The organism is endosymbiont GvMRE of Glomus versiforme, from assembly GCF_003546845.1.
This window is the reverse complement of the sequence record NZ_NWVA01000004.1, coordinates 76,945-119,605: the sequence shown is the minus strand read 5'-3', so window position 1 is coordinate 119,605 and position 42,661 is coordinate 76,945. Positions and strand designations below refer to the sequence as shown.

The 42,661-nt window shown below is 31.9% G+C and carries 39 protein-coding genes; 22 read left to right on the top strand and 17 right to left on the bottom strand.

Features of this window, described 5'->3' with window-relative positions; translation table 4 throughout:
* Positions 1 to 4,980 (bottom strand): DnaJ domain-containing protein (locus GvMRE_RS08505; RefSeq protein ID WP_172575337.1); only part of this gene is annotated, 4,980 nt, incomplete at its 3' end.
* A 546-nt stretch (positions 4,981 to 5,526) separates the two neighbouring features.
* Here GvMRE_RS08505 and GvMRE_RS08500 point away from each other — a divergent pair.
* The 3 genes from GvMRE_RS08500 to GvMRE_RS08490 are packed head-to-tail and all read left to right on the top strand — an operon-like array spanning position 5,527 to position 6,545.
* Complete coding sequence (locus GvMRE_RS08500; RefSeq protein ID WP_147410772.1) at positions 5,527 to 5,859, top strand: hypothetical protein; 333 nt, start codon at positions 5,527 to 5,529, stop codon at positions 5,857 to 5,859.
* Positions 5,822 to 6,187 carry a hypothetical protein gene (locus tag GvMRE_RS08495; RefSeq protein WP_147410771.1) on the top strand — a complete coding sequence of 122 codons (366 nt, stop codon included), beginning with the start codon at positions 5,822 to 5,824 and terminating at the stop codon, positions 6,185 to 6,187. The genes GvMRE_RS08500 and GvMRE_RS08495 overlap by 38 nt, the downstream gene beginning before the upstream one ends.
* Positions 6,171 to 6,545, top strand: coding sequence for an XRE family transcriptional regulator (locus tag GvMRE_RS08490; protein WP_147410770.1), 375 nt, complete (start codon positions 6,171 to 6,173; stop codon positions 6,543 to 6,545). Before GvMRE_RS08495 ends, GvMRE_RS08490 begins: the two co-directional genes overlap by 17 nt.
* A 420-nt stretch (positions 6,546 to 6,965) precedes the next feature.
* On the opposite strand, the gene GvMRE_RS08485 is transcribed toward GvMRE_RS08490, so the two are convergent.
* The gene (locus GvMRE_RS08485; RefSeq protein ID WP_147410523.1) at positions 6,966 to 7,340 is read right to left on the bottom strand and encodes a hypothetical protein; all 375 of its coding nucleotides are present in this window, start codon (positions 7,338 to 7,340) and stop codon (positions 6,966 to 6,968) included.
* 70 nt (positions 7,341 to 7,410) lie between these two features.
* Here GvMRE_RS08485 and GvMRE_RS13770 point away from each other — a divergent pair, with 70 nt between their 5' ends.
* The 5 genes from GvMRE_RS13770 to GvMRE_RS08465 all read left to right on the top strand — a co-directional run bounded on the left by GvMRE_RS13770 (position 7,411) and on the right by GvMRE_RS08465 (position 11,536).
* A complete protein-coding gene (locus GvMRE_RS13770; RefSeq protein WP_172575304.1) occupies positions 7,411 to 7,554 on the top strand; it encodes a hypothetical protein in 144 nt (47 codons plus the stop codon).
* 493 nt (positions 7,555 to 8,047) lie between these two features.
* Entirely contained in the window at positions 8,048 to 9,451 is a 1,404-nt protein-coding gene (locus tag GvMRE_RS08480; RefSeq protein ID WP_147410769.1) for a hypothetical protein, read from the top strand.
* Positions 9,452 to 9,862: 411 nt separating this feature from the next.
* On the top strand, positions 9,863 to 10,828 hold the full coding sequence (locus GvMRE_RS08475; protein ID WP_147410525.1) for an IS630 family transposase: 966 nt from the start codon (positions 9,863 to 9,865) through the stop codon (positions 10,826 to 10,828).
* Between the two features lie 5 nt (positions 10,829 to 10,833).
* Complete coding sequence (locus GvMRE_RS08470; RefSeq protein WP_147410768.1) at positions 10,834 to 11,106, top strand: hypothetical protein; 273 nt, start codon at positions 10,834 to 10,836, stop codon at positions 11,104 to 11,106.
* A 16-nt stretch (positions 11,107 to 11,122) separates the two neighbouring features.
* The gene (locus GvMRE_RS08465; protein WP_147410767.1) at positions 11,123 to 11,536 is read left to right on the top strand and encodes an HVO_A0114 family putative DNA-binding protein; all 414 of its coding nucleotides are present in this window, start codon (positions 11,123 to 11,125) and stop codon (positions 11,534 to 11,536) included.
* A gap of 227 nt (positions 11,537 to 11,763) precedes the next feature.
* Here GvMRE_RS08465 and GvMRE_RS08460 read toward each other — a convergent pair whose 3' ends face one another.
* Both GvMRE_RS08460 and GvMRE_RS08455 read right to left on the bottom strand, forming a co-directional pair.
* Positions 11,764 to 12,141: a type II toxin-antitoxin system PemK/MazF family toxin gene (locus GvMRE_RS08460; RefSeq protein WP_147410766.1), complete on the bottom strand. Its 378-nt coding sequence runs from the start codon at positions 12,139 to 12,141 to the stop codon at positions 11,764 to 11,766.
* Positions 12,119 to 12,379 carry a hypothetical protein gene (locus tag GvMRE_RS08455; RefSeq protein ID WP_147410765.1) on the bottom strand — a complete coding sequence of 87 codons (261 nt, stop codon included), beginning with the start codon at positions 12,377 to 12,379 and terminating at the stop codon, positions 12,119 to 12,121. The genes GvMRE_RS08460 and GvMRE_RS08455 overlap by 23 nt, the downstream gene beginning before the upstream one ends.
* Before the next feature lie 146 nt (positions 12,380 to 12,525).
* Here GvMRE_RS08455 and GvMRE_RS08450 point away from each other — a divergent pair, with 146 nt between their 5' ends.
* Together GvMRE_RS08450 and GvMRE_RS14145 are read left to right on the top strand one after the other, a co-directional pair.
* Positions 12,526 to 19,860: a Ulp1 family isopeptidase gene (locus GvMRE_RS08450; RefSeq protein ID WP_147410764.1), complete on the top strand. Its 7,335-nt coding sequence runs from the start codon at positions 12,526 to 12,528 to the stop codon at positions 19,858 to 19,860.
* A 26-nt stretch (positions 19,861 to 19,886) separates the two neighbouring features.
* Positions 19,887 to 25,097, top strand: a complete 5,211-nt coding sequence (locus tag GvMRE_RS14145; protein WP_216361637.1) for a DnaJ domain-containing protein — start codon at positions 19,887 to 19,889, stop codon at positions 25,095 to 25,097.
* A 334-nt stretch (positions 25,098 to 25,431) separates the two neighbouring features.
* Here GvMRE_RS14145 and GvMRE_RS08435 read toward each other — a convergent pair whose 3' ends face one another.
* From GvMRE_RS08435 to GvMRE_RS08365, 13 genes are all read right to left on the bottom strand, one after another.
* Positions 25,432 to 25,980: a tyrosine-type recombinase/integrase gene (locus tag GvMRE_RS08435; RefSeq protein WP_147410762.1), complete on the bottom strand. Its 549-nt coding sequence runs from the start codon at positions 25,978 to 25,980 to the stop codon at positions 25,432 to 25,434.
* Positions 25,970 to 26,254 carry a type II toxin-antitoxin system PemK/MazF family toxin gene (locus tag GvMRE_RS08430; RefSeq protein ID WP_172575336.1) on the bottom strand — a complete coding sequence of 95 codons (285 nt, stop codon included), beginning with the start codon at positions 26,252 to 26,254 and terminating at the stop codon, positions 25,970 to 25,972. Before GvMRE_RS08430 ends, GvMRE_RS08435 begins: the two co-directional genes overlap by 11 nt.
* Before the next feature lie 39 nt (positions 26,255 to 26,293).
* Positions 26,294 to 26,842 (bottom strand): tyrosine-type recombinase/integrase, encoded by a 549-nt coding sequence (locus tag GvMRE_RS08425; RefSeq protein ID WP_147410722.1) that lies wholly within the window; start codon positions 26,840 to 26,842, stop codon positions 26,294 to 26,296.
* On the bottom strand, positions 26,832 to 27,197 hold the full coding sequence (locus GvMRE_RS08420) for a type II toxin-antitoxin system PemK/MazF family toxin (RefSeq protein ID WP_147410760.1): 366 nt from the start codon (positions 27,195 to 27,197) through the stop codon (positions 26,832 to 26,834). Before GvMRE_RS08420 ends, GvMRE_RS08425 begins: the two co-directional genes overlap by 11 nt.
* A complete protein-coding gene (locus GvMRE_RS08415) occupies positions 27,187 to 27,444 on the bottom strand; it encodes a hypothetical protein (protein WP_147410759.1) in 258 nt (85 codons plus the stop codon). Before GvMRE_RS08415 ends, GvMRE_RS08420 begins: the two co-directional genes overlap by 11 nt.
* 84 nt (positions 27,445 to 27,528) lie before the next feature.
* Positions 27,529 to 27,726 carry a hypothetical protein gene (locus GvMRE_RS08410; protein WP_147410758.1) on the bottom strand — a complete coding sequence of 66 codons (198 nt, stop codon included), beginning with the start codon at positions 27,724 to 27,726 and terminating at the stop codon, positions 27,529 to 27,531.
* A 19-nt stretch (positions 27,727 to 27,745) separates the two neighbouring features.
* Positions 27,746 to 28,858, bottom strand: coding sequence for a hypothetical protein (locus GvMRE_RS08405; RefSeq protein WP_147410757.1), 1,113 nt, complete (start codon positions 28,856 to 28,858; stop codon positions 27,746 to 27,748).
* Positions 28,859 to 28,903: 45 nt separating this feature from the next.
* Positions 28,904 to 29,209, bottom strand: coding sequence for a hypothetical protein (locus GvMRE_RS08400; protein WP_147410756.1), 306 nt, complete (start codon positions 29,207 to 29,209; stop codon positions 28,904 to 28,906).
* A gap of 478 nt (positions 29,210 to 29,687) precedes the next feature.
* A complete protein-coding gene (locus GvMRE_RS14405) occupies positions 29,688 to 30,878 on the bottom strand; it encodes a hypothetical protein (protein ID WP_172575335.1) in 1,191 nt (396 codons plus the stop codon).
* Between the two features lie 47 nt (positions 30,879 to 30,925).
* Positions 30,926 to 31,252, bottom strand: a complete 327-nt coding sequence (locus tag GvMRE_RS08380; RefSeq protein WP_147410755.1) for a hypothetical protein — start codon at positions 31,250 to 31,252, stop codon at positions 30,926 to 30,928.
* A gap of 23 nt (positions 31,253 to 31,275) precedes the next feature.
* Complete coding sequence (locus tag GvMRE_RS08375; protein WP_147410718.1) at positions 31,276 to 31,455, bottom strand: hypothetical protein; 180 nt, start codon at positions 31,453 to 31,455, stop codon at positions 31,276 to 31,278.
* Between the two features lies 1 nt (position 31,456).
* Positions 31,457 to 31,633, bottom strand: coding sequence for a hypothetical protein (locus GvMRE_RS08370; RefSeq protein ID WP_216361634.1), 177 nt, complete (start codon positions 31,631 to 31,633; stop codon positions 31,457 to 31,459).
* 1 nt (position 31,634) lies between these two features.
* Positions 31,635 to 32,201 carry a hypothetical protein gene (locus GvMRE_RS08365; protein WP_147410716.1) on the bottom strand — a complete coding sequence of 189 codons (567 nt, stop codon included), beginning with the start codon at positions 32,199 to 32,201 and terminating at the stop codon, positions 31,635 to 31,637.
* 320 nt (positions 32,202 to 32,521) lie between these two features.
* On the opposite strand from GvMRE_RS08365, the gene GvMRE_RS08360 reads away from it, so the two are divergent.
* The 12 genes from GvMRE_RS08360 (at position 32,522) to GvMRE_RS08305 (ending at position 42,545) form a co-directional block, all read left to right on the top strand.
* Entirely contained in the window at positions 32,522 to 32,938 is a 417-nt protein-coding gene (locus GvMRE_RS08360) for an HU family DNA-binding protein (protein ID WP_147410715.1), read from the top strand.
* A gap of 78 nt (positions 32,939 to 33,016) precedes the next feature.
* Positions 33,017 to 33,319, top strand: coding sequence for a hypothetical protein (locus GvMRE_RS08355; protein WP_147410754.1), 303 nt, complete (start codon positions 33,017 to 33,019; stop codon positions 33,317 to 33,319).
* Positions 33,306 to 33,797, top strand: a complete 492-nt coding sequence (locus GvMRE_RS08350; protein WP_147410753.1) for a type II toxin-antitoxin system PemK/MazF family toxin — start codon at positions 33,306 to 33,308, stop codon at positions 33,795 to 33,797. The genes GvMRE_RS08355 and GvMRE_RS08350 overlap by 14 nt, the downstream gene beginning before the upstream one ends.
* Before the next feature lie 32 nt (positions 33,798 to 33,829).
* Complete coding sequence (locus GvMRE_RS08345; protein ID WP_147410752.1) at positions 33,830 to 34,030, top strand: hypothetical protein; 201 nt, start codon at positions 33,830 to 33,832, stop codon at positions 34,028 to 34,030.
* 272 nt (positions 34,031 to 34,302) lie between these two features.
* Entirely contained in the window at positions 34,303 to 35,421 is a 1,119-nt protein-coding gene (locus tag GvMRE_RS08340; RefSeq protein WP_147410751.1) for a hypothetical protein, read from the top strand.
* 57 nt (positions 35,422 to 35,478) lie between these two features.
* The gene (locus tag GvMRE_RS08335) at positions 35,479 to 35,712 is read left to right on the top strand and encodes a hypothetical protein (RefSeq protein ID WP_147410750.1); all 234 of its coding nucleotides are present in this window, start codon (positions 35,479 to 35,481) and stop codon (positions 35,710 to 35,712) included.
* Positions 35,702 to 36,073: a type II toxin-antitoxin system PemK/MazF family toxin gene (locus GvMRE_RS08330; RefSeq protein ID WP_172575334.1), complete on the top strand. Its 372-nt coding sequence runs from the start codon at positions 35,702 to 35,704 to the stop codon at positions 36,071 to 36,073. The genes GvMRE_RS08335 and GvMRE_RS08330 overlap by 11 nt, the downstream gene beginning before the upstream one ends.
* A 4-nt stretch (positions 36,074 to 36,077) precedes the next feature.
* A complete protein-coding gene (locus GvMRE_RS08325) occupies positions 36,078 to 36,704 on the top strand; it encodes a ParA family protein (RefSeq protein WP_172575333.1) in 627 nt (208 codons plus the stop codon).
* A gap of 27 nt (positions 36,705 to 36,731) precedes the next feature.
* A complete protein-coding gene (locus tag GvMRE_RS08320) occupies positions 36,732 to 37,142 on the top strand; it encodes a hypothetical protein (RefSeq protein ID WP_147410747.1) in 411 nt (136 codons plus the stop codon).
* A gap of 154 nt (positions 37,143 to 37,296) precedes the next feature.
* On the top strand, positions 37,297 to 38,814 hold the full coding sequence (locus GvMRE_RS08315) for a GTPase (RefSeq protein ID WP_147410746.1): 1,518 nt from the start codon (positions 37,297 to 37,299) through the stop codon (positions 38,812 to 38,814).
* Positions 38,815 to 38,826: 12 nt separating this feature from the next.
* Complete coding sequence (locus GvMRE_RS08310) at positions 38,827 to 40,026, top strand: hypothetical protein (protein WP_147410745.1); 1,200 nt, start codon at positions 38,827 to 38,829, stop codon at positions 40,024 to 40,026.
* Between the two features lie 89 nt (positions 40,027 to 40,115).
* Entirely contained in the window at positions 40,116 to 42,545 is a 2,430-nt protein-coding gene (locus GvMRE_RS08305) for an SMC family protein (RefSeq protein WP_147410744.1), read from the top strand.
* Positions 42,546 to 42,661: the final 116 nt, after the last annotated feature.

The window sequence follows — 42,661 nt, the reverse complement described above, 5'->3', positions numbered from 1 at the left end:
GTTTGATACTTTAACTTTTTCCATTTCTTCCCTAATTCTTCCGAAGTTATGTAAAGACTGGATTTCGATTGAATCTAGTTTAAATTTTAATTCTCCTATTTCTCTTTGAAATTCTTCAATTTGTCTTGCTTGGGCGGCAATTTTCTCTTGTTTTATTCGGTTTGCCTCTTTTTCTTCATCTAAATCATTATTGCAATCAATTAACAATCTACTATTTTCTTTACCTTCATCGACTTCTTTTTGTAGTTGGTCAATAACTTCCTCTAACATTTTCCTTGCTTCGGGGAACAAAATCGTGCCTCCTTCTTGGGCTAACTTTTCTTCAATTTCACCAGTTAACCAAGCAGGTTTTTTTTGTTTACCATGACTTTGACCTCATTTATTAACTACTAACTGAATGATTTGCTTCAACTCTTGATTAGTATTTTGTGGTTTTGAACTTTTTCCTTTATTCATTTCTAACTTTGCTTTTAAACTATTCTCAAACCTATCAGCGAGTTTTTGTTGTGATTCAATATCTGTTTTTACTAGAGTTGTTGAACTCCTTTTTTGAAAACGTTTTTGGGAAAATGAAAAGTGACCTGTGCTTTCTCTAGCCGATTTCGGAGTGTGAGGAACATTAAAAGGAGTATTAGGAGAAGAAACATTTCCACTTCAACTTTGTTGCCTAGTAATTGTTCTTCCTTTCTCTATGTTTTCATTTAAAAATTCTGCGATTTTGACACTTCTCTTCTCAACTGTTTTTTTAACAACATTAATCATTTCTTCTAAATCAGCTGTTTCTTTAATTTTTTCTGCTCCTTCTAAACGAAATTTTTCATTAGCTAAATTTTTGATTCTCGCTTCTATGTTCTGGAAACTATTAAACATTTCATCTTTTTCATTTCTCATTTCTTCGAGAAGAGTTTTGGTTTTTTCTACCTTTTTCCCCAATTCTAATTCTTCCTCTGCTTGCTGATTTTTCAACTCTGCGTTAAATTGTTGATATGTCTCTTCTGATTCTCTTTTTTGGAGTTCACGAGCTAAATTATCCCTTTCTATTGTTAAATTTTCGATTTCTTTATCTCTTTGTCTTTCTCTTTGCCCAAATTCATGAGAAACTCCACTTAATTGTCCATTTCTTTTTTTAATTATTTCATTAGAACCATCCCTTTGATCTTTTACTGCTTTAAGTTGTTCTTCAAGAACTCTTTTTTCTCCTTCAATCTTGTTTATCTCTTCTAAATGCTTCTTATCCGTTGGTTCCAACTCGCCCACTTTTAAAGTATTTTCTGAGTCGTATTCATTCATTAAATCCAGTCTTAAAGCTTCTTGGAGTCTTTCTTCTAAAACTACTATATCTTCTTCTCTTTTTTCTAATAATTCTTCTATTTCTCCCTTATCCCTAATTAACCCTTTTTGGGTTTCTTCTAACTCTTCAATTTGTTCTTTCAATCCGGCTACTTCTGCTTCTTTTTTTTCTAAATCTTTTTGAAGTTCAAAAGAATCAACCTGACTGCCAAAATAATTTTTTCTTTTTTGGATGTTTTGGGAAGATGAAATATCTGGACTAGTTGCAAAAGTTGAATTATGTGTAAAACTAGTATTAAAAAAATTATTATCGCTGATAAAATCAAACTCCTCTTTTAATTCATTCAATTCTGCTAAGTGTTGGTCTTGTTGTTCTTGGTAAATATTTTTAATTTCAATTATTTTTCTTAAAACTTTTTGGGTATTTTCTGCTTGGGCAAAATTAGTTTCTTTTTGAATATTAGCTAAATCATCTAACACTTCTCCAATTTTTTTAATAAGGGGGGATTCGGTTGTCTCTGCTGACACTTCAAATTCTTCTTCCTTGTCAGCTGTTAATCTTTTTTGATGAATAAGTAAATCTTTTTTTTTTTTTTCATTTTTTGCCAAAATATTTTCAAGTAGAGCAGAAGTTCTGTTAAATGAATTATTTGCTATTTCTTCTTTATTATCAAAATGATTATCATCAAGAGAAAAAGAAAGTTCTTTTTTATTATTTTCCATGCTATTTATATTTTTAGTAGTAGTAGTAGTAGTAGAAATTTCGGGTGGTTCTTTGGTCGATTTTTTTTCCTTTTCTTTTTTAGTTAAATCGGCAATTTTATTTGAAATCTCCTGGGCTTCGCCTAGTTGACCACTACCCCCTTTTAAATCACTGACATAATAAACAATCTCATCGAATATTTTTTGGCGAATTTTATTTGCTTTCCCTTTGGTATTGATGTCAACATTCTTTAATTTTTCCTCATAGTTAGCTTTTTCGTCATCTCTCAAAACTTTCATTTGGGCACTTTTCAGTTCACTTTTGAGAATAAATTTCTTGTCGGAAGAGAGCACAGAATAATCTCCTTTGGTATTTTTGGCAACTTCCATGATTAAGTTATCTAAATAGTTAATAATGGCTTGTTTTTCTTCAACACTAATTGGCTCATTATTTTCAGAAGGAATAGGATTTTCTCCTGGTCTTTCTGAACTTTCTTTGCCTTTTATATTTGCTGCTATTCCGCTTGAAAATTCGTTAAATAATTCAGTCAACACCTCATAATCATTTGTGTTTGGCATTTCTCGGTTGGTTTTTTTGCCAAACAAAGCCTTTTCGTAAGGAAACAATTCGGCAAAACTTTTATTTTGGTCAAATTCAGGGAATAAATGATAATCTTTTGAGTTTTTGTCTAAGGTGGCTTCTAAACTATCGCAAAAATTAGTTAAAGTTTCTACTGAAATTTGATACCGGTCTTGCTTTTCCGGCCTGATTTTTACTTTTAAGTCTTCCGTGTCAGTAATTTCTTTTTGTAATCACTTTTGAAATGCTATTCAACTAGGTGTATTTTCACTTGCTTCCTTTAATTGTACTTTCAATTTTACTTGAAGAGAACTGATTTCCTCGGCTTTTTCTTCGAGAATTCGGTTAATTAATGCTCGATTAACTATTACATTTTGTTTTATCGTTTTGTATTTGGTTATTTTTCTCACTTTGCCCTTCGCTCTCATTAATTTATCAAGTTCTTCATCACTTCAATCAACTTCTTCCTCCCCGTCCTCAATGTCTTTTTCAATTTCGACTTCATAATTTTCCGTGCTTTTTAACAAAGTCATAAAATCATTAAACTGGGTTGAAAATTCGCTAACATTTTTATTTTCAGCAAGTAATTTCTCGCCTTTTCCTATTTCTTCCTCAATCTCGACTAATAAATTATCTTTGGCTTTTTTTATATCTCTAAGTTTTTCGCTTATTTCACCCATAAAATCCGCAGAACTTTTATATTTTTGGTCGACAATATTTAACTGATTTTTTAATTCCAAGTCTTTGAACTTTTTCTGACAACTTTTAAAGTTATTAAGTTCTCCGAGGTCGTTTTTCAATTCTTCTTCATTTAATCCAGCTTTATTAAAAATATCTTGGAAAAATTTATTCCCTTGTTTAATTGCTTTTGCTACTCTTTTTTCTAATCTTTCTTTAACTTCAATAGAAAACTCAATAATTTCTAAATACTTGCGAGTGTCTCTAATGGCCTCTGGTTGAGTTTTTCCAAAAATTTTCTTAGCATAAAATTCTTCGGCTTGCAATAACCCTTTTCCCGGTTCACTGAATTCTTTAAAATTTTCGAGAGCCCGTTTGACTAATTCTTTATCAAATTTAATTAAGCCTTCTTCTTTATGGTGAAAATCAGAAAAATCATCTCCTTCTCAAATCTTAGAATAATCAGAAATAGTTTCTTCGGTCAAATCATTAACTTCAAATTCTTGTTTTAAAATAAGTTCAATTCTTTTTCCAAAATCGTTATCAACAAAAAGTTGTGATTTGGAGAATTTAACTCATCCTTTTCGATTGAGATACATATCATCATAGTCTTCTCAATTTCTATCTTTCAATAAGCAAAGGTCATATTTCGATTTTTGATGTTCGTTTCCGAGAACTTGGTTAGCATTATTAATTATATTAAATTTTTTTCGGTCGCCACCTTTGTCAGGGTGATTTTTAAGAGAAAGTTCTCGGTAGGCGACTTTAACTTCTTCAATACTGGCTTCTTCTGGTAATCCTAATACTTCATAATAGCGTATAGCTGCGGCTTTTTCAAGTGCTTCCTCATTTTCATATTCTTTCAAAATTTTATTAATATAAAATTCATCTATTCTTAAATTAGCAAGATTATCCTCATTATTAAGTCAAATTTTTCAATAATCATTTGACGAGTTATAAGAAAAATCTTTTTCATTAGCATGATAATTGGCTTCAATGTTAATCAGGTCAATTAATAAGGGGGGTTTATCGGCTAATTTTTTAGTGAATATCTCCATTGATTTTTGCTTGAAAAGTTTAGTCTTTGCTTTTCACAATGCTCTGGTATCGGTGGTTGGTATTCGTAATTCCGCTAAATAGTCTTCTCATTCTTCATCGGAAACCTCAGCAATAGAATAACCTTTTTCATTCGCTTTCATTTTCTCTAAATCAAAAAAATCTTTCTTTTCACAAGCCACACAAAGAGGAGTTAAAAGGTTGGTTTTCACTCAGTCTCCAATTTCTTTTTCATTTTTGCCTAAACCTCCCATTAAATAAATTGTGTTAAGCCAATTTTTGAATATTTGACCTTGCTCGGGTAAAAAGAAATCCATTAATTTTTCAGTATCTAATTCAGTATTTTCAATGCCATTTTTTACTTTTTGGATTTCTTTGGTAATGAATTCTTTTAAATCTTGGGAAACAAAATTTTCAATTATTTCTTGGTCTAGTCCGGCAATTTCCGTCTCGGAAACTCCAAAATTAATTTTATAGTCAATTTCTTCTTTTTTGCTTTTAATTAAAATGTCGTAGGCATCTTGGAGTTCTTTAAATTTTTGTTTGTTGTCTTCGGAACTATTATTTTTGGAATGGTGTTCGAGAGAAAGTTTTCAATAGGCTTTTCTGATTTCAATTACCGAAGCATTTTCTTCTAGACCAAGTACTCCGTAGGCTTCATTTATTTTTGTCATTATATATATTTTACTACTACTACTACTACTACTTTTTTTATCATAATCTAAGAAACATATAAACAAAGTTCTTTATAACAATTCCACTCTTATAATCTCCAAAAAATATATAAAAAAGGTTCTTAAAAAATGGCAACTAAAAAATAATTTTATTTATTTTATAAATAAGCGTTAATTAGCAGGTGAAAAAATTGCCCTTTTTTCCTCATACTTGGTTTCAAAAAAGTCTAAAAATATATTATGGATGTTCTTATCCAGTTTTAGTTTACCAAGTAAGAAGTTAGTCGGTGGTAGTCGCCTATCAATCTTTTTACTCTAATCCAATTAGGGATTTCAAAAGGTTGACGCTAATCTTTCGTGCCTAGAACTTAGGTATCCGAACCAGGTTGGGAAGTTCCTAGTAGACTAATTTCTAACTAGTTTCTAACGAACCTTATTGCTAAGTCGTCTTCGAACTGCCTAACTTTTTATATTGTTATGGAAACTTAAAATAATTGAAAACTTTTTGTGGGGTTTTTTTTTTAGTTCCATATTAGAATTTTATATATGGTTGGTGCGATAAATGGAGATAATAAAAATATTAGTCAGAAAGACGAGAGTATGCTCTTTTATCAATTAAAGAAGTTTGAAGTTCTAATGAAAAGAAGAGCTGGGCAGTATTGTGTATTTGATTACGGAAGAAACAAAATTATTCCTAGTGGAGAACAAAAAACTCATAACGAGTATAAAATAGCCAAAAATAAACAAACTAAAAAAGTTATTGATTGACTAAAAAAAGCCAATGCTATTTTACAGAAAGAAGACCCCTTGGGAGGAAAAATATTAGTAAACAGTAAAGCAAATGCCCGAAAAACTAAAAATAACTTCGTATCCGTGTAAAGATTGATTAGGCAAGTCTTATTTGCTAATTAATAATCGTCAAATAAATTTATTAGAAATCAGCGACCATTATCAGCAAAAACTTGGTTGGGAAAAGATTACCCATGATTTAATTAAAGAATTTGTCAAACAATTAGACAATGACCGCTTTATTGCTGAACGCCGCAAAGGAAATTGAGAATACTATAAATTCGAGCCGGTATATTATAAAGATAAAACTTACAAAATGATTTGATGTCTAAAAGATAGGGTTTCGCTAATTAGAATTCGCACTTGCCATCGCACTAAAAAAAAATATACAAAAATTAAATATGATGGAAAAGAATAATGTTGCTTTCCTTGATCATGAGGATATAATTAAAGAATTGTCTAGTCATAAGTATAAAAAAGGGAATATTGGTTTATCTCCTGATGCTTCTTTGGAAAAAAGAACGAAATATCGGCTTTGTAAATCCATTTTGGCTTATCAACAAGATAATAAATTATCCATTGCCGAAGCGACTAAAAAACTAGCTATTTCCGAAAAAAAGTTTTATGAAATTGGGCGAGGAAATATTAATCGGTTTTCTTTGGAGGAATTATTATTTTACTTGGAAAAGATTGCTCCGGATTGTGAACTAGGGATAGTTAAAAATTCAGAGTATCCAAACAGGGATGTTGGAGTAAGTTGGCAAATTAAAAATTAATTATAAATGTTTATTCTTAGTTAATTTTCATTTATCAAGCAGAAGGCTAGTCATCGTAGCCAACACCTAACTTTTTTATTTCACATTATAAGCTATCTGTTGGTCTTTCGTGCCTAGAACTTAGGTATCCAAACCGTTCCGGAAGTTCCTAATTAGTAGTGGAAAACTAATTAGTTATGAACTGCTTAGCTTTCGTATTCGCTTGTTTTATCGTTTAAACAAACGACAGAGCCAATGAATTAAGCCCTGTGCTATACTTATTAATAATGATGTTTAGTGGTATAGCAAAAGATTAAAAATATCATTATTAGGAAATACCTGATGGATGATGATTATTTGGTCTACAACCGCAAAGGAACATTTATGACTGAAAAAGGTTATTTAATTAATTTACTACATTATTCAAATTAAGCGTCGTTTTTATTCTGAAATTGTTCCAGTATATACATAGGTTCTCATTCTTTGTTTTTTCTTTGGATCTTTAATAGTTTCTCAAAATAATTCTTTATTGTAATAAAGGGCTAAAAGACAGGCATCGCATACTTGATTGTCTTTCTTCCTAGCTTCTTTATCTTTTCAAAACTCAAGATTATCAGCTTCAGGATTAGTTCAGTATTCTCAATTGTTTTTTTTGCTATATCCTTTGCTAACTACCACATATTTAATAAAAAAAGTTTTTTTACACTGAAAGCACTTAACTTTTAAAGGTTTAGGAAGTCCTCTTTTACTTACTAATTTAGACAACTCAGAAGGTTCTTTGTTTTTAGAAAACTTCTTATATCATTTTCGTTCCATATAGTTTTTTTATACTATTATTTATGTTTTTATAACTTGGAAATTACATTATTCATAGACAATTCTAGGGATGATTCCTAAGACAAAAGATAAGACAATTCCTAAGAACAATACTAAAATTTTATATATGGAAAAAATATGAGTATGATTAGCACAGCAAGAGAGAGAGAGAGAGAGTAGTTTGGTTTGAAGACCGCAACAATTCTCGCAATAACAACAATTCTAATAGGAATAATCAAAATTCCAGTGATGGAAATAATGACAATCCTAAATGTAGTAGATGCCAGATAAATGAAGCCCAACATGCTGGTTTAAGTATAGAAGGAGAAAAAATTTGAGATGGTAATCTCTGTGACCCATGTCTTCAAGAATTATTAAAATGCCAAGAGTGTAAAACTAAATCTTGTGTAGGAACAGATGGTAAAATTAAACAAGTAATTAAGGATAAAAAAAAACTTTATGTCTGTGAAGATTGTTATAAGAAACTAAAAGTTGATGAAAATAAGGTTGCTGAATTAGAAAGGAAACTAGATAAATATCTTGATACACAAAATAGACAAAATATCAAGCAAGGTTTAAGTAAAGAAGAACTAATAGCATTTAAAGAACTTTTAGAAAGTAATTTAGATGAATATCAAAAAGCAACTCCTGAATTAGAAAAGGCATTAAGAGGAAAGCAACAACATGGTCGCCAAGCAGGCTGTTTTTTGTCTGAAATTGAACATAAAATTAAAGCATTAGAAAAAGAACAAAAACCTGAAAACACTATTGATGAAAAACCCAAAGAACAACCAAAGCCCACAAATCCCAAATGTGATATGTGTAAAAAAGAAACTAACAAGTTAAATAAACTATCAGACCTTGTTGGTCCTGGACCTCAAGAAAAACTTTGTGATGATTGCTTTGAGAAGTTTAGAAAAAACATGAATAAGCCAAACCCAAACAGAAATAACCCTAACTTAAACAGACGCAAACATATTTGTGAAAAATGTGATATATCCTGCTGAGTTGAAAGTGAAAATGCTTATCTTTACAGAACAATAAGGTATGAGTATTATGACCCTTATGGTAATTTCAAGAAAGAGGTTCATATTTTCAGTGATAAAAATTGTTCTTGTGCTGAGGAATTTAAAAGAAATCACCAACAAGATTGTGGTTACTGTGGCAAAAGAGAATGACCTGAGATGAAAAAAGGTTGAGCTATAGATTTTGAACTAAGAATAACATTTTGTTCACCAAGTTGTAATTATAAATATCATAAAGAACTAGCAGATAAAAGCATATGAAAGTTATCTGAAAGAAACCAAACTAAACAAAATAATTCTGCCACTTTTGAGGATGAAGATACAAACAAAGATGCTATTTGTAGTAAATGTGGTGAAACAAACTTAGGTGGTTATTGAACTGGTAGCAAAAAATATGATAAACTTTGTAATGATTGTAAAAAAGAAATTCATTTTAAATGAGAAGGCTTAAAAGGTTCAGAATTATATCTTTGGGTTTGAGAAAAAGGCAAAGTCGTTCTAGTAGAATCTGGTCAGCCTAATAGTGATAAGTATGTAAAAACCAAAGGATATTATACTGTAATATGATATGAAATTCCTAATTGTTGTTTTGGTGAATGTAAGCATCCTAATACAACAAAGACAAAATCTAGTTCACCAAAACCTAAACTTACAATTGCTAAATTTTTAGCTAAGAAAACTAAGTTATTCCCTGTATCGTTGACTTTATCTGTTGATGATAAATCTAGTGTAAGCAAAGCAGAAATAGAAAAAAAATATTCTGAAAAAGAAATCTTAATTCTAATAGCACTTAGCAAAAAATTAGAGAAAAAGACTACTGTGCTAGTCACTGATAAAGAACTATATGAGGAAGAAAAGGAAACGGCTAACTTATTTTATGAATTAGCTAAAAGTAGTGAAGAAAAAGCAATGAAAACTTTTGAGGATAAATACGGCAAAGGTGAACTAGATGCTTTATTGAGTGGTAGTCAAGAACAACAAACAAAGAAGAACTATTTGCCTTGAATAATTGGTGGTGGATTAATAGCAAGTGCTATTGTTGGCAGCTTAGTGTTTTATTTTGTAAGCAAAAAGAAAAAAAGTTAGTAATAAATTACTAACTTACATGAGGAATATTGTTATCAATTTTTCATAAGGAACTTTATGAAACGTTAAAAATAATATATACCGACCACTCTTGGGCGTGTAGTTCTTTGATTGGTTCTATCTACCCCATTTGCTTGGTCGGTATACATGACTAACTAGGTTTAGATGTATGGTCACTTTTGCTTCCAACCATATATTCTAGTTTCTTAGTTAGTCCTAAAAATGAGGATAATGAACCTTGGTAGCATTCTTTTATTTTAAATTAGGTTATTATCCTCGCTTAATATAAGACAAAAATAGATTTTCAATAATTATCTTATATTCTTATTTTATAAGCAGAAAGAGAAAATTTGATTAAATTGACTTGTTTTTTTTATCGTTAAAACTAAATAGAGCGTAAAATATAATTATATGAGTAAAGAAAAGTTTTATATAGTAAGGTGTAAATCATCACCACAAAAGGGTTTGTCAACCCAACAAGAAGTTGTTAACTTTTGCCAAGTTAGCGAAAGAACTCTTCAAAGGTGAAGAAAGAATAATGGTTTAAAGAAAAAATCAGGACGAAAGTCTAAGATTGATAAGGAAATAAAGAAACTACTACTTGATTTTATTAAAGAAAACAATACTAAAAACCAGCAGGCAATGGCTAACTATATTTGTCAGCAATTAGGATTGAAGATAAGCCAACCTACTATTTCTCGATTTTTGAAAAGGGAAGAAGTTACTTATAAGAAAGTTGCTTATCAATACTCAGAACAAAAGCCAAAAATAGAAGAAATCGAATTATTTAAAAAGAAAGTCAAGTCTCTGCCTTCAAATTCTTTTATTTTTGCTTTAGATGAGATGTCTTTCCATCTGAATGAGGCTCCTAGAAGAGGCTATTCTTACAAAGGCTCACGAGCTATTTCTCATCGACCTGGCAATAAAGGCTCTAACATAACATTTGTCCTTTGTATTCAGATTGTAAAAGAACAAGGAATAATTAGCTATGAACTATTTGAAGGTGGATTGGAAACCCAAAGATTTCACGACTTTATTGTTAACCTCAGGCTTCCACCAGATAGAGAACATTATCTGATAATGGATAATGTGCCAGTTCATCGGGCTAGACAATCCTGCTTAGATTTAGGTCTAGTCACGATTAAAGAACTGTTGAGAAGTAAAGCGATTATACCACTTTATCTTCCACCGTATACTCCTCAATTGAACCCAGTTGAGTTGTGTTTCAATTTCCTTCGACAGCACATTGAAAAGTATCAACCACGAACTTTTGAAGAGTTAGATATATTTTTAAAGCAAGGAATAGAAATTTTAAACCAAAAAGACTTGACTAAGTATTTAGAACATTGCTTAAAATACTATTCAAAAGATGGATAAAAGTAATGAATAGAGTAATAAGAATGAGACTTTGGCAATATCCTCATGTTAAGGCGACAGAATTTCCTGAGGGTTATCAATTAAGTTGAATTGTTTTTAAGTTAATTAACAAAAGAGAACGAGTATTATTTGATAATCATGTGGGCAAACCGCCACATTATCATGATAACGAAAAAGAAGTGTTTTTTACCTGAAAGTCTTTGCTAGAAACTGAAAAATGTTTTTCCAAATGGTTTATCAAAAATTTGGTTATTTTAATTATGAGTAGTTATGAGTAGTAAAAATATAAATAAAATGGAATTAAGCAACAAAGCCTTTATTTTCTGCTATGACCCCTATTTTTCTCCCAAGCAAATGTCTGTGGAGTTTAGGGAAGTAATTCATGGCAAAAAGTATTTGCAACCCGAAAATGTAATGATGGCGAATGATTTAGCTGTTATTCATCAAATAATTAGCAAAGCTCGTTTAAAAGTGTTTGCTTGTATAAAGGAAAATAAGCCTGCTAATGTTCATAAGTTAGCTCATTTACTCCACCGTGATTATACTAATGTTTGAAGAGATTGCCAAGTTTTAGCGAATTGTGGCATTATTGAGTTGAAAGAAAAAGATAACGAGACGCAACCAATTTTGCTTTATGAACAAATTGTTTTGGATTTTCCTAGTAGAGAAAGAAATTTGCCAGGAAGCGGAGTAATTGAGAGAGTTTAGGTTTAATAAATATTTGATTCTTAAATTGCTTTATATATGATTTGATGTCTAAAAGATAGGGTTTCGCTAATTAGAATTCGCACTTGCCATCGCACATTGCCAAAGTGGCTAATTTAATCATTCAACTGTCGGAGCTTACTTGGGTGATTTAAACCTTTCCATTAGGGAATTTAATGTCTTAGTCAAAGTCAAGATAAGTAAAAATAAACTAGCTTTTGTAATTATTATTAATCTAAATCCAAAATTAATTTTATTTTTTCATTAATTTCTTTCACTTTTTCTGGGCGGAGTTCTCCTAAATATATTGCTTTTTCTAGAAAAGTTTTTTTTCTAAGCATATGGATAACACTAGCACTTACTTTTATTTTTTTGTTGGCTATCTCACAAGCAACTTCAAAAAACTTTCTCACTGTTTCGACATTTTGACTACTGGCCGTATTAAAAATTACATTGCTGGAAAATTTATTATGCACTTTTCCGCTCAGAATAACCACTAACGGGGAAACATTTTCTTCGGTCTTTTTCAGAGGGTCGAATCAATAGACTTCTCCTTTGCTGACGGTAGATCGAACATTGTCTTTGTTACTCTTCTTCATTTTTACCATCTGCTTTTATTTTGCTTTGGTGAATAAGATTTCAACTTTCAAGCTGGTGGTCTCTGTAAGTCTTTTCTTTCACACAATTTTGGTAATCATTAGCAATCTCTTTTTCTTTTTCTTCTACTCATTTTTCGATTAGTTTATTAACAATTTCGCTGATTTTTCCCGAAGGAATTATTGATTTGAGACTTTCATAATTATTTTTCTCAATAGTGACCGTTAAAGTTACTTTCTTATTTGCCATATTAAAATTTTAAGTTGTTGCTTAAATTTTTTGCTTAGTGGAAGTAAACTTAATACTACGACATTGTTTTTTTTTGTTTCTGGTTAATACACATTGAAAATTGTAAAATGTATAAGTTAAATTGTAAAATGTATAAAATTTAGTATATGATAGCGAATGAAAAAAAAGTTGAAGCATACAAAATTTTAGAAATTGCGGATGACAACAAAATAACTGAATTAGAAGAATTAAGAGAAAGGAACAAAGATAAATTTATTAAAGAAATTGAAAAAGCTCGCCGAAAAGTATGGGCAAAATGACACCCTGATAACACTAGTAGATTTGCGAAAGAATTAATGGAAAGATTTATCAAATTTAGGCTTGAAGAAACTGGTTGTAATTTACCAGACTGTTGCGAGAAAAATGCCTTAACCAAAAAAATTAATCCTTGTAGTGATGAGTGTAGGTTAGCCTACGAAAAGTTTATGGGTCACTGAGAAAAAATCGACCAAGCTTATGAGATTATCATGGGCAATAAAGTCGAAGAAAAAGCAGAGGAAATAATTTTTGCTAAGAACAATATTATAGAAACTGATTCTAATAAACCACTTTGAAAAAGAAAAGATGAACTAATTGCTTGAATTTACAGATGACTAGATGAAATTAACGAAGCCAAAAATGTTGGCGAAAGTGAAAACCATAAAAGAGGAGAATTTATCAAACTAAAAAAAGACTTTGAAAACTTTTTTAAACCCGAGTGGCAAAGAGAAATTCGAGGTAAAAAAGCTAATTTTACCCAAGCCAATTATGAAAATCTCGATGATTATGTTCTCCACTTAAACAAAAATAATTTTGAAGTAGCTGGTTCTCACTTGGCTCAGAAAATCATGACTTTTTGGATTAAGGAAAATTGGAATCGCTACGGAACATATTGGGAAGAGAAAAAAATAGGAGATTTTTTTAGTTTCAAAAAGATTAGTGAATTAAAAGTTGAAAGTTGAAGACGCTTAACTGATACCATGAAAAAGATTGTCGAATATTCACAATTTAGCCCTGCTGACCGTTTTAATATTACTATGCTTTTCCAAATTAATAAACATAATCTTTCCCGACTCGAAGATGAAGTTGATTGGGAACATATTTTGGAAGATTTAATTGCCGTCAATAAAAAGCTTTGCCGAAAAGATAATAGTCATTATAATCGTTATCAAGCCACCAAAAATTCGATTGAAGATGCCAAAAGAAGACAGAAAATTCGTTTGCATCGACTAAAAGACCAAAAGGCAAAAAAAGAATTTTTGCTCCAAAGAGGGTTCAAACCAGAAGAAACTGCCTGTTGGCACAAAGAAGATTTAACTAAGTTGAAGAAATGGTATGAAGAAAGAGGAGATAACGATAAAGAAAGTGAATTAATAGAGTTAGAAGAATGATACAAAGTCGAGGAGGAAAAAATCAAGCAAAAATTTAAAGCCGAAGTGATTGAAATTAAAAACCATTCTGAATTTCCTGTTTCCTTAGAAAATTTTTTACACCTTCAAGAAAAAGAAAAATCAGTTAGCGAAAATGTTTTCAATGATTTTAGTTTTATCAAAGATTTTCTTGCTAAACGAGAACGTGAAAGAGTAGTTGGAGGAATAAGTGCTTATCACGGTGATAAAAATGAAGAAACTGAACATCAATTCAAAGCAGTTTTGGACGACTTAGTTGACATGTATGAACTGACTGCTGACCAAAAATATGATGCTTTATTATTTCGTATTAGAGACCAAAGGTGAGAGCGTAGAGATGATACCGAAATTAAATGAGGAGCCGATACCGAATACGAGATGATAGAATTAATCAATGAAGTTGTCAAGTTGAATGGCTCACAATTAACTAACGACCGGAGCAAACAAAAATTAAATAGTGAGCTAAACAAAATGGGAGGAGAAAGAAAGAAACTTTTTTTCAAAACTGGCGTGGCGAAGAAACTAATCACTGATTATCAAAATGCTCCATTGTTGCTTACCTCCGGTGAAGAGTATATTGACCAAAAAAAAATTGATGTTAAAGAATTAGCTATCTCTTTTGAAGAAGAATTTAATATCGAGTTTGGTTTAGAAGACCAATCTCTGTTAGAACAAACTATTCAGGAAGTAGTAGGGGCTTGTCAAGTAAAACTAATTGAATGAAACGGAGAAACAGGAGATTCCGAAATTTCTTCCCAAGTGGTGAAAAAAAATTTAAAAAGAAATTTAGTTCAAACAAAAGAAATTTCTCCCCGATGAGATGTTTTGACTAAGTCAGCATACTCTCAACAAGAAACTTATAATTTACTAGCGAAAAATATTTTTAATATTGCTAAACTTTCTTCCCAAACAGTTGACTCTCTAATTAGACAAGAAAATGAAAAAAGAGAAAATTGACGAAATTTCTTTACCGAAGAAGAGAAAAAGCAAATCGTTGATTCAGCTGAAGAGCGAAGAATAAATTTTGAGCTTTCTGAACGAGAGTGGCAAAATCATTTGAGCCAAGAACGAGAATTAATTGCTAAGCTAATCAACAAAGACTATCAGTTAGTGGAAGAAATACGTAAATTGCTAAGCAAAATGGAAATTGCGACTTCCCAAGACAAGAGATTCTTAGAAGAATTTAATTATCAAATGCCAACTGAGATAAGAAAATATATGGCAATTCTAGATGAAATTGAGCAAATAGAATCAGTTTTTTCTACCGATATCTTAGTGGATAAAAGTCGATTAGTATTAGAAAATGAAATTCTTAACGAATTTTCGGCTAAGGTAGAGCAGTTAAAAGAAAAAAATAATGCTTATGCCAAAGAGGCTAGAAAAGCCTTAAAAATATTAAAAGGAATAAGCAAGGAAGGTCGCCAGGCATATAAAATTCCAAAAAAAGACAAAGGATTATTGGTTCCTGAACCTATTAAACATGATAAAGTCTACCAATCATTAATTCAAGGAAATCAAGAAACGATTAATAAACAGCAAGGATGACCGGAGAAAAACACCGAATCTGAAACTGTGATTAAGGGGTCAACCAATACTCCTGCTAAACCTAGCAGATTAGGCGAAATAATTACTTCCCAATCTCGTTTTTCCGACCCTGATATCGGCTGACTAACGGATGATAACCTTAATTATATCCTTGGTAATCATGAAATTATTCAACAAGCTTTAAATAGCCAAAACCAGAACGATAGAAAATGAAAAGTTAGAACTGACCTAGCTAATATTTACCATTGCTTTTACAAAGCTAAAAATAAGCAAGAATGAGGCATAGCAGAATTTCTCCAAGAATTAGAACTAGACAAAACCAAATACACTATTTTTCCTTTGCGGGTATCCGGAAATCACTGAGGCATGTTTATTTTAGAGAACGATGGAGGAAATAAGCGAGTTTATTATACTTCGTCGGGTGGTGGAGTGGAAAGAGAAGTAGAACAAATCAAGCCTTTAATTGAACAAGTTATGGGAAAGGAAGTAGTCGAAAACATGCTAATCATTGAACCAATTAGTAAACAAAATAATGGTTATGATTGCGGAGTTTATTTGGTTTTCTATATCCAAGAATTACTTGCCACCGGTAAACTGGAACTAAAAAACTCCATTACGGAAGAAAAATGTCAACAATTCCGACAAAAATGAAAAGAAAAGATTGGTGATAAATGGTGCTGGTTAGATAATTTAGGAGAACAAGATATTAAGGGTAATGACAGGGAATTACTTTACCTTGTTAGCAAAAAAAAAGATGTTCCTCTCATTTTTGAACAACCAAGCACCAAAGAATTGATAAATACTGGAACCCAAACTGAACCGATACAAGAACAAGGCGGAAAAGAAAAAGAAACAAGTGACTCAAGTCAAATTATATTCAGGGAAGTAAACCATCACCTTATCTGAGAAGGAATTGTCAAAATTAGGAAAATACTCAACCATCCTTACATAAACAAATTAGAAAAATCGGAATTAAAATTAAGGAAAGATGAGAAATTAGCGGAAGGAAAAAAGGAAATTTTGGATGAAATAGCACGCCTGATAGCTTCCGAGTTGTCCGTAAATCAAAGCATCAAAACTTTATCTAGGTTAATAAAAGAACATGACGATTTAGTGACTATAGAAAGTTATTTGCAAAATTTAAGAACCGATCGAGTTATCGATGAAAATGTTCTCCAAAATTACAAAATTCTCGGAGAAAGGACAGCTAAATACGAAAATTACTTCCTAAATAATCCTATCAAAAGAACCGAAAACCAAGCCGCAAGGAAAAACGAAAAAGTTGACTTTTGATGACAAGCGGCTCTTAATGAGTCCAATCAACAAAAAGTTAAAGATTTAGAAAATAAATCTGAAAATCATAACCCCGATAACGAAACTATCCAAACCGATGAGAAAGAAGAATCGTTAATAAAAAAAAATCCTCCTCTAGCCAAAAAACTCCCCTGATTAAAAAAATTACTTAATTTTGAAAAGAATGAAACCGAGGAAAAGAACTTTAACTCTTTATCAAGAGATACAACTGAGTTAGTTAAAAGAGAAGTGCTTGCAGAGCTAAATGATGCTGATTTTATTTGGACTTTTTACCATAATTCGTTATTGGAAAAGCTTTTCCATGAAACAAAAATTAGCTCAGCAAAAAGAGAGATTTATCAGAAATTGAAATTATTGAAAAAATACCATGATTTCCGAAGTGCCGGGGGACCAGCTGGTTCTGTTACTAACGAAGAAATTGAAAAATTCATGGGTAAATATGAAATTAAACGCACGATTCTAAATACTTTCAATCCTACCCAATATGGAATAGGCTATAACTACATGGCTCAGCATGCTACAGAAATAGTGGTTGACCAAGGAGTTAATGAAGAAAAAAGCCAAGAGTCCACTTATTCTAATGTAAAAACCCAAGTTGGAAGTAGCCCAACCGAAGAACAATTTGAAGCGGAAGAAAAATGAAAGGCTGAGGATCAGGAAAAGCTAAAAGAGTCAACGAAACAAAAAGAGTTTGATAAACTGAAAAATGAAATTGATGAATTAAACCGCAAATTAGAAGAAAAAAACCGAGAAATCAAAAATTTCCAAGTGAAAATAAATGATGGAGAGGAAACAAGTCAAAATTTACAAAACGAGTTAAACTTACTCAAAGAGCAGACAACTCGTCTACTTCTCCAATTTAATCATTTGCATTCTCAATACAATCGCGAGAAATCAGAAAGGAAACGCTATGAATGAGAGCTAATGGATAGTAATTGGGAATTAAATAGTTTGGCAACGAAATTAAATCAAGCAGAAGAAAAATACAGCAATTTGCAAAATCAATTAAATCAATCACAACAAAGATTACAAGAAGTTGAGCAACAAGTAGAAAATTTAACTAACGAAAATAATGTCAACAGTTTAGCCGATTATTTATTCAAACAACTCAAACAAGCAATTAAAAATCCACTAAAAACAACAGCTTTGATTACTGCCTTTTTGGGAACATACAAGATTGGTTACCGACAAGGATTAAATTCAGTTAATTCTTCTATTTCCTCCCCAGTATCAGACTTAGTTATAACTAATAATACTTTTACCGAAAATACTTGTCCTTTTTATCCTTATACGGAGAATTGAATATCTTTTCCGAATAGCAAATTAATTGAATTAAGACAAGACTATACTAACTGTCGAGCCGAATTGAGTAATTTAACTAATGAAATAAGCAAGTTTCCCAATATCACCAAAGAAGAATACGAAAACTTATTAGTCAAACGGGACAACTTGAATACTACGGTTGAAGATTATCATAAACTACAAAGCCAAATAATTAACCTCCAAAATACTCCGAAACAAACTTTTCCTGAGACGCAACTGATTAATGAAAAAAAGATAACTGAAAGAAAAAATATTACTTTGCCAGCACAAACTATTGTCGAAGAAGTTGTTTTTCCTGTCCAAACTCAAAATAATACAAATACAGAGCCTCTGTCCCCAGAAACTTCGTTTGAGAATTACACCGAAAATCAGCAAATAGGAACTTTGCCACAAGAGACCGAAACTCAAATTGTAAAAGAAATTGAGCCGGCAATAACTTTGACTCTCACTCCGAATACGGGAATAGTTTCGCAAACAGAAATGGTTACTGAAATTCTTCCGATGGAGACTAAGACCACAACCCATAATTCTGCTACTACTGAGACTAGCACCCAAAATATCACTCTTCCGGTTCAAGCTTTGACAGAAACTGAAATAGCTCCTTCACAAACCGCAAACATTACTTCTAATGAAACTTTTTCCTCCGAAATTCTAACGCAAGTTGCTACCGAAACTTCACCAACTATTACGGAAAAATCAACCGAAACCAGTCGGCTTACGACAATGGTTAACGAAACCATAGAAAATCAAGAAAAAATTCTTACGGAAAAAGAAAAAGCCAAAGTTGCTGACAAAAAAAAATCAGATGTCTATCAGAAAACTCAAAAAGAAAAAGATGCTTGCCGAGCCAGACAGAACCAAATTCTCGAAGAATTAACTATTGAACAAACTAACCGCTCCCAAACTCAACAAAGCTTAGCGGGAAAAGTAACTCAGTTAAACCAAACCGAAATGGAATTAGCCACTGCCCAAGCGGAAAAAGAAGAGCATAATCAAATTCTGTTGAAAGAACTAGAAAGTATTCTTAAAAATCAACCAAAACAAACTTCTAAACTAAATTATCAGCTAACCGGTTGAGTAGAAGACCTGGAAAAATATTGAAAAAAGCAAAATGCTTCTCTTGAAGAACAATTAAGAAACGAAAAACAAGCCCACCAACAAACTACAAATGAAAGAGATAATTCTTATCAAGAGCGAGATAACTACCGCACCCAAGCCGAACAAGCTAAAACCCAATTAAATAACCATGTTTGCCCAACTATTAATCAGGTTAATTGTTCTCATGCTGATTATGAAGTAATAAAAACTGAAAGGAGTATTTTAGCAACGCAATTAGCCGCTGTTCTTAACGAAAAATCAGCCATTATTCAGCAAATAAATACTTCCTTAAATCTAGGTTTAAATCAGCCAAGTTTAGAGCAAGTAATCACCAGAATTCAAGAATTAATCAACAAACCCCCACAAACTATTTACCAAGAATTAAACAATAATGAATTAAAACAAGCCCAAGAAACCATTACCAAACTGAAAAAGGAACTAAAAGAAATTCCTTTTGGGGAAGATTTAGCTAAAATTAAAGAAATTGATTTAAAAGGTATCAAAAAAGAATTAAATATTCAGTTATCCCCGCAAGCAATTCAACACCTAGAACAAGCCACCACTTACCAACAATTTTCTACTGCTCGCAATGCCGAAATTAAAAAGCATTTACAGCAAGACCTTAATAACTTAGCCGCAGTTAATCAGCCAAAAGAAATAGTAGCTCAGTCCATAAATAAAGAAAGAATGGTTTGGCTTGGTTTATTACTAACTGCTTTATTAACTATTGGAGGATTATTAATTAAAATAAAAATAAAAAAGAAAGAAATATAAAAATATAGATAAATATATGAAGTGTCATGAATGAAATCAAAAAAATCAAGGAAAAAATTTTCCAATCAAGTCAAGAAAAGGAATTTTCTATAACAAAAAAGAATAGCTTAATCATTAAGATTAAAAAAGTCTTTGAAAATAATATCAAGGATTTAAATAATTTCCTTGAATCTGCTAAAATTTTGCTAGTGCAGAGAGAGAGAGAGCAAGTTAAAACCTCCCACGAGAAGCCTGAAACCGAGAAGCCAACGGTAAGCCTCCCAGTTCAAAGTTTTTTTAAATTAGATTTACAGTTTTTTGGAGAGGAAGTAAATTACTACCAAATATTAGGAATAAATAAAAACGCAAGTCTAGAAGAAATAAAAAAGGCTTATAATAAATTAGTCTTACAATGGCATCTTGATAAAATAGGACAAGAAGGTCATTTAGCCAAAAATCAAAAAGAAGCCGAGGAAAAAATGAAAGAAATCAATGAGGCTTACACAATTCTTTCTGACCCAAAGGAAAAAAAACTCTATGACGACAAAATTGAAAGTGATAAAAATGATGGAACTTGAAAAAAACATGTAAAAAATCTTATTAATAAAATTAAGAATCAAAAGATAGTTGATGAGATAATTGATGAGTTAGCAAGTAATAAAAAAAAAGAAGACTTAGAATTAGTTGCTAAGTATGGACAACAACTTTTAGAAGAAAACGAGAAATTAAAAGAACAAATAACCGTCCTTAATGAAACATTAGAAAAAAAACAATCCGAAGATGAATATTACCAACTTGTTTACGAAAACAGTGAAAAAGATATAGAAATTAATGAACTTCAAGACCAAATCAGAGAGTTAAAAAAAAAACTCAGAAAACAAGAAAAAGATACTGAGAAAATAAGAGAAACCTTAGATGTCTTAGAAAATGGTCGAAAACAATCAAAACAAATAAAAGAGAAAAAAATAAAAGGTTTAGAAGAAAAAAATCAAGAATTAGAAGTTGATAACGGGGTTTTAAGAAGAAAAATTAGCACTCTTCTCAATACTCAAGACACTCTTCAATTAACAAATAGTCAATTGAACCAAGATAATAATAGATACCAAGACCGAATTAACTATTTAGAAGATGAAGAAGGAAAAATGTGAGCTAATTTTGAAATACTAATTAAGGAAATAAATGAAAAAGATAAAGAAATTGAGAAATTAAAACAACCATATTTAGAATTGGAAATTACTAACAGCGAAGAAGAAAAAGTTATCAAAAGAGTAGATGAACAAAAATACAAGGAATTAGAAAAGCAAAATCGAATTCTTAAAGAAAACAATAGACAATTAGAAAATCAAGTAAATAGCAGTTCACTGGGTGAAAACATTTCCCATAATTCTTCTTCTGTTGATGACAATTCTTTCCCAAAAGGCAACATTTTTAGAGAGGTTAATAAAGAAATTGACAAAGTCAAAAAAGAATATAATCAAAAAACATTCAATGAAGTATTAAATATTCTTGGTGTAAAAGGAAAGAGCGAAAATAAAGACCATCAGTTATCCCAAAGGAGTAGCAAACAGGGTAATTATTCAGATGAAGGTAGATATTTTTCTCCACAACCACCGTTAAAACCGTTATCTCTTATTATTCCAAAGCATCAGCCAACCAAAGCAATAGATTTTCCTTTTGGACAAGGAAGTTCTGGTAATGATAGTAGTGACAATTATCCTTCTAATCCTAATTCTTCTTCATACTCAGAAAACATTTGCGATAATTATTTTGATAATGAACTTGCTAATGTTGCGGAGCATGAAAAAGTGAAGAGAGAAAAGAAGCAATTGGAATTCTTGTATGCCAGTGGGTCTTTGGAGCTAGAAAACAAGACAAAAGAAATAGAAGAGTTAAAAAAATCAGTAACTAAACTATCCAAAATGGTTGAGGAAAACAAAAAAGAGAACCAAGACCAAAAAAATAACAACGCAACTCTCAAAAAAGCCTTAAATGATTGAGCCGCTAATATTCACCAACTAGAAGAAGAAAAAAACTTATTAGAACAACGAACTGAAGCCACAAAATCAACCAACTTTTTAACAACTCCTTCTGATAGCAGTATTCAAGAAGAAGAGGTTAATCAAGAAAATTCCCTCGAAGGAACTAGTGATTGAGCAAAAAAAGCCCTAAAAGAAGCCAAAAAAATTCAAGAAGCATCGGAAAAATCTCTTAATAATTTAAGAAAAACAAAAACTAGTGAAAGACTAGCCAAATCTTTAACCAGTTTAGAAAATACAATAGAAAAAAACAAAAATGACTGACAAAATGCTCGGAACGAACTGGGGGAAGAATTTACGGAAATACCTCTTAACCTAGAAGATTTTACTTTTGATTCCGATAACTCCAATGAGAACAGCAATGAACTCTCTACCGATGACATTTTGGAAGAAAATGATGAATTAGATTACAACGATTCCCAAGTTAAACAATTAACAGGACTTTTAGACCAAGTAGAAGCACAGATTCAACAGGATAAACAGTTGGATGGTGCCATTTCCGGAAGAAAAACCCCGCAGGAGGGACATTTTGAAAGTTTACAAAGAGATTTAGAGCAAATGAATGATTACTTTGAAGAAGTTGGAAAAAGGTGAACAGATTTTTTTGATGAAGCACAGAATATTGTTTCTATACAACAACAAAAAGAAAAGTTGAACATGCTTTTAGAAGAAAATGATACAGAAATAAACTCTGAAACTGAAAAAATTGCGGAAAATCAACAAGCGATTAAGAAGCAAGAGAAGAAGTTAAAAAAAAACATTGTCAAAGAAGAAAAGAAATTTAAAGAAACTCAAAAAGATTTATCAAAAGGAAATATAGGTAAAAAACTCACAAAGGGATTAAATAATTTTAAACAACAAAACTTAGAAGGTAAAAAAAAACAAGAGGAAGAATTTAATAGAATAAAGTGAGAATTGGAGAAAAAAATAAGGAAGAGTGAGCATAAAATAGCCAAACTTAAAGAAAAAAATAAAATTCTTGTAGAGTGTTTAGAAGACACTCAACAATTAGAAAGTATTTCCTTATCTCAATCTGGTCGAATACAACAGTTACAAAAAGAATTAAATAATTACCAATTGTCCTACATTCCGACAAAACAACAACAACAACAACAACAACAACAACAACAACAACAACAACAACAACAACAACAACAAAAATTAGAGGATATTAAAAATGAATTACTAGAAGCAGCAGAAACGGCAGGCAATAGTTCTAATTCAAGCAAAGAATTTAGTGAATTAGTCAAAAAATACTTCAAAAATTTCCAAGAACTTGAAAATGATAAAGAAAAACAAAGACAAGAATATGAGGAAAAAATAACTAAACTAAGTTGGGAAAAAAATAAATCTCAGGAACTTTTAAAAAAACTTCAAAAAGAACTTGACGAATTACAAAAGGAAAATTTAGCAAGAGAGAAAAAGTTTCAAGAAATCAAGCACAAGGAAACGAACATGGAAATTGAAGAACTCAAAAGAAAAATAGGGTTAGCAGAGCAAGAAATTAAAAGATTAAACAAAAAAAATGGACATCATAGAACTAGTAGTGATTTCTTCTTTTATTATTCTCCTCGGTCAGCAACACCAATTCCAGATGAAGAGAAGAATTCAGCCGAACCCAAAGGTGAAAGTGATAAGATATGTAATATTCCTTGCCATGAGACATTAGAAGAAAGAGTTAAAGAGTTAGAAACTGAATTAGAGAAAGCCCAAGCAGAAAATAATAATCAATTAAATAAATATCTAGATACTTTACAAGAAGATTGCCAATATTATTTACAAAGGGGAACCATGCCTAAAAGATGAGATATTTACTGAGAAGAAGCCGCAAATACTTTAAATGAGTTTAATCAAAATCAAGTTAAAATTGGCTTGCAAAACATTTTAGATAAATTAAATTTCGAAGCAACTGAATTAGATAGTATGGATAGAAAAGCCCGCCGAGGGCATTTACAAGAACAATTAAAGAAACTTTTTGATAAAGAAGAATCCCAGACTGAGGAGAACGAGCAAGTAATTGCTGATAATAAGGAAAATTCAGTTCAAGACGAACAAGAACCAGAGGAAGAAAATCAGAAAGAAAAAGTAAAAGAGTTAGCCGACCAATTAAGCAAAAATTTCGCAGAATACCAACAATTAAAAGACGATAAAAAAAATTGAACTAATATTCATGCTAATTTTACCCCAGAATTAGTTAAAAAATGGCAACAACAAGGTTTAAGTTACGAACAATGCCACGACTGAATAAATATTCACAACCCCAAAGACCAAGAACAAGCCATTCAAAAACCCAAATTTTTTGCTTGATTGACTTTTGTAATTGAACTTACTCCTGACGAAATTTTAAATGACAATAGTATTAATTTAACCGATTTAGAGCAATATTTTCAACAGTATAAGGAAGAAACTAATCCTCAACGAGTTATTATAGATTTAAAAAAAGAATTAGAAGAAAAAGAGAGTGAACTCTTGAAACATGAAGTTAAAATTAAAAATGATGGTGAATTATTAGAAAAATTAGGCAATAAAATAGAGAAACTAGAAGAAGACGTAGATAATTGACGAACAGATTACAATAATTTAGAGGACGAAAAAACCGAAGTAGAAAATGAAAATCAAGAACTTAATCAACAGTTAAACCAACAAAAACAAGACATTTTAATCTATCACAAGGCAGCTGATTTAAGAGAAAAAGATATAAAAAACTTGGAAGAATTATTGGAAGACTATGAAACTAATGAACAATTTTTTGATGCTTCCGAAGAAGAACAAGAAATTTTTTATGACGCTGAAACTGGTGAAGAAAATACAGAGGATACTCAATTAGAAGTTATTGATAATACTCAACAAAAACAAATGAGTTATTGAGAAAAAATAAAAAATCAGACTCAACAAGTAGGAGAAATGCTTAATAATACTTCTAAACAAGTTAAAAGTTATCTGGCTAATACTGATGGTAAAACCTGAAAAGCACTGGAAATTTTAGCATTAAGCGGTGGTTCTGCTTATGCTGGTTATCAAACTTATCCTTATTTAAATTCCATTAGTCTGCCCTCTAATCAATTAAATTTTAACGAGAATTTAGTAAATAATTTTACCAATCCATTTAATAATCCTAATAATTCAACTCCTCNAGTCAATACGAAAGGTTCAATTCTTTCCAGTCTCTTTTGCAAGCAAGCTAGTAAGTATTTGCACTTTTTCCGTAAGTTCTTTTTTTAACTTTTCCTGATTTTGGATAGTTTCTTTTTTGTTTGCTTTGCCAGCAGTTTCTACTCACGAGGTAACTTCTTCATTGTTATCTAAAAATTCTATGGCTTGGCAAGAGAATCCAAAACTAGTTTTTTTACATTTTAAAAAGCAGACTTTCTTTTCTGAGGAATAATCTTGCAAATATTTTTCCCCAAAAGAGCAGACAAACCTACCTTCTTTATTCTCTAAAGTGGCTTTGTAGAATTTCATGAATTGAACTTCGTGGTAAATTGGTTTGCTGATAAAGCGAGCTATTGTTTTTCACATGGTTTATTTAAGTTTTTGTTATAGTTGATTTTATCCATTAAATTGGCTTAAACTTTAATAAATTCTCTAAATTGCTCCCTTTCACGTACAAAGCGGTAGTTCTCACATTAGCATGTCCTAAAACTTTTTGGAGTACTGGCAAAGGCATGCCACCAATGGCATTATAAGTAGCAAAACACCTCCTTAAAGTATGGGGGGCAAACTCTACATTTTTCGGAATATTTAAACTCTCTTTTGCTTCCCTTAAAAACTCAAAAAAATTAAATCTATTAGTCTGATTTGGTTTTCAATTATGACTCTTCAAAACCTTAATAATCTCTGGAGCCACGTAAACGTATCTTTCTTTACTTCCCTTGCCTCTCAATAAATATAAACCCTTATATTCCAGGGCAGGATGTTCTAAATTGTAGTCAAAACTCAAAGCTTCACTGACTCTTAATCCTGCCTTTCAGCATAAAAGAAACAAGCAATAATGGATTCATTTTTTGCTTTCATGTCTTTTGTTTTTGCGATTAACTAAATAATCATGAACCTGGTTAAGTAATTGTTGACTAGGAAGTTGTTTTAGTGGCTTTTTAGTTTTCATTATTTTCCTCTAATTCACAAATAAGATGAAGCAATTGGCTTACTTCACTCATTATCTCAAGCGAAACTTCTCCTAATTTACCTCACTCTCATTTTATCCTTTTCTTACTAACTGAACGAATTTGTTCGGGTAGAATAGTTGATTTCTTGCCAGCAAAGTTTATTTCTAAGTGAAAAGGAACAAAAGGAACTGGTTTAGAAGTCATGGGAATAATGACTATTCTACTGTGAAAAGTATTTAGCCAATTGTTAGNAAGCGAGCTATTGTTTTTCACATGGTTTATTTAAGTTTTTGTTATAGTTGATTTTATCCATTAAATTGGCTTAAACTTTAATAAATTCTCTAAATTGCTCCCTTTCACGTACAAAGCGGTAGTTCTCACATTAGCATGTCCTAAAACTTTTTGGAGTACTGGCAAAGGCATGCCACCAATGGCATTATAAGTAGCAAAACACCTCCTTAAAGTATGGGGGGCAAACTCTACATTTTTCGGAATATTTAAACTCTCTTTTGCTTCCCTTAAAAACTCAAAAAAATTAAATCTATTAGTCTGATTTGGTTTTCAATTATGACTCTTCAAAACCTTAATAATCTCTGGAGCCACGTAAACGTATCTTTCTTTACTTCCCTTGCCTCTCAATAAATATAAACCCTTATATTCCAGGGCAGGATGTTCTAAATTGTAGTCAAAACTCAAAGCTTCACTGACTCTTAATCCTGCCTTTCAGCATAAAAGAAACAAGCAATAATGGATTCATTTTTTGCTTTCATGTCTTTTGTTTTTGCGATTAACTAAATAATCATGAACTTGGTTAAGTAATTGTTGACTAGGGAGTTGTTTAAGGGGTTTTTTATTTTTCATAATTTTCTTCTAATTCACAAATAAGATGGAGTAATTTGCTTACCTCTTTCATTATTTCTGGTGAAACTGCTCCTAATTTGCCTCACTCTCATTTTACTCTTTTCTTACTAATTAAACGAATTTGTTCCGGTAAAATAGTTGATTGCTTACCGGCAAAGTTTACTTCTAAGTGAAAAGGAATGAAAGAAACCGGCTTAGAAGTCATGGGAACAATGATTATTCCACTGTGAAACGTATTTAGCCAATTATTAGTAATTGCAATACAAGGTCTAATCTTTCTGATTTCCGTCCCGACAGTTTTTCCTAGGTCTATCCAGTAAACTTCTCGCCTTTTAACTATTTTCTTACTCGTCATCAATGTTATCTCACAATTCTACTTCTTTTTGATAGACTTCATCTTTTTCTAAAGCTTTACAAGCTTTTTTTCAATCTTCTTTGGTTAATTTGCTAAGGTCAGTTGCTTTATACTCGGTAATCAATTCAAAGTTTTCAGGACTTTCCAGAGTGACGAATACTTCCTCTTTACCAAGCTTTCCCTTTTCTACCCGATATTTTAATTCTTGCAGCAATTCTGCATTATTTACTTTTCTTAATTCAGTCATATAATTATATTTTACCTTTCAATCAATATAGTTAACATAATTTAATAATAGTTATAAACAAAAAAGCAACTGATCTCTTTATAGTTAACAAAAGAGACCATTAGGTGGAGTGGAAAGGAAAATAAATTTTTGATAGAAAGAATTAATTTCATCGTGGAATTTGGCAGAAACATGGGGAATAATTTTTTTGATTTGCTTTGCATTACAAACAATAAAATAATATTCGTTCAGAAATCTAGCGAGTTTGTTTTTTGTTTCTTGGTTGCATCTATTACATTTCATAGTCATTTGCTTTTTTCTTTTAATCTTTCCCATTGCCAAAATTAAAATTATGCATTTGGTTAGGAATAGAAGAATTAGATTGAATCACACAGTTTTGGGATGACTGTTGTTGAATAAAAGAATTGTTTTCTTTTTCAAACTTGCCTTGAAATTCTTTAATAAGTTGTTTCTCTTCTTGATCCAACTCCGACTTCAGTTGTTTAAAGTTTTCCCTAAGCAGATCAATAGTTTTTTTCATTTCCTCGGGAGATAAATAAGTCTTTTCTCCATCTCAAGTATTGGTAGCGACTTCGTAAACTCCATAGTCAACATTAAATAACTTTGTTTTTTTTCCATCTAACCTGTTTTCTAAGTTTAAAACTTTAACAATAGCAGAACTAATCCCTAGTTCTTTGTTTTCTTGAATGACATCAATTAGAGAATTATAAACTTCATCAAAACAAGATAAAACAGTAGTGGTTTTGTCATTAACTAGGTATTCTCTAAATGCTTCAATACTTTCGGCAGAGAACTTTCTTTTAAGAGAATTGCTTACAGCAACTGTTATTTCTCCTAGTGCCTTGACTGGATTGCCCGCCAATTTTAAAGGAACAAAAGAAACAGCTGTCCCTATAGCATTAGCTATATTGCCTGCTTCAATAGCTTTAGCATATTCTCCAATATTAATGGAAGTTTCTAGTTCATTACAACAAGATTGCAACCTTTTAATAGTTATTTGGCGAATATTGAAGAAAATTCTTTTTGCTCCTAAAAAATCATTGACTTTGACAAGGATTTCTTTTATAACTCGTTTTTCTATATTCCTTATTCTGTCATTCAGCAATTCTATAATAATAATATTGCCCTTTCATTCTTTGTCGGTCTCCGCTTTTTCTTTCAATTTTTGTAAAGCAGTTATTCTTCAAATTGGCTTTCTTCTATTTTTTTGGCTAATTTCCTGATCAACAATGAACTCAATTTCTTTCAAAAGAAGATCTTCTATTTTCTCTAACTGTTCTTCAAGTTTTTGCTTCACCTCTTCTAGTTCTTCTAACTTTTTGCTTGATTCTAAACTAGAATCCAGAACAGACTTGAGAACTTCAACTTTTAAAGCAAACTCTCCTGACTCTTCTGTATTTTCTAGTTCTACCAACTCTCTTTGAATCCTACAGAGTTTTTCTAGAATTTCGGCTTCAATTTACTTACACAGGTTACTTAATAATTCTTCTTTAAATTCAGTCAAATGCTGTAATCTTAAGTCAAGTAATTTTTCCTTTTTCTGTTTTTTTCCCCTTTCTTGCTCAACAAAAATAATATCTTTTTGCTTTTTGAGTAAAAGACTTAAAGAGCTTTTAGTTTCATTACTAATCTTTTGTCCTCCTTTATCACCAGTTTTGTAAACTAAACTTTCTATTTGCTTATCTAATTCTTCTCGTTTTTCTTTTTTTAACCTTTCGAGGTGATTTTCCTCAATGTCTTTTCAGATTTTCTCTAACTCAACCAACTTTTCTTTTAATTCAGTGTGGAGTTCACTGATTTCTTTTTGGAAGTCTTCTGCTGCTGATTTGGCTTGGGATAATCGCTCTTCTAAATCAAATTTTTCTTGCTCTAATTCTGATAAAGAAGTTTGTTGAGATTGTAAGTCTTGTTGATGTTTAGTTAGTTGATTTTGAAGTTGAATATTTTTTTGCTCTAATCTTTCTTTTTCTTGTTGAATTTGCTCTATTTTTTTAGTTAACTTGACTTCTTTTGCTTGAGTTACTTATTCTAACTTAGCATATTCAATTGACTTTCAAGAAGCATTTTTGTAATTTTCAAGAGTTTCAATATTTAACTCTCCATCACTATCATAAATATCATCGAGAATTTGTTCGATGGTTTCTAAATTATTCTTAGAATTTTCGTAAGTATTTAATTTATCTTGGTCGATTTCATCATCAGAATCATAAATGTCTAAAGTTTCTCCTATAGTATTCAGTTGCTTATTGCAATTTTTCTCTTCCCTCTAACTCTCTTTCTTTTTCTGCTAAAAATTCATGAGTTTCTTCCGTATCATTAAGCAAAGAAAGTGCATTTTCACGAATCTCTTTGATTTCTTTATCTTTTTCTTCTAACTTTTCTTCTAGATTATCTAACTGAGTTTTTAATTCTTGAAACTCGTCTTTTAAAAGTTCACGGGCTTTAACTTTCAAAGTTTCAATAGTCGCTAATATATTCTCTTTTTTTGTCTCTAAATCACCTGAAGAAAGAGCAGTTTTTAGATAATCTTGCCAAGTAGTTAAGTTTTGATCAGCATTATATTGACTTTTTAATTCTTTTATTAAGTCTGTTAAATCGGCTTTTTCGGAAAGGTAACTTTCTTCTATTTGAGTAATAGTCTGGTAGATTTTAGCTTTAAACTCTAAGGCTTGTGCAGCATGATTTCAAGCATTTCTGGTTTGGGTTCAGGCTTGGGATACTTGGGCTGCTTGGGCTGCTTGGGCTTGGGCTTGGGCTTGGGCTTGGGCTTGGGCTCAAGCTTGGACAGTTTGAACTTGTGCAGCATGATTTCAAGCATTTCTGGTTTGGGTTCAGGCTTGGGATACTTGGGCTGCTTGGGCTGCTTGGGCTTGGGCTTGGGCTTCTTGGGCTTGGGCTCAAGCTTGGACAGTTTGAACTTGTGCAGCATGATTTCAAGCATTTCTGGTTTGGGTTCAGGCTTGGGATACTTGGGCTGCTTGGGCTGCTTGGGCTTGGGCTTGGGCTTGGGCTTGGGCTCAAGCTTGGACAGTTTGAACTTGTGCAGCATGATTTCAAGCATTTCTGGTTTGGGTTCAGGCTTGGGATACTTGGGCTGCTTGGGCTGCTTGGGCTTGGGCTTGGGCTTCTTGGGCTTGGGCTCAAGCTTGGACAGTTTGAACTTGTGCAGCATGATTTCAAGCATTTCTGGTTTGGGTTCAGGCTTGGGATACTTGGGCTGCTTGGGCTTGGGCTTGGGCTTGGGCTTCTTGGGCTTGGGCTTGGGCTCAAGCTTGGACAGTTTGAACTTGTGCAGCATGATTTCAAGCATTTCTGGTTTGGGTTCAGGCTTGGGATACTTGGGCTGCTTGGGCTGCTTGGGCTTTGGCTTGGGATACTTCAACAACTACAGTAAACTTGATCACTAAAGATAATTCTAATCTGCTTTTTTTCATAATATCTCTTTTTAGATAGTATTCTAGAAAAATAGGTAAAAAAAACTTTATTTATTTTTCCATTTGCCACTCACAGGGTCTTTAATTCACTCATCTTTTTCAGTGAAAGAGAAAGTTAAAAGAGAGTTTAAACTATCTATTCGTAATAAACGCCGATAGAAAGTTATTTGCCCGTCTCTAACGCATTTATAAAAGGCTTCTCGGGTATTAAGGCGATATTTATCTTGGCGAAAAGAAATCCAGTGATTAGTTAAATGATTAACTTGGAATCAAGTGCCATTAACTTCGCCATTGCGTTCCGTAGCACCTTTTATGGTAAGTTCACGGATAGATTTTCCTTGTCAAACAAAGCACATATCTCCTTTGGTATCCATAGATAAAGGTGATATCAACAAGATTATTCATGCTTTACCTCCTTAACACAGTTAACGCAATAATAATCACTAGCAATTTTTTTCATGGTGATAGTTAAATGTTTTTCATAACAATTTTGACAAGTTTCCGTTTCGGGACATTCTTGATGTTCTACGGATTTTAATCAAAAGGACAGGCTATAACGAGTTAAATTCCTCTCCACTCTATCCGCCGAATTCAGACTTCTCTACTTCATTAGCGTAATCACTAACTCATAATTGATAATTCTTTTCAGTGATATCTTGCTCGGTGATGGGCTGTCTACATTGCGGACATTGGAAATCTTTTAAATAATGGTTTTTTTCAAAAGTTCCCGTGAATTTCAGCAATTCGGCTCTCATTTTAGTAGGAACCTCCTTTCAATTGGTTATTCTCACTCACCGAGTAGTTGACTTGACAATTCTGACACTGATACTCACCAAAACAACCAATACTCTTGCGATATTCACACTCCAAAAGCACTTTTCCTTGTCGTCTAGCTTCTAAACGAGCGAATTTTCTTTCTTCATATTGGAGTTGGCTTTGAATATGGTCTAATTCAAGTTGTAAAATTCGGTGTTGTCTTTCCACACTCTCGCTGACCAATTTAGCAAAGGTTTCAATTCCAATCGCAAATTTAAAAGCAAATTCAACTTTGTTTTTGAGAAGATACTCTAACCAATTATTATCGGGTTGCTTTTTGGCTTTTTCTCTTTCTGCCAAATCGGCTAAGAATTGTTTGCCAAATTTATCCGCTGTTTCTAAACAATTGGCTAAATTGTTCGCTTTTTTGGCTTTGATTTGACAAGTTTTTAACTGCTTTTGGGTTTGCTGTTCTTGCTGCTGTAACTCAGCAATTTGGATTTCCAATTGGGTTTTTTTCTCCTGAGGGAGAGAAGCCCCGTTATTTTGATTTTTTTTATCGTTCATATCTATTTTCATGAGTGAATTTCAGGCGTCGCCGTATGAGACTTGGCGTTGGCCCCAAGGGTGGGGCGAACTGGAAAAAATATGAACTTGCTGAGGATTTTTTTCACTTTTTTATTCATAAAAAACCAACAGGGGTTCGCAAAATTTTCTTATTAAAATTGATATGAAATTAGACGATAAAGAAAATCCTTGAAAAAGGGAAAATTACCCGTAGGGAATAATTTGGGGTATCGGGGAAACTGGCACACTGGGACAGTTTGGGCGATGGAGTTTAAAACTAACGCAATAAAACCAAAGAAAAGAAAGTAAAAACTTCTATTATGTTAGGAATTACCCAAATTAATAAAGAAGTAAACAAAAAAAGTAAAATCGGCAATGAGGATACTACGAAAAAAGTATTAACGGCTTTCTTAGAAACTATTCAGCAAAAGTTAGTTCAGGGTGAGAATATTAACTTTAAAGGTTATTTCACTTTAAAAAGAAACACAACCCAGCCCAAAGGTAATAAAAATTGTGATGAACACCAAAGAGAATTAGAGAAGTTTAAACAGGCTAATAAAGGAAAAGGAGTTGGATTTTACTCTAAATCAAACACTTTTCGTAATTTGGTAGCTAAAACAAGAAATTGTGCTAAATGTAAAGGGAAAAAGCAACAATTAATTAAAAGTGCTAAACCAACTAATAGAGTTAGTTTTAAGGTTAGCAAGGGGTTTTGAAAAGTAAGTAAAAAGAGATAAAATTAAGTTTAGGTAAGAGAAATTTCTAAGCACCTATATAGCAATCTCACTAAAACTTAACAATAAGAGGTAAACAAAATGAACAACCACAAAAGATTAAATGCCCAAGCCAGCAACCACGAACAATTTGCTACTGAAAACCGGGTTTTCCAAGAATTAAGAGAAATTAAAAATGAAATCAAAGAAGTCAAGAAGTTTCTTATTATTAATAGCCTTCGTCGTTTAGCAAACAATTACGAAAAAATTACCCAAAATAAACAGGAAAAATTAGCAAGAGATTGAGAATTAGCCGAAAAAGACGAAACCAGGAAAAAAGAAATTGCGGAATGAGATGAAATTCAAGAACAAGACGAAGCCCAAATAAACAATGGTAGCAATTAAAGCAAAAACCACCAAAAAAATAGCAGTTAAACACGGTGAAGTATACTTAATTCGTTTTGACCCACTAAAAAAAGGTAAATTTAAAAAGATTGTTAAGAATACCGAAATTAAAGACCCACATCCGGCCGTGGTAATTTCTAACAACATCCAAAATCAAAAAAGTAGTCGGATTACAGTAGTTCCTTTTACTCACACTCTCAAACCTTTTTATGAGAGTTGAGAAGTTTATTCTAATTTCAACAATGAAAAAGGAAAAATTATGTGTGACCAAGTTAAAAATATTGATAAAAAAAGAATAATAAAACACTTGGGAACTCTGAACCCAGAAACTTTAAAAGAAGTAGAAAGAAAAATCCTTGATGGCTTGGAATTAATTAAATCTCTGGCTAATGAACAGTTACTTTTAGAATTAGCCCGCCGGATTAAAACCAAGGAGTTAGATTGAGAAAAAATTCTGGCAAAAATTGAGGAAGTGTAATTAAAATTAAAGACAGAGGAAAATTATACAATATGAAAGGTTATAAAAATATTGAGGAAATAAACAAAGAGTGAAGCAAATATGGCTTTCGCGTTAATGAGAAAGGGGAAATATTAGGCACAGTAAAAGGAAAAGAATATAAGTACGGAAAAATAAGATTAGCCAACGAGGAAGAAGTTAAAGAAATTGAGAAAGAGAGAAAAAGTAAAAACAAACAAAAAATAACCAATTAATCAGATTTAGAAAACCCACCAGTAAAAAATTTAACAATAAACCACATCAACACACTTGGCACTAAAAGAAAAAGAGAAACATACAAAATAATCCTTATTTTGCTGATATAAGCAATAGTGGTTTTATTGAAAACTCTATTCATTTTATTTAAATTTTTGGCTGAATGTTAAAAATATAATATATAATAATTGTTGATTGAATAAGCTAGTCAGTCGGTCGGATTTAGTGAACTTTCCTAGACTTGGCTGGCTGGCTTATTGAGTTAGCAATTATGGAAAGTTCACAAATTCAACTAACTCCGACTGCTAAATTAAGCAGACACGGAAGACACAAAAATCTTAATTACCATAAAGAGTATTATCGCCAAAATAGAAAAAAATTATTAACTCACAGCCATGATTATTATGAGGTTAAAAAATTACTAAAAGACCATTTAAAACTAGGAAAAAAAGAAACTAAAATTGGTGTTAAAAAAAATTTCTCTCTCGAGCAAGCATGCGATAATATCTACAATAACCTCTCTTTAAATAGTCGTTATTGTTTGTGTTGACAAAAAGCATTAGACAGAAAAGATATTCGAGTGCTAACCAAAGGGAAAGTTCCACAAAGAAAAGGTTGACCTTGGATTTATGAAAAACTAACAGCAGAAGAGTTGTTAAAGAAATACGGAGAATGAGGAACTAGAACCGGTAAGAGAATAGGGAATAAGTGATATGTGATTGCTGATTTAGATTTAAGGGGGCTTACTCAGCCATTATGTCAACATTTAGATAAGAATTTTTTGCTGATGAAAAAACGGCAGGGAATTAAGCATATCAGAACTAAACGGGGTTATCATGATATCTTTTTACTTGATGAATTGCCTCCTAATGGTGCTATTTATCATACTGACAAGTTTGGAGTGCGAAGAAAAATAGGGGATATTTTGGCAGTTGGGCGGCAAGCCCAGGCATTAGGAAGCATTGATAAAGAGGAAGCGGGAGAAGGAAAATGAGCTTGACAAGCAAAGAATATTCAAGAAATTAGTGAGATATGAGGCAAGTATTTTTTAGAAATAGAGTGTGAAGAAAGTCATAAATTTTTAACAAAAAGAGCAGAGAAAAAAGAAATTAATAATATAAATCCTAATGAGAGCCAAAAATCAAGCGAAAAAACAAACAAAAACACTTATAAACTCCTTAAACTGGAAAGTATTAGGATAATTAACAAGCAATCTACTAAAAGAGCCAACCATTACCGAGTAAATTACTTGGATAAGTGGCTAAATAAAAGTTTCTTTTTTTTGGATAGTTATTTTCGGGATAAAAAAGAAAGAATTCAACCTAATTTAATCACCAATTTAGTTTTAGCCCAGGGTTATAAATACCAATTCTACTTAAATAATTACTAATAGGAACTATACCACATAGGAACTATTTTTGTTAAAAACAAGTTAAAACTATATATTATGGAACAATTAATAATAATCAAAACTAATAATCCTCAAAAAATAAAAAAATTTTTAGACCAAGAAAAGCAAAATTATAAAGTTTTCAATCAAACCCAGCGAAAAAAAGATTTATTTGCTAATTATGATGAAGCAGTAAAAGATAAAGAAAGAGAAGCCGAAATTTCTCTATGAGACCAAGCCCAAGAGGAAGATGATGAAGAAAATCAAGACTGGGAATGATATGATAATTAGACGCGGAGAAGTTTATAAGTTTCGGGTCAGCCGTAAAGAAACGGAAGGAACCGAACAACAAAAAAATCGTCCTGCGGTTATTATTTCTACTAACCGATTAAATAAAAAAAAGGTTCGTTATGTAGCCGTGCCAATTACTAGTAAGAAGTTTGACTTGATTCGAGATTTTGAAGTTCCTGTTTTAGTAGAAGGTAAAAGAGGCAAGGCTTTATGCGACCAAGTGCGGGTTTATAATAAAAGCCGAATAGTTAGAAAAATGGGAAATTTAAGCGAAAAGGAGATAAAAGAAATTGGGGAGAAAGTTTTATACTTACTAGATTTTGAGGAGTTAATTGATTTGTATGGGGAGGTTTATGGTTAAAAGTATGAAAATAATTGCTTGCTTATCCCAAAAAGGCGGGGGAGGCAAATCTACCCTTGCCCGTGCTTTGGCAGTAGAACTCACCAAACAAAAATTAAATATTTTACTAGTAGATTTAGATATCCAGCAAAAAACTAGCCAAGAATGAAGCGAAAGGAGAAAACAACAAAACATTAAGCCTATTGTTGACTGTCAATCTTACCCTTTTTTTGATGAAAAATTAACTAAACTTCCCTATGACTATTTAACAATAGATGGTCCTGCTCGCATTAGTGAAGGAACTTTAAATATTGCTAAACGGGCTAATTTAATAATTCAACCGGTTGGGGCTTCCTTGGATGATTTAAATCCAGCGATAAGAGAATTCCATGCCTTAGTTAAAGCCAAGATAAATAAAAATAAACTAGCTTTTGTAGTTAATCGCATTAGTTCTAACGCGGAGGAAAAAGCCACCCAGAACTATTTAGAAAAAGCGGGTTATTATGTTTTCTCTATCTCTCTATCAGAGAAAATAAGTTATCGAGAAGCCCAAAATCAAGGGTTAAGTATCAGTGAAGTAAAATATCCTCGTTTGAAAAAGCAAGCCCAGGAATTAGTAAAAGAAATAATAAAGAAAATAGGAACTAGTTAACATAGGAACTATTTAAAATAATAATATATGACCCAAAAACAATTAAATTCCCATCCTAATCAAGACTTCGTTTGTGATAACTGCCAAAGAAAATTCCACCAAACTACGGCTTATTCACCCCAACTCGGTGGTTTTTTAACTGAAACTTATTGCTCTAATTGTATAGAATTAGCCGAAGAAAAACCAAAAAAGCAACCAATTAAAAGAAAAAAAACCAAAGATTTCGGCACTCCTCCCTTAGAAGTTAGTGAAAATTTGCGTTCATTAGAAATAGACAAAAGAACTTTACGAAAAACAGGGAGGACTAAACAATTTAATACTGGGGTAAGTGAAGAGTGATTAAAGAAATTAAAATCCATTGCTTACAAAGAAAGATTACACTATAACGAATTATTAGAAAAAGCCCTTAAATGCTATGAAAAGCATAGGGGAAAATAATTGAACTATTTTTTAGCAAAAAATTTTTCTCTTTCGCGTGCACATATTCATTATTTAGAATTTAGAGAAAAACCCAGTAAAATTATAAATTTGGTCCACCAAATTATAAAAAAAAAATTTTTTGGGTGTAAAATATATATATGAGGTAAAAAGTATGAATGAAATCAAAAATATATTATTAATTGGTCGCACTGGCGGCGGAAAATCAACATTAGCGAATGTATTGACGAATACAAACAAATTTATTGAGAGTTCGCGAACTACTAGTCAAACTAGAAATGTCGAAGAAGGATTAGTAGAAATTGACGTTAGCAGAGATGGGAACGAAAAAAGAAAGTATCGAGTAATTGATACCATAGGAATTGGAGATACTAAATTAACTCCCCAAGGAGTATTAACTAGGTTAGCAGAAATGGCTGGTCGGGTTAAGAATGAAGGTTTAAATCAAATTCTCTTCGTGACAAAGGGCAGGTTTTCCAAGGAGGAAATTGAAGCTTACGACTTATTAAGTTCAATTATCTTTGATAAAGATGTCCTTAAATATACCACAATTGTAAGAACGGGTTTTCCGGAATTTGAAGATGAAGAAGCCTGTGCTGATGACCGCCAAGCTTTAAGAATAGAAAACGCTGATCTTAATCATATTCTTGGTTCAGTTAACGTTATTTATTTGGATAATCCACCCTTAAAAGGACGTGCGAAGGCAGTAGAAGATGCAAAAGAATGTCGAGAAGAGTCAAGAAAAAGGTTGTTGACTTATCTAGCTACTCGTCAAGGGAATTATCGACCAAGTAATATTGATACTTTGGACGAAAGAGTTAATGATTACAAAACTCACGAGGAAAAACTCAAAGACAAAATGAAAGAACTTGAAGCCGACCGAAAACGCCAAGAAGAAGAATTTCGCAAAAAAATCTCTGAACTTAAAGAAGAACAAGCCCGAGAATTACGGGAAAATCGGGTGAAATTTGAGGAAGATATTCGTAAAACCAAGGTCGAGGGTGAAGAAAATTTACGCAAAACTAAAATCGAAATGGAAGAAAAGCAGCGTAAGGATATGGACGATTTGGAACGCCGAAATAAAGAGCGGGAAAAAGAAATAAAGGACGCCCATGAACGGGAAGCGAGAAGTATTAAAGAAGCTGCCGAACAGCAAACAAGAGCCATTCAAGCTCAAATGCAGCAAACTCAACAGGAGACCGAAAGACTGCGAAAAGAGTTATCGGAAAAAAGCAGTTCCTCAAATACTGAATTAATTACAATGATGATGCAAATGCGAGCCGATGACCAAGCCCGAGCAGAAAAAAGAGAAGATGCCGAAAAAGAATGACGAAGAGAACAAGCGAAAGCAGACAAAGAAGCACGGGAAAGAAGTGATAATCTACGATGGGAACTTCAAAGTAAAGCAGAGGAACGAGAAGCAAATCGTCGTCGAGAAGATAAAGAACGAGACGAACAGCGTCGCAAGGATGAGGCGAAAGCAAGAAACGATTATTTGTCAACGATAAATACACTTAATAGACAATTAGGTGATCAAAGAGAAGAAAATAAGGAATTAAGGAATGAAAATTGAGAAAAAGAACAAGAATTAGACGAACAAAAGGAGGCAACACAACAGGCACAGCAACAAGCAGATAACTATTATAGTAGACTGCATTTTTGACAAAAATAATAATTTAATCTTTTGACTAACGAACTTCTTGAAAAAAAACTTTCAAACATCTTTATTAAAATAGCAAAAAAAGAAATTACTTTTTGGCAAGCTACTGACTTATACTCTGAAGCTCAAAAAGTATGTGATAATGCCAGCAAAGAGAAAATTACTGATAAAGCCAGAGAAACAATGGCAAAAATCTTTATCATTTTTGTTGGCAAAAACGAAGATTATTGTGGAAATTTAGTAAAAGGTGAATTTAAATTTGCTAATAAAGATTTAGACAAATTAGAAGCAAATTTCAAAGAAATTTTAAAAATAATTGATTTAATCCATGATAAATGTCCGCAAATTATCGATGCTGATTATGTTGCTAAAACCAAAGAAAACATAAAAGAAAGCAAAAAACTAATTACATCGGGAAGAGAATTTGCTAACCTTAGAGATAAAATAAATTGCCTTAAAGAAAAGAAAAATTTTTCTTGACAAGGAATTGAAGAAGTATGAGATGAAGTAAAGAAAAAAGCCTCCGTTTCTCAGTCCGTTGGATGATTAACTGAAACCGCCCAAACACAGAAATGGGGTTTTCTAGGCGAAATTGCTGAACTTTGCTGAGAAATTGCCGAAGCAGTAGCAAAAGGAGGTAAACAAGACATTCCTTCTGAAATTTATCCCTCTACTCACGAAGAATTAAACTTTTTCCAAGAAATTGCTGATGAAGTTTCTAAAATGGTTGATTGACTGGAAGAGAAGTTTGTTGATAAAATAAAAAACAAAGAAATAAAAGAAAAAAACGAACAACTAAAATCTTTCATCCAAGAACAAAGAAAAAAACTTGGTTCTTCCCAAAAACCAACTAATAAACCAAATCTCCAAGACCAACAAAAAATTCAAAATCAGCAAAAAGAAATTGATTATCTTAAACAGCAATTAGCCGAATTACAAAAACAAATAACAGAATTAAAGCAAAACCAAAAAGACACTGATGCTAAACCAGAAATCACTAAAAAAATAGAAACCCTAGAAAGTAAAAAGCAAGAAATTCAAAGTGAATTAAATAAAAAACAATCCCAGCAAAAAGAATTAAAGGATAAGGCTAATTCATCACAATCTAATAATTCTGATAATGGATTTAAGTGATGATATGTTGCTATTCCTAGTGCTATTTTATTAGTAATTATGGGAATAGTCATTGCTTATTTGATGGGTAAAAATAAAAAAAAACATTAAAAAATTATAATTTTGGAATTAGTTAAAAACTATCCAAATTATAAAAACCAATTAATTTATCTTAAAATATAAATATAAAACAAAAAATCATGAAATCAACCCAAGAATTTATCGAACATTTAAAAATATTATACGAAAACTGTCAAGTTTATTTTGATATTCAAGAAAAAAAGATAGTTATCAAACGGCAAAGAACCAAAGAAGAACGAGCCAAAGAAACTGAATTAGAGGCTGAGTTTAAAGAGTTTAGGATAAAATTACAACAATTACGAAGTGCAGGAGTAACAACCGATTTGCCTGAACCTCCTCCGACCAATATTGAAGAAATTTATGGTGATGGTGCTTACCAACCAGGAGAAGTTTATTTTCAGTGATTAATCACTAAACTAGATGAATGAGAAACCCAACAAAATAAAAAAGTGGAAAATGTTAATTCGTTAGTTGATTTTTTAGAATGAACGGCAACAGAACAAGATAAATTAAGAAAAGAGGAAGAAGAAACTCACGAAAAAGAATTTCAAGAATTAATTTCAACTCTTTGGCAATTAGAATTAGAACAAGCTCAAAAAGAAATAGATGATGTTTGAAAAAACAATATTCACCACGATTTTACTCCGGAATTACAAAAACGATGAGAAGATAATGGATTTGGCTTTGAAGAAGTAAAAGAATGAATTGATTTTGGATTAAAACCCCAAGATAGCGGATATGCGGCTTGAATTCGTGATTTATTTGAAATGTCTCCTTTGGATTATTTAAATTATCTTTTTGTTTCTTCTCCTAATGGTAATGATAAGATAATGAGAGACCAATATCAACAGTATTTACAAGTTGATAGTGAGGAAGAAGATGAAGATACTATTTTAGCAAAAGCACTTGCTTTATCTTTGGAAAATAACGACAATTTCGGGGGAGAAGAAGCAAGAAATATTCTTCTAATTGGTCGCACGGGCAGCGGTAAGTCTACTTTGGGAAATGTTTTGGTGAATAAAAACGACAATTTTGAAGAAGTATTTAAAGAAAGTGCTCGGAGCGTGAGTGAAACCAAAGAAGTTAAAACCGAGAAATTTGTAGTTAACATAAGTAAAGATGAAACAGAGCAAATTAATTATTTAGTGATTGATACTATTGGATTTGGGGATACGCAGTTAGAAACCAAGGATATTCTTAAATTATTAAAGGGATTAGTGCCAATTATTAAGAAAAATGGGCTTAATCAAATTTTCTTTGTTAGTGATGGCAGGTTTACCGAAAAAGAAATTGATACTTATAAATTGTTGGAGTCAGTGCTTTTTGACCGAGGAGTGGTTGATTACACTACAATTGTCCGCACGAGATTTCCTGAATTTGAGAGTTCAAGTGATTGTGATGAAGACAAGGAAAAATTACGTGAGGAAAATGGGGAATTAATGGGTATTCTCAAAAACAGCAAAATCATTTATGTTAATAATCCGCCCATGGTGGGTCGTTCGGCAAGGACAGCCAAAGAACTTCGTGAAGAATCACGAAAAAGACTACTGACTTATCTTGGCACTTGTAAAAAAAGTTATAAACCAGATAATATAGACGATTTAGACACCAGAATTAATGATTTCATGGAACAAGAAGAAAAACTAACCAAAGAAATAACCGAAAAAGAACAAGAAATCCAAAAACGCGAAGCCGAACTCCAAAAAGAAGTCGCTGCTATTGAAGAACAAAAAGCCCGTGATTTAAGAATTACCGGAAGGAACTTCGAAAGACAAGTCCAAGAATTACAAAGTCAAAGTGAGAAAAAAGTCCAAACTACTCGACAAGAAATCGAGGAAGTTAATCAAGCCCAATTGCAAAGGTCGCAAGAAGCCCATAACCAAGCTCTTAATCAAATAAATAATTCTTGTCAAAATAATTTAAGCCAAATTCGTAACAGTTTTAATAATGTCCGGGTTGGTGAACCAATTTGTCGTTATGGTCATGATAATAATATCCAAGTTTACAATAAATCTGGTTTGTTAGTTCCAGATTATCAATCGGATTTTATTGGACACATTTATTGTCCTACTTGCGGACAAACCCAAACAGATTTTACTTTACGCAATGCTGCTACTTACACACTTGAAGAATGAGGCAGGAGGTCAGCCGAGCAAGCGGCAGAAAGAAATCGCAGAATGGAAGAAGCCATTAGGGAACAAAATCAGCGACAACAAGACATGATTAATCGGATAAGTCAGGAAAGGACAAATAGAGAAGCAGAATATTCTCGGGAATTAGAGCGACAAAAACAAACCCAAGAAGAAATAGTTAATCAGCAAAGAAGACTTAACGAGCAAAGGTTAAGGAACGAGAGGCAAGCCAGCGAAGGTTGAATTAGTTCAAGCAGTTTAGAAAGAGAAAATAGGCTCCAAAGAGAATTAAATAAGAGAAAGCAAGAGTTAGAAGAACAGATAAGGAGAAGTGAAGACAGAAAAGATGCTTCTCGGCAACAAATGGAGGCTTACATTCAACAAAAGTTAAATCAGAATTTTCCTCGGAGGGATTAAGTTTTAAAAGAAAGAACCAAAGAAAATTCTCGCATATTTTCACCTTTTTTCTGACAAAAAAAAATTCCCCTATTTTCCCACCAAAACCTTTCATTTTCACCCCTTTTTAAGCGAAA